Genomic DNA, 56174 nt, shown 5'->3' with positions numbered 1-56174 from the left:
GACAACATGGACCGCACCCTGCCCGCACGGCTCGCCCAGCTGCGCGACCGGCGTGCGGCCCTGGTGGACGCGCTCCAGCGGCACGCCCCGGAGTGGTCCTGGCGGATACCGCCGGGCGGCCTGTCGCTCTGGGTCGACCTGGGCGAGCCGGTCAGCTCGGCCCTGGCCGAACGGGCCGCGGCCGCCGGCGTGCACATCGGACGCGGAGCCCGCTTCGGCGTCGACCCGGGCACCTTCGAACACCGCCTCCGCATTCCGTACACCCTCCCCGCCGACCGCCTCGACGAGGGCGTACGCCGCCTCGCTGACGCCTTCCACGGCGACGTCCCCCTGCCCCCGTCGGTGGACCGCCCGCACTGGGTGGCGTAGCGCGGCCCCGGGCTACGGGTTACGGGGTGCGGATCAGGCGGCGGGTGGCGGCTGCCGCGACCGCCGCCGTGCGGGATTCGACGCCGAGCTTCGCGTAGACGTGGACCAGGTGGGACTTGACCGTGGCCTGGCTGAGGAAGAGCTGCTTGGAGATCTGCTGGTTCGACAGGCCGTCCGCCACCAGCTGGAGGACCTCCAGCTCCCGCTTCGTCAGGGCCTCCGCCGGCATCCGCATCCGGTCCATCAGGCGCAGCGCCACTGCCGGGGCCAGCGCCGACTGGCCCGCTGCGGCCGTGCGCACGGCCGCCGCCAGCTCCTCCGGCGGGGCGTCCTTGAGCAGGTAGCCCGAGGCGCCCGCCTCCACCGCCGCCAGGATGTCCGCGTCCGTGTCGTACGTGGTCAGCACCAGCACCCGGGGGGCGCCCGGGCGGGCCGTGATCAGGGCCGTCGCCTCCGATCCGTGCATGCCCGGTCCGAACTGGAGGTCCATCAGGACCACGTCCACCGGTTCGCCGGCGGCCAGCTCCACCGCCCGCTCGGCGGTCGCCGCCTCGGCCACCACCGCGAAGTCCGCCTCGGTGTCCAGCACCGCGCGCAGGCCCGCCCGGACCACGGGGTGGTCGTCGGCGAGCAGGAGACGGATGGTCACGGGGCCTCCACGGGATCCGTGTGTTCCAGATGTTCCAGGGGCAGCGGCAGGGTGACGGCCACGGCGGTGCCCTGCCCGGGGGCGGACTCCACCGTGAACAGCCCGCCCAGGGTCTCGGCGCGCGAGCGCATGGCGGGCAGCCCGAAGCCGCCGTCGCCCGAGCCGGAGGCGGCCGAGGACGGGTCGAAGCCGTGCCCGTCGTCGACGATGTCCAGCGTCACCGAGGCGTCCATGAAGGTCAGCGTGATCTCCGCGCGCCCGGCCCGGGCGTGCCGCACCACGTTGGCCAGCGCCGACTGGGCGATCCGCAGCAGCGCCACCTCGTACGGGGTCGGCAGCACCCGCGGCCGGCCGCTCAGCGAGAACCGCACCCGCGGCCCCGGCATGCCCGCGCACAGCCGCTCCAACGCCGCGGCGAGCGAGCCGTGCTCCAGGTCCGGCGGCGTCAGGGCGCGTACGAAGCGACGCGCCTCGGCGAGGTTGTCCTGGGCGGCCTCCCGGGCCTGCGCGATGTGCGGCAGGGCCGGTGCGCCTTCCGGAAGCGCCCGCTCGGCCGCCCGCAGCAGCAGCTGGATGGAGGACAGGCCCTGCGCGAGGGTGTCGTGGATCTCCCGGGCCAGCCGCTCCCGCTCGGCCAGGATCCCGGCGCCGCGTTCGGCCGCGGCCAGATCGGCCCGCGTCGTGATGAGCTCCTCGATGAGCTCCCGGCGCCGTTCGCTCTCGCGGTACAGCGCCTGGTAGCCCAGTACGGTCGCCACCGCCACGGCGCCGCCCAGCAGCGGCCCGAGGAAGGCCCCCGGGGTGGCCGCGCTGCTGTGCGCGAGGAAGCCGCCGATGGCGGCGCAGGCGGTCACCGCGACGGCCGCGACCCCCCACCGCAGCCGCAGCAGGTGCAGTTCCAGGAAGTACAGGGGGAAGGCGATCCACAGCCCGTCGGGGGAGACCAGCAGCAGGCCCGCCCATGCCGCCCCGAGCCCGGCCAGCCACACCGCGCCCGCCCGCGGCGAGCCGTGCACGGCGGGCGCCCGCACGCCGGCCGCGTACACGGCGGCGAGCAGCACGCAGGCGGCGACCACCCAGCCGGCCCGGGGCGCGGAGTCGGCGACGGCCCGGCCGGCGGCCAGTGCGAGCAGCCCGAGGAGCAGGGCGTGCAGGCACAGCTTCAGCACCTTCGACACGGGGGTCAGGGTCAGGGCGGTGGCGGCGGGCGCGGCCGTGGGCGCGCAGGCGCCGGGCGGGACGGGGGGAGCGGCAGCAGTCATGTCCCGACCAGCGTAAGCGGGTCCCCGCCGGCCCCGGTCAACCGAAAGTTTGATGTCCCGGTGCGCCCTTCGATACGAGGATCACTACTGTGGCGCGATGCCTTGTGTCCACGCGGAACACCAAGGTGGGGGACATGTTCGTCGCATGGAGAGATCTACGGTTCGCCAAGGGCCGCTTCGCCCTCATGGGCTCGGTCGTGCTGCTGATCACGCTGCTGGTCGGCCTGCTGTCCGGGCTCACCGCCGGCCTGGCCCGGGAGAACATCTCGGCCATCACCGGCCTGCCCGCCTCGCACCTGGCCTTCGCCGCTCCCGCCGGGGACCAGGATGTGTCCTTCAACAACTCCCAGGTGCCCGAGTCAGCGTGGCTGGCCTGGCGGGGGCAGCCCGGCGTGAAGGCGGCGCAGCCCCTCGGCATCCGCACCACCAACGCCGTCTCGGGTGAGCGCACCGCCGCGGTCTCGGTCTTCGGCGTGGAACCCGCGGGCGGGCTCGCGCCGCGGGACGCGGGCCTCACACAGGGCCAGGTGGTCCTCGCCGAGAAGGCGGCGAAGGAGCTCGGCGGCCTCACCGCCGGCGCCAAGCTCAAGATCGGGCCGCTCGAACTGACGGTGGCCGCCGTCGCCGGCACCGCCGCCTACAGCCACACCCCGGTCGTCTGGATGGACCTCAACGACTGGCAGCGCATCGGCAACCCCGGCACCTCCATCGACACCCTCGCCACCGTCGTCGCCGTCTCCGGCAGCGGACTGGACCTCGCCGCCGCCGACCGGGCGGCGGCCACCCGGGCGCAGACCGTGGACGAGGCCTTGGGCGCCATAGGCTCCTACCAGGCCGAGAACGGCTCGCTCCAGCTGATGCGCGGCTTCCTCTTCGCCATCTCGGCCCTGGTCATAGGTGCCTTCTTCACGGTGTGGACCATCCAGCGCAGCGGCGACATCGCCGTCCTGAAGGCGCTGGGCGCCTCCACCCCCTACCTGCTGCGGGACGCCCTCGGCCAGGCCGTGGTGATGCTCGCCATCGGCACCGGGCTGGGCACCGCGCTCGCCGCCGGATTCGGCGCGCTGATCAGCGGCGGCGACGTGCCCTTCGTCCTCGACGCCGCCACGGTGCTCGTCCCCGCCGCGATCATGATCGCGCTCGGCGCGCTGGGCGCGGCCCTGTCCATCCGGCGGATCACCGCCGTCGACCCGCTGACCGCCCTCGGGAGCGCCCGATGACCCTCCTCGTCCACGACGTCACGCTCACCTACCCCGACGGGGAGGGCCGGCTCACCGCCCTCGACGCGGTCGGCCTGGAGGTGCCCGCCGGCACCCTCACGGCGGTGGTCGGACCCTCCGGATCCGGCAAGTCCTCCCTGCTCGCGGTCGCCGCCACCCTCGTCACCCCGGACCGCGGCCGGGTCGTCGTCGCAGGCGAGGACACCACGCGGCTCGGCCCCGCCGAGAAATCGGCCCTGCGTCGGGAGAAGATGGGCATCGTCTTCCAGCAGCCGAACCTGCTGGCCTCGCTGACCGCCGCCGAGCAGCTCCAGGTCATGGCGCACGTGGCGGGCCGGCCCGCGAAGGCCGTGCGCCGGCGGGCGCTTGAACTGCTGGACGCGGTGGGCCTCGCCGACAAGGCCGACAAGCGCCCCCACCAGCTCTCCGGCGGCCAGCGCCAACGGATCAACATCGCCCGCGCGCTGATGAACGAGCCCGCCGTGCTGCTGGTCGACGAACCGACCAGCGCCCTCGACCACGAGCGCGGCGCGGCCGTGCTGGACCTGCTGGTCACGCTGACGCGCGAGCGCTCCACCGCGACCGTGCTGGTCACCCACGACCACGCCCACCTGGAACGGATGGACCGTACGGCGACCATGGCCGACGGCCGGCTGACGGCCGGCCGCCAGGACCCCGTCGCCGCGTCCTGAGCCCGCGTACGGGAAGGCCCCGGCGCCCCTCGGCGGGGCGCCGGGGCCTTCCCGTACGGCCGTGCGGCAGACCTACGCCGGGCTCTGGTTGGCCAGCGCCACCGACAGCTCGGCGGCGACGTTCTGGAGGATCGGGACGAAGGACTCGGTCACGGCCTCGGTGACGCGGCCGGCCGGGCCGGAGATGGAGATCGCGGCGGCGGTCGGCGAGTTCGGCACCGACACGGCCAGGCAGCGGACTCCTATCTCCTGCTCGTTGTCGTCGACCGCGTAGCCGGCCCTGCGGACCTGCTCCAGCGCCTCCAGGAAGCCCTCGGGCGTGGTGATGGTCTTCTCGGTCGCCGCCGGCATCCCGGTGCGGGCCAGCAGGGCCCGTACCTCGTCGGCGGGGGTGTGGGCGAGCAGTGCCTTGCCCACACCGGTGGAGTGCGGCAGGACCCGGCGGCCGACCTCGGTGAACATGCGCATCGAGTGCTTGGACGGCACCTGGGCGACGTAGACGATCTCGTCCCCGTCGAGCAGGGCCATGTTCGCCGTCTCGCCCGTCTCCTCGACCAGACGGGCGAGGTAGGGGCGCGCCCAGGTACCCAGCAGGCGCGACGCGGACTCGCCGAGGCGGATCAGGCGGGGGCCGAGGGAGTACCGTCGGTTGGGCTGCTGGCGTACGTACCCGCACGCCACCAGCGTGCGCATCAGGCGGTGGATCGTGGGCAGGGGCAGACCGCTGGCGGCCGAGAGCTCACTGAGGCCGACCTCGCCCCCGGCGTCGGCCATACGTTCGAGCAGATCGAAGGCGCGCTCAAGGGACTGGACGCCACCGCTGGCGGCAGGGGTCTTTGAGGAAGCGTCGGTGGTGCTGGCGCTGGACGTCGGCACGGCGCGGTCCTTTCGGTGCTGGCAGGCAAGGGAGCAGCCTACCCGGCGGTCGGCGTCGGCCCTAGTGCTGGGGTGGGGACCGTCGCCGCCGGTCAGAGGTGGTTTGTCCTGGTGGCGGACGTCCTCCGGAAGTTATCCGCCCGGACTCCCGTGGTGGTAGCTACATTCTGTATAGCGAAATCTTAATTCCATCCTGTGGAAACATCCAATTGCGGTCCGGGTGTGTCAGTGGTCCGTCCGGGCGCTCTTGACTGCTCCCGGATCGCCGGGAAGACTCCGTCAACAGAACGTTGAATTTCGCTCTGTGGAAGTAGATGGGGAGGTTCCGGTGGCCGACGTGGCTGTGGAACTGGTACTGCGCTCGACGCGCGTCATCACCCCCGAGGGGACGCGCGCCGCCTCGGTCGCCGTCGCCGGCGGGAAGATCGCGGCCGTGCTGGCACACGACGCCGAGGTACCGGCCGGAGCCCGGCTGGAGGACTTCGGCGACGACGTCCTGCTCCCCGGCCTGGTCGACACCCACGTCCACGTGAACGACCCCGGCCGCACCGAGTGGGAGGGCTTCTGGACGGCCACCCGCGCCGCCGCGGCCGGCGGCATCACCACGATCCTCGACATGCCGCTCAACTCCCTCCCGCCGACCACCACCGTCGACAACCTGCGCGTCAAGCAGGAGGTCGCCCGCGCCAAGGCGCACGTGGACGTCGGCTTCTGGGGCGGCGCCCTCCCGGACAACGTCAAGGACCTGGCCCCGCTGCACGACGCCGGCGTCTACGGCTTCAAGTGCTTCCTGTCGCCCTCGGGCGTGGACGAGTTCCCCGAGCTCGACCAGGAACAGCTGGCCACCTCCCTCGCCGAGATCACCGGCTTCGGCGGCCTGCTGATCGTGCACGCCGAGGACCCGCACCACCTCGACGCCGCCCCCGTGGTCCCCGGCCCCAAGTACGCCGACTTCCTGGCCTCCAGGCCGCGCGACGCCGAGAACACCGCCATCGGCAACCTCATCGCCCAGGCGAAGCGGCTGAACGCCCGCGTCCACGTCCTGCACCTGTCGTCCTCGGACGCGCTGCCGCTGATCGCAGCCGCCAAGGCCGAGGGCGTCAGGATCACCGTCGAGTCCTGCCCGCACTACCTCACCCTCACCGCCGAGGAAGTGCCGGACGGCGCCAGCGAGTTCAAGTGCTGCCCGCCCATCCGCGAGGCCGCCAACCAGGACCTCCTGTGGGACGCGCTCGCCGACGGCACCATCGACTGCATCGTCTCCGACCACTCGCCCTCCACCGCGGACCTGAAGACCAGCGACTTCTCCACCGCGTGGGGCGGCATCTCCTCCCTCCAGCTGGGCCTGCCGGCCATCTGGACCGAGGCGCGCAGGCGCGGCCGGACCCTGGAGGACGTCGTCCGCTGGATGTCCGCGGCCCCGGCCGCCCTCGCCGGGCTGGCGCAGAAGGGCGCGATCGAGGCCGGCCGCGACGCCGACTTCGCCGTGCTCGCCCCCGAAGAAACGTTCACCGTGGACCCGGCCGAACTCCACCACCGCAACCAGGTCACGGCGTACGCGGGCAAGACCCTGCACGGCGTCGTGAAGTCCACCTGGCTGCGCGGCACGCAGATCGCCGACCACGGCACCCCGACCGAGCCCACGGGCCTCCTCCTCGAAAGGCAGAACTGACCAGTGGCGATTGAATCCTTCACCGGCAACGCGAACCCGTACGGAGGCGGCGACCCGTACGCGGACTACCGCACCGCGGACTTCCCCTTCACCCAGTACGCGAACCTTGCCGCCCGTGAGCTGGGCGCCGGTGTCATCGCCGCCAACGACGAGTTCTTCGCCCAGCGCGAGAACCTGCTGATCTCCGAGGCCGCGCACTTCGACCCCGAGGACTTCGGCCACAAGGGCAAGGTCATGGACGGCTGGGAGACCCGCCGCCGCCGCGGCGTCTCCGCCACCCAGCCCTGGCCCACGCCCGAGGACCACGACTGGGCGCTGGTGCGCCTGGGCGCCCCCGGCATCATCCGCGGCATCGTCGTCGACACCGCGCACTTCCGCGGCAACATGCCGCAGGCCGTCTCCGTCGAGGCCACCAACTGGAAGGGCGCCCTCGCGCCGACCCCGGAGGAGCTCCAGGGCGACGACGTGAAGTGGACGACCATCGTCCCCCGCACGGCGGTCGGCGGCCACGCCGCCAACGGCTTCGAGGTCGACGTCGAACAGCGCTTCACCCACCTGCGCGTCAACCAGCACCCCGACGGCGGCATCGCCCGCCTGCGCGTCCACGGCGAGGTCCTGCCCGACCCGAAGTGGCTCGCGGCGCTCGGCTCCTTCGACGTGGTGGCGCTGGAGAACGGCGGCTCCGTCCAGGACGCCTCCAACCGCTTCTACTCCCCGCCGACCAACACCATCAACCCGGGCCGCTCCCGCAAGATGGACGACGGCTGGGAGACCGCCCGCCGCCGCGACAACGGCAACGACTGGATCCGCTACCAGCTCGTCACCGAGTCCGAGATCCGCGCCGTCGAGATCGACACCGCCTACCTCAAGGGCAACTCGGCCGGCTGGGCCTCGCTGTCGGTCAAGACGGGCGAGGAGGGCGAGTGGACGGAGTTCCTGCCGCGGACCCGCCTGCAGCCCGACACCAACCACCGCTTCGTACTGGACACCCCGGCGGTGGGCACCCACGTACGGATCGACATCTTCCCGGACGGCGGCTTCTCGCGCCTGCGCCTGTTCGGCTCCCTCACGGAGGCCGGCGCGGCGGCGCTGACCGCCCGTCACCAGGAGCTGGGCGGCTGACGCCGTACCGCTGACCGCCCCGGGGGCCGACACCCCCGGGGCCCGCACGTCCCTCGGGGGCGCACCGGATCCCGGTGCGCCCCTGCGGCGGTTGCGACCGCGAGCACTGCCGCGACCTCGTCGTCCTCGAAGTCGCCGGCGGGCCCGAAGCCGAACTCGGCGTAGAGCCGCGCGGCGGGCGCGTTGTCCGGGTGGTAGGAGAGCCGGATCTCCCGGCAGGCCGGCAGGCCGGCAGCGTGGCGAGCCGCCCGACCAGTGCGCGCACCGCGGCCCGCCCCACGCCCCGTCCCTGCTCGGCGGCGCCGACGGTCATGCCGCCGATCCAGTGGGCGCCGCCCTCCTCGTCGTACGCCCACATCACGTCCCCGACCACCGCGTCGCCGGCCCGGACGGCGAGCGAGTTCCACACGCCGCGGCGCATCGAGAGCGGCGACGAACCGCCGCTGGTCGTCGGAGGGCGCGACGTCGGCGACGTCCCGCCAGTTCCCGTCGGTGACCTCGTCGAGCACCACGCACCGGCCCTGCCGATCGGTGAAGTCCACGGTGTTCCCCCTCGTCGTCGATGCCGCTCCACCGCGAGGCAATGGCGGCGCCGGGCGAGCACGTGGGCCGGGTGGGCCGGGTGGGCCGGGTGGGCCGGGCTCCGACGGGCGGCGGCCGGGTGCCCGCGCGCCGACGCTCACGACGGCAGGCACCCGGTCGGCGTCGGCTCTCACACCGATGCGCCCGCCCGCCCAGGCGCCCGCCCACACGCCCGCCCACACGCCCGGCGAGGGCTACGCGGCGTGCCCGCCGTCCACCGCGAACTCCGCCCCCGTCACGTACGAGGCCTCCGGCCCCGCCAGGAACGCCACCACGGCCGCCACCTCCCGCGGCGCACCGAACCGCCCGAGCGCGGTCAAGGCCGCCTGCGAACCCGCGTACGGTCCGTCCGCCGGGTTCATGTCCGTGTCCACCGGCCCCGGGTGCACGATGTTCGCGGTGATCCCGCGCCCGCCCAGCTCCCTCGCCAGGGCCTTGTTGAACCCGATCAGCGCCGACTTGCTCATTGCGTAGAGCGTCCCGCCCGGGGCCGGCACCCGCTGGGTCATGCAGCTGCCGATGGTGATGATCCGCCCGCCGGGGCCGAGGTGTGCGGCCGCCGCCTGCGCGGCGTGGAACACCCCGCGCACGTTGACCGCGAGTACGCGCTCCACGTCGGCCGGGGTCAGCCCCTCCAACGGTCCGATCAAGCCCACGCCGGCGTTGTTGACCAGCACGTCGAGCCGCCCGAAGCGTCGTACGGTCTCCCCGACGGCGTTCGCGACCTGCGCCGCGTCCTCCGCATCGGCCCGCAGCGCGACCGCCCGCCGCCCGAGGGCCTCGATCTTCCCGACGACCTCGGCGGACGCCTCCGCGTCGCTGACGTAGGTGATCGCGACGTCCGCCCCGTCCTCGGCGAGACGCACCGCGACGGCCGCCCCGATCCCCCGGCTTCCCCCGGTCACCAGCGCCACCGTGTCCCTGTCCATGGTCTTCCTCCCGCATCGCTTGGTTGCGGGTTCAATCAAATAGCCCCCAACCCCCCACCGCTGGCGGGAATCCGACCCCGCGTTTCCCCGGCACAGAAACGGCATGGGGGTCATGCGTGGCGGCGCGATGAGTTCCGGCCGGGGCGGGAGTCTGAACCCGTAGAGACCATCGAGCGAGGAGCGCAGGGTAATGGCCGAGCTGACACTGACCACCTTCGTGACGCTGGACGGCGTGATGCAGGCGCCGGGCGGGCCCGAGGAGGACCGCAGTGACGGGTTCGAGTACGGCGGGTGGGCCGCACCGTACGTCGACGAGGGGATGGGGGAGTTCGTCACCGAGGTGTTCGGGCGGGCCGGGGCGTTCCTGCTCGGGCGGAAGACGTACGAGATCTTCGCCGGCTACTGGCCGGAGCACGACGAGCCCGGCGACCCCGTGGCGGGCGGGCTGAACCGGCTGCCGAAGTACGTCGCCTCGACCACCCTCGAGGAGCCCGCCTGGGGGCCGGCGACCGTGCTCGACGGGGAGCACCTGCAGAGCGAGATCGTCCGGGTCAAGGACGCGCTGGACGGGGAGCTCCAGGTGCACGGCAGCGGGCAGCTCGCGCAGTGGCTGCTCGCCCGGGACCTCGTCGACGAGATCAACCTGTTGGTGTTCCCCGTGGCGTTGGGCGCCGGGCGCCGGCTGTTCCCCACCGGCGGGCTGCCGACCGCCTACGAGCTGAAGGCCTCCCGCACGACGCCCGTCGGGACGGCCATCCACACCTACCGCCCCACCGGCCGGGCCGCCTTCGGTACCGTCGGCGCGTAGGCGAGCGGCCGGGCGGAGCCCGGCCGGGAGAGCGAACGGGCCCTCTGGCAGGCTGCGGCCGTGGAAGAGCGGGGGACCGGTTCTTCTGGTGCGGGCTCGAAGGGGATCCGGAGCACTGGCCCGTCACCGTCTGCTCCCGCAACGGCCCCTGGTGGCACTACGAGGGCGGAACGGTCCAGTTCCTGGCCGGGCTCTGCGACGCGAGCGTGGAACCCTGGGCCCTCCCCACGGTCCGGTCCCGCGTCACCGGCTGGGCCGCCGAGGGCAGCGGGTGGCACAGAAGGGTGTAGAGCTGCCGATCTCGACGGCGGACTCGCCGCAGCCGGGGCGGCGCACGCCGGGCGGCATCGGCTACCGCCGGTCCAGGGCCAGTTGGACCACGCGGCCCTCGCGCAGGACCAGGAGGTCCGGGGATTCGTGTGCGTGGTGGCGGATGCGGCCGACCGGGCCCGGCGGGCGGATGTGCGGGGTCAGGAGCAGGAGGAGGTCCTCCAGGGCCGGGAGCTGGTCCTCGTGGATCTCCTGGCGGACCGTCAGGGCCCAGCCGTCGTGTTCCGCCGGCCCGAACTCGCCGACGAGCATGCCGCCGACGCGCCAGGCCGGGCCCCTTGGTGAGAGCAGGCCGTCCCCCGTCAGGTGGCGGCGCACCTGCGCGAGTACGGCGTCGGGCGTGGTGTCGAGCAGGTCGAACGCCAGATCCACGGCGTAAAGATCAGCCATGCGCCCGATGCTACGGGTCTGGGGCGCGGGGCCCGGAAACGGGTCGCCCCGCATGATCGGCTCCGGTACGGTGTGCCCCGCAACCGTGCGAGCCGCCGCCGTCTCCACCTCCCGAGTGACGTTGGAGACCTTCCGTGGCCGTCGCCTCGCCCACCCTGCAAGCCGCACCCCGCCGCGCCTGGATCGCTGATCTGCCCGTGCTGGCCGTCGCCGTCGTGTGGGGCGGGAGTTATCTCGCCGCCAAGGGGATCACCACCGCGCACACCGTGATCGCCGTGCTCGTGCTGCGGTTCGCGCTCGTGCTGCCCGTGCTGGTCGTCGCCGGGTGGGCGCGGCTGCGCGCGCTCACCCCCGCCCAGCTGCGCGGCGCCGGTCTGCTGGGGCTCGTACTCGGCGGGATCTTCCTGCTGGAGACCTACGGGGTCGTCCACACCTCCGCCACCAACGCCGGTCTGATCATCAGCCTGACCATGATCTTCACCCCGCTCGCCGACGCCGCCGTGAAGGGGAAGGCGCCCTCCGCCTCCTTCCTCGGCGCCGCCGCAGCCTCCGTCCTCGGTGTCGTGCTGCTCACCCAGGGCGCCGGCTTCACCGCACCCGGCCTCGGCGACCTGCTCATCCTCGGCGCCGCCCTCGCCCGGACCCTGCACGTGCTGCTGATGGCCCGGTCCGAGGGCGTCCGCGGCGCCGACCCGCTGTCGCTGACCACCGTGCAGCTCGGCGGCGCCGTGCTCGTCTTCGCCCTGCTGGCCGCCGTACCGGGGACCGGCGCGACCCCCTGGGCCGCCGCGGCGGACTTCGGGCCCGCCCAGTGGGCCGGCCTGGCGTTCCTCTCGGTCTTCTGCACCCTCTTCGCCTTCTTCGTGCAGATGTGGGCCGTACGCCGTACCTCGCCCTCCCGGGTCGGCCTGCTGCTCGGCACCGAGCCCCTGTGGGCGGCCGTCGCGGGCATCGCCGTCGGCGGGGAGCACCTGGGACCCCTCGGATACGCCGGCGTCGTGCTGGTCCTGGCCGGCACCGCCTGGGGGCGGCGCGCGCTCACCGCTGCTCCCGCCTGAGCGTGCCGCGAGCGTGTCCGGAAAGCGCCGCAGCCAGCCGGGGACCACCGCCGTAGGGTGGCCGGATGCCCTGCTCACCGAACCGGTCGCCGAACCGGTCGCCGAACCGGTCGCCGAACCGGTTACCGATCCGGCAGGTCCGGGAGCTCCTCCAACCGGACCCGGCGCCGCTCCCGCCGCGACAGCTCGCAGGCCTCCGCGACCCGCAGCGCGGCCAGGGCCTCCCGCCCGTCGCAGGGGTTCTCGCACTCGCCGCGCACCAGCCGTACGAAGGCGTCCAGCTCGGCCTCGTACGCGGGGCCGAAGCGTTCCAGGAAGCCGGTCCACGGCTTGCTCGCGGCCGGCGGCCCGTTCGGTTCGGTCGAGGCGATCGGCGTCCGGTCGTCCAGTCCGGCGGAGACCTGGTCCCGCTCCCCGGCCAGCTCCATCCGCACGTCGTAGCCGGCGCCGTTGCACCGGGTGCCGGTGGCCGTGACCAGGGTCCCGTCGTCCAGCGTGAGGACCGCCGCGGCCGTGTCGACGTCACCCGTCTGCCGGAACTGCGGCGGACCGGCGTCCGACCCGGCCGCGTACACCTCCACCACCTCGTGCCCGGTCACCCACCGCACCATGTCGAAGTCGTGCACCATGCAGTCCCGGTACAGGCCGCCCGAGGCGGCCAGGTAGTCGGCGGCCGGCGGTGCCGGGTCGGCCGTCGTCGTCCGTACGGTGTGCAGCCGGCCCAGGGCGCCGGAGCGGACCATCTCCCGGGCCGTGAGGTAGCCCGCGTCGAAGCGGCGCATGAAGCCCACCTGGAGCAGCCCGCCCAGGGCCGACACCTCGCGCAGTACGGCCAGGGTGCGGTTCAGGTCGGGGGCGATGGGCTTCTCGCAGAACACCGGCAGCCCGCCGCGGATCGCCCGGACGACCAGCTCCGCGTGCCCGTCGGTGGAGGAGGCCACGACCACCGCGTCCACGCCCCAGGTGAAGACCTGCTCCACGGAGGGCGCGGCCGTGGCCCCGAGCCGGTCGGCGAGGCGTGCCGCCCGCGCGGGATCGGAGTCGGCGAGCAGGAGCGAGCCCGCCTCCGGGTGGCGGGCGAGCGCCGCCGCGTGGAACGAGCCGATCCGGCCAGTTCCGATGAGCCCGATGCGCATGAACTCAACCTGGCCCCGTCGGGGGAACCTGTCAATCCGCTCGCATCGATCTTGGGGATTTCGCGTGCTGATCTGCGAGCCCGCCGTGTCGATCTGCGGGTGCATGCCCCGATGGCCCTTCATGGTCCACTGTGGCGGATACTGGGCGGCTGAAACCGGAATGACCGAATGATGACGGACGCGATGGCGGACGAGACGAACGAGGGAAGGGCGCGGCGACGTGGCTAGGGTTCGGACAGGGGTACGCGTCGTGGGCGCCGTGCTCGCGGCGGTACTGGGGGCCTCGCTCGCGGGATGCAGCAGTACGGGCGGCAAGCGCGCCGAGGAGCGGGCGAAGGCCGCCGAGGCGGGCCGGCCCGCCGTCTCCACCCCGCGCTGGACCTTCGCGATGGTGACCCACGCGGGCGACGGCGACACCTTCTGGGACATCGTCCAGAAGGGGGCCAAGGAGGCCGCGGCCAAGGACAACATCAACTTCGTCTACTCCCACGACGACCAGGCCCAGCAGCAGGCGCAGTTCGTGCAGAACGCCATCGACCAGAAGGTCGACGGGATCGTGGTGAGCCTGGCCAAGCCGGAAGCGCTCAAGGACGTCGTGCAGAAGGCCGTCAAGGCCGGCATCCCGGTGATCACGGTCAACTCCGGATCCGCCCAGTCCGCCGCGTACGGGGCGCTCACCCACATCGGCCAGGACGAGACGATCGCGGGCGAGGCGGTCGGCACCGAGCTGGGCAAGCGCGGCCGCAAGAAGGCCGTCTGCGTCCTGCACGAGCAGGGCAACGTCGGCCACGAGCAGCGCTGCGCAGGTGCGAAGAAGACCTTCTCCGGGGAGATGGAGAACCTGTACGTCGAGGGCACGAACATGCCGTCCGTGCAGGCTGCCATCCAGGCCAAGCTCCAGGCGGACCCGTCCGTCGACGCGATCCTGACCCTCGGCGCGCCCTTCGCCCCCACCGCGGTCAAGGCCAAGGAGGCCGCCGGCAGCAAGGCCGAGGTCGACACCTTCGACCTCAACGACTCGGTGGCCCGCGACCTCAAGTCCGGCGCCCTCGGCTTCGCCGTGGACCAGCAGCCCTACCTGCAGGGATACGAGGCCATCGACCTGCTCTGGCTCTACCGCTACAACGCCGACGTGCTCGGCGGCGGCCGCCCCGTGCTCACCGGGCCGCAGATCGTCACCGCCGCCGAGGCCGCCGAGCTGGAGGAGTACATCAAGCGGGGCAGCCGATGAGCGCCGCCACCGCCGTCGACGAACGGCTCGCGCCGGCCTCCCTCGTACGCAGGCTGCTCGGGCGCCCCGAGCTGGGCGCGGTGGTCGGCGCCGTGGCCGTCTTCGTCTTCTTCTCCCTCGTCGCCCCCACCTTCCTGCAGGCCTCCAGCCTGAGCACGATCCTCTACTCGGCCTCCACCATCGGGATCATGGCGGTGCCCGTGGCCATGCTGATGATCGGCGGCGAGTTCGACCTCTCCGCCGGTGTCATGGTCACGACCTCGGCACTGGTGAGCTCGATGTTCAGCTACCAGATGACCGCCGACGTCTGGGTCGGCGTCCTGGTGTCCCTGCTGGTCACCCTGGCCATCGGCTTCTTCAACGGCTTCATGCTGACCCGCACCAAGCTGCCCAGCTTCATCATCACGCTCGGCACCTTCCTGATGCTGACCGGCCTGAACCTCGGCTTCACCAAGCTGATCAGCGGCACGGTCTCCACCAAGTCCATCGCCGACATGGAGGGCTTCCCCTCCGCCCGCGCCCTCTTCGCCTCGAAGTGGGAGATCGGCCCGGTCACCCTGCAGATCACCGTCCTGTGGTGGCTGGCCCTGGTCGCCGTCGCCACGTGGATCCTGCTGCGCACCCGCGCAGGCAACTGGATCTTCGCGGTCGGCGGCGGGGCCGACGCGGCCCGCGCGGTCGGCGTGCCCGTCGTGAAGACCCGCATCGGCCTCTACATGGGCGTCGCCCTGTGCGCCTGGATCTCCGGCCAGCACATCCTCTTCTCGTTCGATGTGGTCCAGTCGGGTGAGGGCGTGGGCAACGAGTTCCTCTACATCATCGCGGCGGTCATCGGCGGCTGTCTGATGACCGGCGGCTACGGCTCCGCCATCGGCTCGGCGGTCGGCGCCTTCATCTTCGGCATGACCAGCAACGGCATCGTGTACGCCCAGTGGAATCCGGACTGGTTCAAGTTCTTCCTCGGTGCGATGCTCCTGCTGGCCACACTCCTCAACGCATGGGTCCGCAAGCGGGCGGAGGCGAGCAAGTGACCACCACCGGAGCCACCGCCGAGAGCGGCGGTACGACCGCCCTGGTGAAACTGACCGGCGTCAGCAAGTACTACGGCAACATCCGCGCCCTCCAGGACGTCTCCCTGGAGGTCTCCGCGGGCGAGATCACCTGCGTCCTCGGCGACAACGGCGCAGGCAAATCCACCCTCATCAAGATCATCGCGGGACTGCACCGGCACGACGCCGGCACCTTCGAGATCGAGGGCGAGGAGACCGTCCTCGCCAACCCGCGCGCAGCCCTCGACCACGGCATCGCGACCGTCTACCAGGACCTCGCCGTGGTCCCGCTCATGCCCGTCTGGCGCAACTTCTTCCTCGGCTCCGAACCGACGAAGGGCCGCGGCCCCCTGCGCCGCCTCGACGTGGAGCTCATGCGCCGGACCACCCGCGACGAGCTGCTGCGCATGGGCATCGACCTGCGCGACGTGGACCAGCCCATCGGCACCCTGTCCGGCGGGGAGCGGCAGTGCGTGGCCATCGCCCGCGCCGTCCACTTCGGGGCGAAGGTCCTCGTACTCGACGAGCCGACCGCGGCCCTCGGGGTCAAGCAGTCCGGCGTGGTCCTCAAGTACGTCGCCGCGGCCCGCGACGCCGGCCTCGGTGTGGTCCTGATCACCCACAACCCGCACCACGCGTACCTGGTCGGGGACCGCTTCGTGCTGCTCAAGCGCGGCACCATGGCAGGCAGTCACACCCGCGACTCGATCACCCTGGACGAGCTCACCCGCCAGATGGCGGGCGGCTCCGAGCTCGACGCACTGAGCCACGAACTGGAGCGGGTGGCAGAATCGGGATCGGGCGTCACGGACGCCACGGCCCGCGGAGCCGGCCGCACCGGCCCGGCGGGCCCGGCCGACCAGGCTTCCCGCACCACCGCACCCACGAGGGACGACACGACTCGATGAGCACGTACCGGGACTTCACGCTCACCCACCGGGGGTCGGCGCGAGGCACCGTCCTGCGCACCATCGGCACCCGTGAGCGGCGGTCGCACCTGACCGCCCCGCGCGTCCCGACCGTCGGCATCGACATCGGCGGCACCAAGGTGATGGCCGGCGTCGTCGACGCCGACGGGATCATCCTGGAGAAGATCCGCACCGAGACCCCGGACAAGTCCAAGAGCCCCAAGGTCGTCGAGGACACCATCGTCGAGCTGGTCCTGGACCTCTCCGACCGGCACGACGTGCACGCCGTCGGCATCGGGGCGGCCGGCTGGGTCGACGCCGACCGCTCCCGGGTCCTCTTCGCACCCCACCTGGCCTGGCGCGACGAGCCCCTGCGCGACGCCCTCCAGTCACGGCTCGCGGTCCCGGTCATGGTCGACAACGACGCCAACACCGCCGCCTGGGCCGAATGGCGCTTCGGCGCCGGACGCGGTGAGGACCACCTCGTCATGATCACGCTCGGCACCGGCATCGGCGGCGCCATCCTCGAAGGCGGCCAGGTCAAGCGCGGCCGGTACGGGGTCGCCGGCGAGTTCGGCCACATGCAGGTCGTCCCGGGCGGACACCGCTGCCCCTGCGGGAACCGCGGCTGCTGGGAGCAGTACAGCTCCGGCAACGCCCTGGTGCGCGAGGCGCGCGAGCTGGCCGCCGCCGACTCCCCGGTCGCGTACAACATCATCGCCAAGGTCGGCGGGAACATCTCCGAGATCACCGGGCCGCTGATCACCGAGCTGGCCCGCGAGGGCGACGCCATGTGCGTCGAGCTGCTCCAGGACATCGGCCAGTGGCTCGGCGTCGGCATCGCCAACCTCGCCGCCGCCCTCGACCCGTCCTGCTTCGTCATCGGCGGCGGCGTCAGCGCCGCCGACGACCTGCTGATCGGCCCCGCCCGGGACGCCTTCCGCCGCCACCTCACCGGCCGCGGCTACCGCCCCGAGGCCCGTATCGCCAAGGCCCAGCTCGGCCCCGAGGCGGGCATGGTCGGCGCCGCCGACCTCGCCCGGCTCGTCGCCCGGCGCTTCCGCCGCGCCACCCGCCGACGGGTCGAGCGCTACGAGCGCTACGCGCAGCTGGGCCAGCTGGGCCGCAGGCGCGAGACCGCCGCATCCGAGGACCAGGACCAGTCGTGAACCCGCCCACCCTGCCCCACCAGGCCTCCGCCCCCGACGAGGGCGGTACGCCCCCGCCCACCCCCGAGGACCGCCGGCACGTCGTCAAGCGCCGCTGGATCACCGCGATCATCATCCTGCTGCTGATCGGCGTACCCGCGGGCTACCTCGCCATCTCCACCCAGCAGAGCCGCGAGAGCGGCCGCGACAAGGCGGCCAAGGTCGGCGCGTCCGAGGTGCGCCCCGGCTGGCCCTCCAAGGTGCAGCGCAGCATCTACGAGGTGCCTATCCCGGCGAAGGCCTGGAAGGTCGGGTTCCTGGAGACCAACAACTGGCGCACCAGCCGGCTCTTCACGCAGTTCGCGGTGACCCCGGCCGACCTGGACGCCTTCCTCGCCTCCGTCGGCACCAGCCGCGCCGAGCTGGTCGCCGGGGACGTCACCATCTCGCCCCACGACTCCGAGGTCGCGGGCTGGAGCTGGAGCCCCCGCGCCACCTGGTACGGGACCAGCCTGGAGCAGGCCGACCCGCGCCCCAGCCGGGACATCACGGTGGACCTCACGGACCCCGAGCACCCCAAGGTCTACGTGGTCTCCACGACCACCCCCTGAACGCCGGCCTCCGAACGCGCCACCCCCTAGCCTGGGATCATGAAGCTCACCAAGCGGCTGCACTCCTGCGTCCAGTTGGAGAAGGACGGGCACACGCTCGTCATCGACCCGGGCGCCTTCAGCGAACCGGACGCGGGCCTGGGGGCGGACGCCCTGCTGGTCACGCACGAACACCCCGACCACTTCGACGAGGGCCGGCTGCGGGCCGCCCTCGACGCGAATCCGGCGGCCGGGCTGTGGACCCTGCGCAGCGTCGCCGAGCGGCTCGCCCCCGCCTACCCGGGCCGGGTGCACACGGTCGGCCACGGCGACGCCTTCACCGCCGCGGGTTTCGAGGTGCAGGTGCACGGCGAGCTGCACGCCGTGATCCACCCGGACATCCCGCGGGTCACGAACGTCGGCTACCTCGTCGAGGGATCCCTCTTCCACCCCGGCGACGCGCTGACCGTGCCCGGGGTCCCGGTGGAGACCCTGATGGTGCCGGTCCACGCACCCTGGAACAAGGTCTCCGAGGTGATCGACTACCTCCGCGAGGTGGGGCCGCGCCGTGCCCTCGACATCCACGACGCCTACCTCGCCGACATCGCCCGTCCGATCTACGACTTCGCCCTGGACAAGCTGGGCGGCACCGACCACGGGCGGCTCGCCGCGGGGGACAGCGCCGAGCTGTGACGGCCGGGCTGTGGCGGCCGGGACGAGCCGTCGCACGGTCGCTGTCGGTGCCGGGCGGTAGGTTGGCAGGCATGCGTATCGCCACCTACAACGTCAACTCCATCACCGCCCGGCTGCCGCGCCTGCTGGCCTGGTTGGAGAGCTCCGGCACCGATGTCGTGTGCATCCAGGAGACCAAGTGCTCGGCGGAGCAGTTCCCGCACGAGCAGCTGCGCGAGCTGGGCTACGAGGCGGCCGTCAACGCCACCGGCCGCTGGAACGGCGTGGCCCTGCTCTCCAAGGTCGGCCTGGACGACGTGGTCACGGGGCTGCCCGGCGGCCCCGACTACGAGGGCGTCCAGGAGCCCCGGGCGATCTCCGCCACCTGCGGCGGGGTCCGGGTCTGGTCGGTGTACGTGCCCAACGGCCGCGAGGTCGAGCACGACCACTACGGCTACAAGCTGGACTGGTTCCGCTCCCTGGCCACGGCCGTCGCCGAGGACGCGGCCGGCCCGCGCCCCTTCGCCGTGCTCGGCGACTTCAACGTGGCCCCGACCGACGAGGACGTGTACGACCCGGCCGTCTTCGCCGGCCTCACCCACGTCACCCCGGCCGAGCGGGCCGCCCTGGAGGCGCTGCGCGCCGTCGGCCTCTCGGACGTCTTCCCGCGCGCGCTGAAGTACGACCGTCCGTACACCTTCTGGGACTACCGGATGCTCGCCTTCCCCAAGAACAAGGGCATGCGCATCGACCTGGTCTACGGCAACGAGCCCTTCACCAAGGCCGTCACCGACGCCTACGTCGACCGCGAGGAGCGCAAGGGCAAGGGCGCCTCCGACCACGCACCCGTCGTCGTCGACCTCGACCTCGACCGGTAGGCCGGGGGCCTTTGCAGGCGCGCCCTGTGGCCAGCGGAGGATCCTGGTGCGACGCTGGGCGGTATGAACATCCCTTTCCTGGACAACTGGCTGAACCGGCGTGAAACGGAACGGGGTGCGGGGCTCGCCGCCGCCCTCGTGGACGACCCCGAGGGCGTCGCCGAGATGTTCTCGGAGTGCGAGATGCTGCGGGTCCAGGCACGGGCGGCCGGGCTCGAACTCGACGGGAGCCCGGCCTCGTTGGAGGCCCTCGACCAGCTGATGCCCCGCTGGCGGCGGGACCCCGAGGTGGTGCCCTGGCTCGGCAACGACGCGGGCTTCTACCTCGGCACCGTGATCGTCCGGACCATCCCGGGGACCGCCTGGCAGGTGTGGCCCAACGGCCAGCCGGTGATCCGCCTGGTCTCGGGCCGGGAGCTGAACGTGATCGAGTCGGGGGTGTCCTGGGCGATGACCGGTTCCCCCGAGCTCAGCCAGGCGTACGCGGAGGCCTCCGAGGGCTGACGCCCCCGCGGCCCCTGTGCCCCCGCGCGCCCCCGCGCGCGCCGCGGCTCCGGGGCGGGCGGCGTGTCGCGGCGAAGTGCCCTTCCGCGGCTGGATAGTTTGCGCTGACCGGCATCCGACACCGAGTGGGCAGGGCAGCGCATGGCCGTCGATCCGTTGATCGAGCTGCGGGACGTCAACAAGCACTTCGGACCGCTGCACGTGCTGCGGGACATCAGCCTCACCGTCGGCCGCGGGGAGGTGGTGGTGGTCATCGGGCCCTCCGGCTCCGGGAAGTCCACCCTGTGCCGGGCGATCAACCGGCTGGAGCCCGTCGAGTCGGGCACGATCCTGATCGACGGGGAGCCGCTGCCCGCCGAGGGCAAGGACCTGGCCCGGCTGCGCGCCGAGGTGGGGATGGTCTTCCAGTCCTTCAACCTCTTCGCGCACAAGACCGTCCTGGCCAACCTCTCGCTCGCGCAGGTCAAGGTCCGCGGGCGGTCGAAGCGCGAGGCGGACCGGCGCTCCCGCGAGCTCCTGGACCGCGTCGGCCTCGCCGACCAGGCCGACAAGTTCCCTGCCCAGCTCTCCGGCGGCCAGCAGCAGCGCGTGGCCATCGCCCGAGCCCTCGCCATGGACCCCAAGGCCCTGCTCTTCGACGAGCCCACCTCCGCACTGGACCCGGAGATGATCAACGAGGTGCTGGAGGTCATGCAGCAGCTCGCCCGGGAGGGCATGACCATGGTCGTGGTCACGCACGAGATGGGCTTCGCCCGCTCCGCGGCCAACCGCGTGCTGTTCATGGCCGACGGCCGGATCGTCGAGGACCGCACCCCGGAGGAGTTCTTCACCGCCCCCGAGAGCGACCGGGCCAAGGACTTCCTCTCCAAGATCCTCAAACACTGAGGGTCCGGAGCGGGGCCGTCCCGGTCCGGCCGCCGCCGTGGATCACTGCTCGCGCAGCGGCACCGCGACGTAGCTGGGGTCGCCCGGCGGCGAGGAGAAGGCCAGCTGCGCGCCGGTGGGGTTGTGCTCGATGTAGAGCGGGTCGACGGTGTCGACGACGAGGGCGAGCCGGTGGCCCGCGGGCACGTCGTAGGCGGTCGAGAAGAGCTCCAGGTCCACGCCGAAGGCCCGCCCCGGGGTCTTGCCGTGGAAGGTGTACGGGGCGTTGCTGACCAGCTTGCCGATGCCGAGCGGGCCGACGTCGTAGAGGTACGCGACGAAGGTGCCGTCGCCCTTGGTGGGCGTGACGGTGGTGTGCAGCCTGACGGTGCCGCGGATCCGGCGGGCCTCGTCGTAGCGTCCGGACTGCCAGACGGCGGCGAAGGAGCGGGGGAGCAGCGGGATCGAGGCGACCGGGGGCGCCTTGAAGAACTGGTCGAAGACGCTGGAGAGGAGCACGATGCCGCCGTTGGCCCCGGAGTCGACGTTCGCGAAGAGGTGCTCGCTGTCGGAGAGCGCGAGCTTCTCGGTGCCGCCGGAGCCGACCGAGGCCCAGTCCGCGTAGCCCTCGTAGCCGCCTTCGCTGCGGGACTTGACCTGCACCGGGGCCTCGGTGTCGACGCCGTTGCGCTCGCCCTTGAGGTAGCGGTCGAACCAGCGGTGGGCGTTGGTCCAGGTGTCGTTGGGCAGTCCGAGCAGGCCGGTGCCCTCGGCGGTGGCGTGGTCTCCCGGGCGGAATTCCAGCCGCTTGGGGCCGGTCAGCCGCTCGTAGAACTTCGCGTACTGGTTGGGCGGGAAGACCGTGTCGCCCCAGGCGTTGCCGAGCATGATCGCGGTGCCGTTGGCGTTGATCCGGTCCACCTGCTCGGCGGCCGAGCGCTTCCTGCCCCACTCGATCATCTGCTGTTCGCGGTCCAGCCGGGATCCGAGGAAGTCGCCCAGGATCGACTGGAGTTCGGGTCCGGGGCGGCCGGTGAGGTAGCCGGCGGCGCCGAGCAGCCCGGCGGCCTGGCGGTGCTGGGTGCGGCCCGAGTAGATGGACTCGATGAGGTCGGCCCAGCCGCTCATCGCGACCACGGCCTTGACGCGCGGGTCGTGTGCCGAGGCCAGCAGGCTGATGCCCGCGCCGTAGGAGACCCCGCCCAGGCCGATGCGGTCCGCGTCGGCGGGGGTGTGGGCGAGGGCCCAGTCGATGACGGCGGATACGTCGGCGACGTCCGGCGGCCCGGCCACCTCGATCTGCCCGCCGGAGAGCCAGAAGCCGCGGGAGGTGTAACTGACCACGACGTAGCCGGAGTCGGCGAGCTTCTTGGCCTGGGCGATGTATTCGATCTGCGGCATGCCCCAGCTGGTGGGCAGCACGATCAGCGGGTACTTCCGGCCGCTCTGCGCTCCGGCCGGGGTGAAGACGTTGCCCTTGAGGGTGATGCCGCCGGAGCCGGGGATGTCGTGGAAGCGCAGGTCCGCGGCGGCGGTCTGCGGGGCGGTGGTGGTGGCCGTGGTGGGTGCGGGAGCCGCCTGGGCCTGGTGGGGGGCCAGGCCCAGGGCGGTCGCCGCCAGGAGTGCCGCCACGGCTGCGGCGGTGGTGGTGCGTTCCATCGGTCGCTCCTCGCGTGCACCGGGAGTCCTGAAAGTGACCCGACGGTAACGGGAGCGGCTTACCGAAGGTAACCCGTCGGTAAGTTACGTGGTGGTAACAATTGAACGAGAGTCAGGAAGGGAGGTCCGCAGGTCAGCCGTTCTGCGGGGCGCCGGACAGGGCGCTCTTGGCCTTCCACTCGTCCCAGGAGAGGTTCCACTCGCCGTAGCCGTTGCCGATCGGCGCCTGGCCCTTCGAGCCCTCGCCGACCACCTCGAAGAGGTCGCCGACCTGGGACTGCCCGAAGAACTCCTTGGCGTCGGCGTCGCTCATCCCCACGCAGCCGGAACTGCTGTTGGTGCGCCCGAAGTTGCCGGAGTTCCACGGCGCGGCGTGCGCGTACATGCCGGACCAGGTCAGGCGCATCGAGTAATCGACCATCTTGTCGTAGGCGTTGTCCAGGCCCACCGTCTGGGAGTCCATCCGGATGGTGCCCTCCTTGGTCATGATCACCATCTTCCCGGACCAGGAGGCCTTCTTGCCGCCGGGAGTGCCGGCCGAGATCGGGATCGTCCTGAGCGCCTGGCCGTCCTGGGTGACCGACATCTTCTTCGTGTCGAGGCTGACCTGGACCCGGCGGTCCTTGCCGATCTTGAACTCGGTGTTGTAGTCGCGGGCGAACAGCCCGCCGCCCTTGCCCGAGTCCACTCCGTTCAGCTTCATGTCGACCTTCACGTCCGTGCCGGACTTCCAGTAGTCCCTGGGCCGCCAGTCGACGCGGTCCTTGCCGTCGTGGTCCTTCATCCAGCCCCAGGAGCCCTCGGTGTTGTCCGAGGTGGTGACCTTGAGCTGCTTCTCCACGTCGGCCTTGTTCGCCACCGGGTTGTCGAAGACGAGGGACACCGGCATCGCCACGCCCACCGTGCTGCCCTTGGAGATGTTGATCGAGACCTTGTTCACCTTGTCGGCGGGTCCGGTCTTGAACTGCGTGGTGGCGCTCTGGCTGTCGGTGTTCTGCGCCTCGACCTTGTACTCCGCACCGGGCGGGGCGTTGCGCTCCGAGGTCCAGGTCTTCCCGTCGTCGGCTATCTTCCCCGGCAGCTCCGCACCCTTGGCGTCGGTCACCTTCACCTGCGCCAGCTTGCCCTCGGCCACGGTCACCGTCACCGGCTGCCCCGCCTTGACCTGATCGCCCGTGAGGTTCACCGAGACCGCCATGGGCGCCTTCGGCTTCGACTCGTCCTTGCCCTTGTCGTCGCTGCCGGCATCGCTCCCGCCCGAGCAGGCGGTCAGCGCGGCGGCCAGGAGTGCGGTGCCCGCAATGGCGGTGCGGCGTGTGCGGCTCAACGAAGGGCCCCTTCGAGTCGTGGTGGTGATGAACGTTCGCAAAAGAGGATGAGAACGGGACGACTTTAGGTTGCACAAACAGCAGAAAAGATCAGCCTTTTTGTTGTGACGTGGACCGCAGCGAAACGGTCATCATCCGGTCACATTCGTCGCGCACTTCGGTCACGGCTGGCTGTGAGAGTCCTGTGAACGACCCCTCAGGACGAACAGGAAGGCCGTCAGCCGTGTGCGCACTGCTCGTTACCCCCGCCCGGCAGGACCAGGACCACGAGCTCCGGGTGCGCACCCTGTCCCTCCCCGAATACCAGTCCTTCCTGTGCAGGACCCCGGCGGCGAGCTTTCTCCAGCACCCGTCATGGGCCCGGGTGAAGGACCTTTGGCGCTCGGAAATGGTCGGATGGCACTGTTCCGGCGGCGAGATCGAAGGTGCCGGACTCGTTCTCTATCGGCAATTCCCCGGTACCCGCAAATACTTCGCCTACCTTCCCGAAGGGCCCGTCGCCGACTGGTCCGACCCGCGCCTCGACCGCTGGCTGGACCCGCTCATGCGCCACCTGCGCGCCGCCGGCGCCTTCGCCGTCCGCATCGGCCCCAGCCCCGCCTACCGCCGCTGGGACGCCGCCACCGCAAAGGCCGGCACCGGAACGGGCCGCCAGATATCCGACGTCCTCGCCACCGAGGTCGACCCCGTGGGCGCCGCCCTCGCCGACCGGCTGCGCACCCGCGGCTGGAAGCGCTGCGGCGGCGAGGACGACGGCGACGCCCAGCCCCGCCACGTCTTCCGCGTCCCGCTCGCCGGACGCACCCTGGACGAGCTGTGGTCCGGCCTCAACCAGGAGTGGCGGCGCAACGTGCGCAAGGCCGGCAAGGCCGGCGTGGAGACCGTCCTCGGCACCTCCGCCGACCTGCCCGAGTTCTACCGGCTGCTGAGGATCACCGAGGAACGCGACGGCTTCCGGCTCGGCCGCTCCCTCGCGTACTACGAGCAGCAGTACCGCGTCCTGAACGAGGAACAGCCCGGCCGGATGCGGCTCTACCTGGCCGTCCACCGCGGCGAGATCCTCGCCGCCCACACCATGATCAGCACCGGCAGCAGGGTCTGGTACCAGACCGGCGCCTCCGCCGACCACCGGCGCGAAGTACGGCCCAGCAACGCCCTGCAGTGGCGCATGATGCGCGATGCCCACGCCCTCGGAGCCGACGAGTACGACATGCGCGGGGTACCCTCCACCCTCGACCCCGACGAACGTTCCTTCGGGCTGCTGCGCTGGAAGCTCGGCACCGGCGGACAGGTCGTCGAAACGCTCGGCGAATGGGAGATCCCGATGGACGGAGTCGCCAACACGGCGCTCTACAAGGCGTTCCAGGCGTACCTGGCCCGCCGGTGACGGCCACCGACACCAGACCGGCCGGCCCCGCCGCCGACAGCGCAGCACCGAAGAAGACCTCGGTGCTGCGCAGCGGCGCGCTCATGGCGGCCGGCTCGATCGTCTCCCGCGCCACCGGCTTCATCCGCTCCGCCGTCGTCGTCGCCGCCCTCGGCACAGGACTGCTCGGCGACGGCTACGCCGTCGCCAACACCGTCCCGAACATCATCTACATCCTGCTCGTCGGCGGAGCGCTCAACGCCGTCTTCGTACCCGAGCTGGTCCGCGCCGCCAAGGAGCACGCCGACGGCGGCGCCGCCTACACCGACCGGCTGCTCACCGCCTGCACCGCCGCCCTCGTCGCCCTCACCGCCGCCGCGGTCCTCGCCGCCCCGCTGATCGTCTCGGCGTACACCGGCTACACCGGCGCCCAGGCGAGCACCACCGTGGCCCTGGCCCGGTACTGCCTGCCCCAGATCCTCTTCTACGGGCTCTTCACCCTCCTCGGCCAGGTGCTGAACTCCCGCGGCCGGTTCGGCGCGATGATGTGGACCCCCGTCCTCAACAACTTCGTCATCATCGCCGTCTTCGGGCTGTTCCTGTACGTCTCCCACGACGCCGCCGGCGGCCTCACCGCGGCCGAGACCCGGCTCCTGGGCCTCGGCACCACCGCCGGCATCGTCGTCCAGGCCCTCGCCCTGATCCCCTCGCTGCGCGCGGCCCGCTTCCGCTGGCGCCCCCGCTTCGACTGGCGCGGCAGCGGCCTCGGCCGCCCCCTGCGCAACGCGGGCTGGACCGTCATGCTCGTCCTCACCAACCAGATCGCCTACTGGGTCGTCACCCGGCTCTCCACCGCCACCGGACAGAGCGCGGTCGAGGCCGGCCTCGCGGGCGGCGCCGGCTACACCGCCTACAGCAACGCCTACCAGCTGTGGATCGTCCCGCAGGGCATCATCACCGTCTCCCTCGTCACCGCCCTGATGCCCCGGATGAGCTCCGCCGCCACCGACGGCGACCTCGGCGCCGTCCGCCGCGACGTCTCCTACGCCCTGCGCTCCAGCGCCGCCCTCGTCGTCCCCGCCGCCGCCCTCATGGCCGCCCTCGCCCCCTGGGTGATGGGCAGCGTCTTCGGCTACGGACGCACCGGCGCCGCCGACATCGCGGTCATGGCCGGCATGCTCACGGCCTTCGCCCCCGGCCTGGTCGCCTTCTCCGCGCAGTACGTGCTCTCCCGCGGCTTCTACGCCCTCTCCGACACCCGGACCCCCTTCTTCCTGAACCTCGTCATCGTCACCCTCAACGCCGGTCTGTCGGCCGCCGCCTACTTCCTGCTGTCCCCGCGCTGGGCCGTCACCGGCATGGCCGCCGCCTCCTCCGTCGCCTTCCTCGCGGGAGCCGCCGCCACCGGTTACGCCCTCTCCCGCCGACTCAGCCCGCGCACGGGCAGCCGCAGCGAACGGCGCGCCACCGCCGTACGCACCCACCTGCGCCTCCTCGCGGCCTGCGCGCCCGCGGCCGCCGCGGCCTACGCCGCCGCCCGCGCCGCCGAGCGGTTCGGCGACTTCGCCGCGGTCGGCGCGGGAACCGCGGCCCTCGCCCTGGTCGTCGTCCTCCTTGCCCGGCCACTGCGCCTGGTGGAGATCACCGACCTGCTGGCCTCCCTGCGGCGCAAGACCGGCCGATAGCGGGAGGAGAAGCCGAAGAACGCCTTGGGATACTGACCGGATGCCACGCGTACTGCTGATCGAGGACGACCCTTCCATCCGCGAAGGGGTGGGCCTCGGCCTGCGCCGCCGCGGCCACGAGGTCCGGGCCGCCGAGACCGGGGAGGACGGACTCGCCCTGATGACGAGCTTCCACCCCGAACTCGTGCTGCTCGACCTGATGCTGCCCGGCATCAACGGCGTGCAGGTCTGCCACCGCATCCGCCAGACCAGCGAAGTGCCGATCATCATGCTCACCGCACGCGGCGACGACTTCGACATCGTCATCGGCCTGGAGGCGGGCGCCGACGACTACATCGTCAAACCCGCCCGCACCGAGGTCATCGAAGCCCGCATCAAGGCCGTCCTGCGCCGGCTCAGCGACCCGGTGGGATCCCGCCCCGGCATCGAGAGCCACGGCGAACTCGTCATCGACCGCGCCGGACTGACCGTCGCCAAGAACGGCGAACGCGTCGCCCTCGCACCCAGCGAGATCAAGCTCCTGCTGCACCTGTCGGCCTCGCCCGAACAGGTCTTCTCCCGCCAGCAGCTCCTCGAATACGTCTGGGACCACAGTTACCACGCCGACGCCCGCCTCGTGGACGCCTGCGTCCGCCGCCTGCGCCACAAGATCGAGGACCCCGCCCGCAGCCCCCGCTACATACAGACCGTGCGCGGCTTCGGCTACCGCTTCGGTCCCCTGTAGGCCGCGGTGCGACGCATAGCACCCCTGGGGCTGCGCACCCGGCTGATCGCGGCCTTCCTCCTGGTCGCCGCGATCAGTGCGGGAACCACCGCGGCCCTGACCTACCAGCAGGCGCGCAACGCCATCCTCAAACAGACCCAGGACACCGCCGTCAGCACCCTGCGGGACCAGGTCGAGCAGCAGGAGATCCGCCTGCCCCTGGAGCAGCAGGAGCTCCAGCGCATCGTCATCGAGCTCGGCAAGCGCGGCAAACCCCACCCGTGGATCATCTTCGGCGAGTACGGCGGCATACGCGTCTCCACCAACCCCGGCACGCCCACGTCCACCGTGATCACCGACAGCCTGCGCGACCGGGTCCGCAACAACCAGTACGCCGCCTTCCAGCGCGTCGAGGACCAGCGCGGCAGCCCCTGGCTCACCATCGGCGTCCCCGCCCTCTTCGAGCACAACGGGTACATCGAATCCACCGGGGTCGTCTTCTACGCCAGCGTCCCGCTCTCCACCGAGAAGCAGACCGTCGAAGCCATGGTCGAGGCGGCCCAGCAGGGCGCCGTCCCGGGCCTGGCCATCGCCATCGTCCCCGCCCTGCTGGCCGCCCGCAGCGTGCTGCGCCCGGTCCGCGACATGCGCCGCGCCGCACAGAAACTGGGACGCGGCCGCCTCGACACCCGCATCGAGGTCCGGGGGGCCGACGAACTCGCCGGACTCGCCCGCACCTTCAACGAGACCGCCCGCGCCCTGGAACAGTCCGTGCGCGAACTCCAGGAGGCCGAGGTCCGCGCCCGCCGCTTCGCCTCCGACGTCTCCCACGAACTGCGCACCCCGCTCGCCGGCATGCTCGCCGTCACGGAGGTCCTGGACGAGGACGCCGCCCGCCTCGACGCCGACACCGCCAAGGCCCTGCGCCTGGTCAGCGCCGAGACCGGAAAACTCGCCGTCCTCGTCGAGGACCTCATGGAGATCTCCCGGTTCGACGCCCGGGCCGCCGAGCTCAACCTCGACGACGTCGACATCGCCGAAGCCGTGCGCAAGACCCTCGAACGACGCCACTGGGACGACGCCCGCGTCGTCACCGACCTGCCCCACGGGGTACGCGCCCGCCTCGACCCGCGCCGCTTCGACGTGGTCCTCGCCAACCTCGTCGGCAACGCCCTGCGGCACGGCGGCGCCCCCGTCCACGTCACCGTGAGCACCGCAGCCGGCGCGGACGGAGAACGGCTCCTCATCGACGTCGCCGACAGCGGCCCCGGCATCGCCCCCGAGGTGCTGCCGCACATCTTCGACCGCTTCTTCAAGGCCGACGCGGCCCGAACCCGCTCCGCCGGCAGCGGCCTCGGACTCGCCATCACCCTGGAGAACGTCCGCCTGCACGGCGGCACCCTCCGGGCGGGCAACCGACCCGCCGGCGGCGCCCTCTTCACCCTCGACATGCCGCTGGAGGCCCACGTATGACAGGGCGGAAGACGAGAGCCCGCGCCGCGGCGGCCACCGCCGCAATGGCCGGCTGCGCCCTGCTGCTCGCCGGATGCGGGATCAAACGCACCGGGGTGATCGAGAGCGGCCACGCCGCCGCCGTCAAGGTTCCCGGCGCCAAGAACGCCGCCGTCCTCTACTTCGTCTCCAAGGAGGGCGACCGGCTCGTCCCGGTCCCGTTCTCGATCAGCACCGAATACACCCTCGCGCCCACACCGCTCGCGCGGCTGCTGCTGGACGGACCCAGCGGCCCTGCTTCGGCGGCAGGGCTCACCACGGCGCTGCCGAAGGTGCCCGACGAGCAGGTGGACGCGGTGTCGGTGAGCAGGTACTCGCCGGACAAGGGGCTGACCGTCAGCGTCCCCTTCGCCGTGGGCGGCCTGTCGGACCTGGCCCGCAACCAGCTGGTGTGCACCGTCGGCGTCTCCGCCGTGCCCGACACCCTCAGCCAGGTCAGCATCAAGGGCACCGACGCCGTCCTGCCCGCCGCCGACTGCAACCCGCGGCGCTGACGCCCGGCGGCTCCTGTCCGCAGGGGCGGTGCCCTTGCGGGCGGGGCCGGACACCCGTCACGGTGGCCCCATGGACCACGCCGCGGACGTCCCCGACGTCTTCGACCCCCGCCTCTACGCCGTCGGCGTCCCGCACGAGCGCTACCGGCTGCTGCGCGACCACCACCCCGTGGCCTGGCAGCCGGAGCCCGAGATCGCGGGCTGGCCCGCCGGCCCCGGATTCTGGGCCGTCACCCGGCACGCCGACGTCGTCCGGGTCCTGCGCGACCACCGGACGTACTCCTCCTGGCTGGGCGCCACCCAGATCCGCGACCCCGACCCGGCCGACCTGCCCTTCCTGCGCCGCACCATGCTCAACCAGGACCCGCCGGAGCACGGCAGGCTGCGCCGGCTCGTCGCCCGCGCCTTCACCCCCGCCCGCGTCGACGCCTTCGCCGGGCGCGTACGCGAACGGGCCCGCACCCTGCTGGCCGCCGCCCGGGACGCCGCCGAAGACGGCGCCGCCGACCTCGTCCGCACCGTCACCGACGAGTACGCACTGCTCAACCTCACCGACCTGCTCGGCGTCCCGCCCGCCGACCGGGCCCTGCTGCTGGAATGGACCGTCCGCGTCATCGGCTACCAGGACCCCGACGACGCCCCGGCACCGCCCCTCGGACCCGACGGCAAGCCCCTCAACCCGCGCTCCCCGGCCCTGCTCGGCGAGATGTTCGCGTACGCCCGCGAACTCGCCGCCCACAAACGCCGACACCCCGGCGACGACCTGATGACCGCCCTCGCCACGGCCGGGCTCGACCCGGCCGAACTGGAGATGTTCTTCTTCCTGCTCACCGTCGCGGGCAACGACACCGTACGCAGCGCCGCCCCCGGCGGCCTCCTCGCCCTCGCCCGCGCACCCGACGAATACCGCCGGCTCGCGGAGGGGAAGGTCCCCGCGCAGAGCGCCGTCGAGGAACTCCTGCGCGTCCACCCGCCGGTCCTCAGCTTCCGCCGCACCGCCGCCGTCGACCACGAACCGGCCGGGCAGCCGGTCCGGGCCGGCGACAAGGTCGTCGTCTTCCACACCTCCGCCAACCACGACGAGCGCGTCTTCACCGACCCCGGCCGCCTGGACCTCGGCCGCACCCCCAACCCGCACGTGTCCTTCGGGGACGGCCCGCACGTCTGCCTGGGCGCGCACTTCGCCCGGCTCCAACTGCGCACCCTCTACGAGGAGTGGTGCGCGGCCATGCCCGTGCCGGAACTCGCCGGTCCACCCGGGCGGTTGGTGTCGAACTTCATCAACGGGATCACGCGACTGCCGCTGCGGGTGTCCGGGCCGCCCGGGTGACGTCCGCGACCAGCTCGGCCACGTCCGGCCCATAGGCGTCGGAGTTCACGACCTTCAGCACCAGACAGAAGGAGGCCACCCCGTACTTGCGCGCCAGGTGCGTGTGCTGCCGGTTCAGATACCGGGCCGCAGCCTGGTTGCTGACCGCGGTCTGCCCGGACAGCAGGAACACCGGCCGGCCGCCCTCCCCGCCCGCCAGCCGGGCCAGCACCACGTACTCCTCCAGACCCTTGCGCCACCGGTAGACCTCGTCGCCCACGCGGATCGCGCCCCGGTCCTCGTGCTGCTCCGCGTCCGTGTTGACGGTGATGCCCGGCAGCATGGACGCCAGGTGCGCCGTGGTGCGGGCGTTGGAGCTGGGCCCGCCGACGCAGAACTCGGCCCGGTCGCCGAAGCCCTGGCGGGCTGTGTCGTGCGTGACGATCTGGACGTTCGCCCCGCAGTCCTTGATCAGCGCGGAGATCTCCAGCAGGGCGAAGGCGTCGTTGCGGTGCAGGGAGGAATCCTTGCCCCCCATCTGCCGGTTGACCACGAACAGGCAGTCGGAGCCGGTCGGCAGCCCGAAGAAGGCCTGCTTGCGGCGGAGCGCGCGCCGCCAGAGGTAGGTCCGGGAGAACCAGCCGAACCCGCCGCTGACGGCGGTGGCTATCACCCCGAGCACGATGTTGCGCACGTCGTCGTTCATGCGCGGGATGCTAGGCCATTTGCCGCGAGAGATCACCGCCGCGGTGCGCCCCGGTCCGCCGACGTCCGGCGCGGCCCCGGCCCCGGTCCGTCCCGTCGGGCGGCGCGCCACGGCCGACGCCCTGACGGGGCGGCGGGCCCGGCGCTAGGCTCGGCCCACGCTGCCACTGGAGGTCCGGATGCACCGTCCCGCCGTCGCCCGCACGTTACCGATGCTGACCGTCGTCGCCGCACTCGTCTCGACCGGAGCCGCCCCGCCCACCGCCGCCGCGGCCCCGGCCCCGCCGGCGAAGGTGCCGGTCGCCGCCGGCTACGGCGGTGCCGTCGCCAGCGTCGACGCCGACGCCTCGGCCGCCGGGATCGCCGTGCTGCGCGCCGGCGGCAACGCCGTCGACGCGGCCGTCGCCACCGCCGCCGCGCTCGGCGTCACCGAGCCCTACTCGGCGGGCATCGGGGGCGGCGGCTACTTCGTCTACTACGACGCCCGCTCGCACCGGGTACACACCGTCGACGGCCGGGAGACCGCCCCGGCCACGGCCACCGCCACCCTGTTCCAGGAGAACGGCCAGCCCATCCCCTTCGCCGAGGGCCAGACCAGCGGCCTCGGCGTCGGAGTCCCCGGCACCCCCGCCACCTGGAAGAGCGCCCTCGACGCCTGGGGCAGCCGCCCGCTGCGCCAACTCCTGCGGCCCGCCGAGAAACTGGCCCGCGACGGCTTCACGGTGGACGCCACCTTCCGGGCCCAGACCGAGCTCAACGAAGCCCGGTTCAGGGACTTCCCGGACACCTCGAAGCTCTTCCTGCCGGGCGGCTCCCTGCCGGTCGTCGGCTCCACCTTCAAGAACCCGGACCTCGCCGACACCTACGCCGAACTCGCCCGCAAGGGCACCGGCGCCCTCTACCGGGGCCCCATCGCCGACGACATCGTCCGCACCGTCCGCACGCCCCCGGTGGACCCCGCGGCCACCCGCACGGTCCGGCCCGGCGACCTGACCGCCGGGGACCTGCGCGCGTACGGCACCAAGCGGCAGGACCCCACCCGGGTGAACTACCGGGGCCTGGACGTCTACAGCATGGCGCCCTCCTCCTCCGGCGGCACCACGGTCGGCGAGGCGCTGAACATCCTGGAACGGACCGACCTCTCGAAGCTCTCCGAGGCCCAGTACCTGCACCGCTTCATCGAGGCCTCCCGGATCTCCTTCGCCGACCGCGGCCGCTGGGTCGGCGACCCGGCCGCCGAGGACGTGCCGACCCGTGAACTGCTCTCGCAGCGCTTCGCCGACTCCCGCGCCTGCCTGATCAAGCCGGACCGGGCCCTGACCAGCCCGCTGGCCCCCGGCGACCCGCGCCGCCCGGTGCCCTGCGCCACCACCGGACAGGCCGCCCCGACCACGTACGAGGGCGAGAACACCACGCACCTGACGGTCGCCGACCGCTGGGGCAACGTCGTCTCCTACACCCTGACCATCGAGTCCACCGGCGGCAGCGCGATCACCGTCCCCGGCCGCGGCTTCCTGCTCAACAACGAGCTCACCGACTTCTCCTTCGCCCGGGCGGCGCCCGGCGTCCCGGACCCGAACCTGCCCGGCCCCGGCAAGCGGCCGCGCTCGTCCATGTCCCCGACGATCGTGCTGGACCACGGCCGGCCGGTGCTGGCGGTCGGTTCGCCCGGCGGAGCCACCATCATCACCACCGTCCTGCAGACCCTGACCGGCCACCTCGACCGGGGCCTGCCGCTGGTCGACGCGATCTCCGCGCCCCGGGCCAGCCAGCGCAACCAGACCACCACCGAGCTGGAACCGGGCCTGTGGAACAGCCCGCTGCGCGCCGAGTTGGAGGCCCTGGGCCACGGCTTCCGGCAGAACCCGGAGATCGGCGCGGCCACCGGCGTCCAGCGGCTGCCCGACGGCCGATGGCTGGCGGCGGCCGAGACCTCCCGGCGCGGCGGCGGCTCGGCCATGGTCGTACGCCCGCACGGCAAGCCGTAGGAGCCGTCCGCAGGAGCCGTCTGCAGGAGCCGACCGGGGGAGTCAGAGCGCGGTGAGGATCCGCGGGCCGCGTGCGGTGATCGCGACCGTGTGCTCCGAGTGCGCGGCTCGGGTGCCGTCGACGGTGCGCAGGGTCCAGCCGTCGCCGTCGCACCGGTAGTCGTCCGTACCGCCGGCGATCAGCATCGGCTCGATGGCGAGGACCATGCCGGGGCGCAGCTTCATGCCGCGCCCCGGCGCGCCCTCGTTGGGCACGCCCGGGTCCTCGTGCATGTTCCGCCCGATGCCGTGGCCTCCGAAGCCGTCGGGGACGCCGTATCCGGCGGAGCGGCAGACCGTGCCGACGGCGTGGGCGATGTCCCCGATCCTGTTGCCGGGCACGGCGGCGGCGATGCCGGCCGCGAGGGCCGCCTCGGACGTCTCGATCAGCCGCAGGTCCTCGGGGCGGGCGCGGCCGACGGTGAAGCTGACCGCCGCGTCCCCGGCCCAGCCGCCGAGCTTCGCCCCGCAGTCGATGCTGACGAGGTCGCCGTCGCACAGCCGGTAGTCGTCGGGGACGCCGTGCACGATCGCGTCGTTGACGGAGGCGCACACCACCGCGGGGAAGGGCACCGGCGCGAAGCTCGGCCGGTAGCCGAGGAAGGGTGACGTCGCTCCGGCCGCCCGGAGCACCTCGCGGGCCACCCGGTCCAGGTCCGACAGGGCCACTCCCACATGGGCGGCCTTCCGTACGGCGGCCAGGGCACGGGCGACGACCTGGCCCGCGGCGCGCATCTTCTCGATCTCGGGTGCTGTCTTCAGTTCCACCATGCCAATAACTATACCGGTATAACTGTAACGGGATAACTATTGGTCGTCCGGGTAGGATGGGCGCATGGTCCGTACCCCTCTCACCCCCGAAGAGCGCGAGCGCGGCGAGCGCCTGGGCGCCCTGCTGCGCGAAGCCCGCGGTGCCCGCAGCATGGTCGAGGTCGCGGCCGGGGCAGGGCTCTCCGCCGAGACCCTGCGCAAGATCGAGACGGGCAGGGCGCCCACCCCCGCCTTCTTCACCGTCGCCGCCCTCGCCGAGGCGCTCGGGCTCTCGCTCGACGACGTGCTCAGGCGCTGCGCGGCCGTACCCGCCTGAGGCCCAGGCCGCCGAAGCCGCCGAGAGGGCTCGCCCCCGCCGCCCCCGCGGTGCCCCGACGCCCCCGCCGTGCACCGACCGCCGTGCCGTTCGGGCGGGAGCCGAGGCCGAACGGCCCAATCCGCGGTGGGACTTGCCGCGCGCGGGGCAAGCGTGAAGGCGTGTCAGCCACGAACGCAGCCAAACGACTCGGATTCGCAGCCGTCGGCGCCCTCCTCGCGGGAGGGCTGCTGCTGGCGGCGTGCACGCTGCCGGACGACCGGCCGGGCCCCCTGCGCGAAGCGGACGGGCGGGGCCGAACGGGAGCCGTGGAGCCGGGAGGCCCGCACGGCCGCTGAGCTGTGACACCCCGTTCTCACCCGATGGGGTGAAGGACCCATCCGCCGGGCGGAGCGCGCCGAATCCATGGTGTGAGCACATTGCGCACCACCCTCGTCCGGCCCGCGGCCGCCGCCCTGCGCCGCCGTCGCCCCGGGCCTGCCGGTCCTCCGCTGCGGGGATCGGCCCGCCCGCCACGCCGTACCGCGACTCCTGCCGCGTCGACCTGCGTCCCGAACGGAACAGGACCCCGACCCAGCGGCCCCGACCCGCCGTCGGCACCGGGCGCAGCGGCTTCGTCACCGTCCCCCGAATCCCATCACTGAAGTCCGAGGAGCAACCGATCATGAACAACACCCGCACCCGCATCCGCCGTACCGCGATCGCCGTGGCCGCGGCCGCCTTCCTGCCCTTCTCGCTCGCGGCCTGTTCGGACTCCGGCGGCGACGCCGGGGCCGCCCCCGCCGCCGGTTCCGCCCAGGACCAGGCGGCCGGCAGCCCGGCGGCCGCCGACGGCGCCGTGACGGCCGACGGCCCCTTCGGCCCGGCCTGTGCCGGCGTGCCCAAGCAGGGGGCAGGCTCCTTCGAGGGCATGGCCAAGGACCCGGTCGCCACCGCGGCCTCCAACAACCCGGCCCTGTCCACGCTGGTCGCCGCGGTCAAGAAGGCCGGCCTGGTCGACACCCTCAACAACGCCAAGGACATCACCGTCTTCGCGCCGACCAACGACGCCTTCGCGAAGATCCCGAAGGCCGACCTCGACAAGGTCCTCGCCGACAAGGCCGCGCTGACCAAGATCCTCACCTACCACGTCGTCGGCCAGAAGCTGACGCCGAGGCAGCTGGAGAGCGGCACCTTCGAGACGCTGCAGAAGAGCGAGCTGACCACGGACGGCCTGGGGGAGGAGTACAAGGTCAACGGCACCTCCAACGTGGTCTGCGGCGAGGTGGAGACCGCCAACGCCACCGTCTACATCGTCGACACCGTCCTGATGCCGAAGTAGCGGGCGGTGGGCCGGGCTGTCGGCCGTCCGCGTTAGGGTCCGGGTATGGGTCTCCAGGAGCTCGGCAGCGCGCGGTACGTCAGCCTCACCACCTTCCGCAAGGACGGCACGCCCGTGGCGACGCCGGTGTGGGCGGTCGCCGACGGGGGTGAGCTGTACGTGTGGACGCGCAGCGACTCCTGGAAGGTCAAGCGCATCCGCAACGACGGGCGGGTCACGGTCGCCGCGTGCGACGTGCGAGGGCGCCTCGAGGAAGGCGCCCCCGTGACCGAGGGGCAGGCCCGGCTGCTCGACGAGGAGGGCCTGCGCCGGGTGCGCAAGCTGATGTCGCGCAAGTACACCTGGCAGTTCTGGGCGGTGGACGTGCCCGCCGCTCTGGTGCGGCGGGGGAAGCGGCCGCACACCGCGATCGCCGTCAAGCTTTGAGACTCCCGTAGCCCGCCCGTAACACGGGTGGGGTCCAATGCGGTCATGGAGACCGCGACTTCACTGGCGATCAGTCAACTCTCCGGATATTTGCGGGGGTTGACGCAGAGGCTGGATGCCGGGGCAGGCTGGTACGGGGAATTCCTACGCCGGGATCCGGAGGGCGTGCGGGCCTGTCTGAACGGGGCGGCGATACCCCCGTGGGACGTGGTGGAATCGCTGCTGAGGGACCTTGCTGGGGCGGGGGGAGCGGAGCTCGCGGCACGGGAGACCGTATACGCCGCCCGGCTGCGGGCGGCGGCCGTCACCGTGTGGGACCGGCTGCCGGGTGGCGAGGAGGAACTGCGGACCCTGCTCGCGGCGGCCGCCGCCCAGCGGGCCGAGTCGGAGGCCGCCCTGCGGAGCCTGACCGCCCGCCTCGGCGGGACCGCCGACCGGGCCGAGACCGACGCCCTGACCCGCGAACTGTCCTGGACCCAGGACGACGTGGCCCGCGCCGCGGCCCGCCACGAGGACCTGGCGGCCCGCCTGGCCGCCCTGAAAGCCACCCCTTCGCCGACCGTCCCCCACCAACGTGCCCCCCACCCGCCCCGGCCCGGGACCCGAACGGACCCCGGACCTGCCCCGGCGGGCGCTCGGCCGCAGGTCCCCGAGGCTCCGGACGCGCAGCCCGCGGCGCGCGCGGGGGCCTGGCGGGCGGCATCGCCCGGGGAAGGGGCGCCCGCGCAGGCCGATGCCGGGTCGGGAGTCCGGCCGCAGGCTCCGGCCGCGGCGGGTGGGGCTGACGAGGGCCCGGCTGAGGCGACGGCCCTGCCGCCCGTCGGGCGGGCCGAAGGGCGGTGGCTGCGCGGGGCGCGGCGGGCCGGGGGCGCCCGGTACGCCGGAGCGGCGGCTCCCGAGGCCCTGGCCTTCACCCCGCCCCCGGGCCACCCGGACGCCGAGGCCCCGGGCGGGCCGGCGAGTCCGGAGTCCCATCCCGCCCCGCGCGGCGCCCGCTTCGGCCGGCCGAGGCCCGAGGCCGAGCCCGAGCCGTCGCCCGTACCGCAGGCCGCGCCGGCGCCGGCGCCCGCGCCGCCGACCGGCAGGCCGCGGGCCGTCGCCGCCGAGCTGCTCGCGCTGCGCGCGCAGGGCCGCACCGGCGAGGCGCACGCCCTGCTCTGCCAGGTCGCGACGTGGCCCGCCGTGCAGCTGCCCGAGCTGGCCGCCGAACTGGCCCGCGCCGGCCTGGCGGCCGACTGGACCACCCTGCTGTGGGAGGCGGCCTCGCTGCCGCCGGAACAACTCGCGGCGGCCGCCGCCGCCCTCGGCGACGCCGGCCGGGAGGCCGACCGCGACGCCCTGCTGCGCCAGGGCGTCGCCCGCCCCTGCGCCGAGGTCGCCGACGCGGCCCTCGCCCTCGGCGCGGCCGGCCGGAACCGCGAGGCCGACGCACTGCTCGGAGCCTTCGTACGGGTCCGTACCGCCGAGGAGGCCGCCGACCTGGCCCGGCACGACCCGCCATGGCTCGCCCCGCGCCTGCTCCAGGCTGCCGGCTTACTCCCCGGCGCCCGCCACCGCGACCTCCTCCACGCCCTGCGCGTGGCCGGCATCGCAACCTAGCCAGTCGCCCCGCGAGTGCGGCGCGACCGCCGTGCCGCCTTGCGGACACCCCTCGGTTCATGTCGTCAAAGTCCCGCCTGCTGACCGCAAACGACCACGACGCGACGTAACGTGATCGACTACTCCAACCGCGCACGGCGGTCTTGCCCCACGCTGTGACGAGGCCTACGTTCTACTCCCTACGCACTCCGTCTACGTGCGTAGAACCGGCGTTCCCGTCGCAAGGAGCAGCTCATGGCCCAAGTCGTCCGCGCCGCGCTGGTCCAGGCCACCTGGACCGGAGACACCGAATCGATGATCGCCAAGCATGAGGAGTACGCTCGACGGGCCGCCGCCGAGGGTGCGAAGATCATCGGCTTCCAGGAAGTGTTCAACGCCCCCTACTTCTGCCAGGTCCAGGAGCCCGAGCACTACCGCTGGGCCGAGGCGGTCCCCGACGGCCCGACCGTCCGCCGCATGCAGGACCTCGCCCGCGAGACCGGCATGGTCGTCGTCGTCCCGGTCTTCGAGCTGGAGAGCGAGGGCTTCTACTACAACACCGCCGCCGTCATCGACGCCGACGGAACCTACCTCGGCAAGTACCGCAAGCACCACATCCCGCAGGTCAAGGGCTTCTGGGAGAAGTACTACTTCCGCCCGGGCAACCTCGGCTGGCCCGTCTTCGACACCGCCGTCGGCAGGATCGGCGTCTACATCTGCTACGACCGCCACTTCCCCGAGGGCTGGCGCCAACTGGGCCTGGCCGGCGCCCAACTGGTCTACAACCCGTCCGCCACCCACCGCGGCCTCTCCGCCTACCTCTGGCAGCTGGAACAGCCCGCCGCGGCCGTCGCCAACGAGTACTTCATCGCCGCGATCAACCGCATCGGCCAGGAGGAGTACGGCGACAACGACTTCTACGGCACGAGCTACTTCGTCGACCCGCGGGGCCGGTTCGTCGGCGACGTCGCCAGCGACAAGGAGGAGGAACTCCTCGTCCGCGACCTCGACTTCGACCTGATCAAGGAAGTCCGCGACCAGTGGGCCTTCTACCGCGACCGCCGCCCCGACGCCTACGGAGGACTCGTACAGCCGTGACCAACCCCACCCCGCTCCACAACCGCCACCGCACCGTCCTGCCCGACTGGCTCGCGCTCTACTACGAGAACCCCATCGAGCTCACCCACGGCGAGGGACGCCACGTCTGGGACGCCGACGGCAACCGCTACCTCGACTTCTTCGGCGGCATCCTCACCACGATGACCGCCCACGCCCTGCCCGAAGTCACCAAGGCCGTCGCCGAGCAGGCCGGGCGGATCATCCACTCCTCCACCCTGTACCTCAACCGGCCGATGATCGAACTGGCCGAGCGGGTCGCCGCCCTGTCCGGCATCCCCGACGCCCGCGTCTTCTTCACCACCTCCGGCACCGAGGCCAACGACACCGCCCTGCTGCTCGCGACGACGTACCGCCGCTCCAACCAGATCCTGGCGATGCGCAACAGCTACCACGGCCGGTCCTTCTCCACCGTCTCCATCACCGGCAACCGCGGCTGGTCGCCGACCAGCCTCTCGCCGCTGCAGACCTACTACGTCCACGGCGCCGTCCGAACCCGCGGCCCCTTCGCCCACCTCGACGACACCGCCTTCACCGCCGCGGCCGTCGCCGACCTGGAGGACGTACTCGGCCAGGCCCGCGGGGGAGTGGCCGCCCTCATCGCCGAACCGGTCCAGGGCGTCGGCGGCTTCACCTCCCCGCCCGACGGCCTGTACGGCGCCTTCCGCGAGGTCCTCGACCGCCACGGCATCCTGTGGATCAGCGACGAGGTGCAGACCGGCTGGGGCCGCACCGGAGACCACTTCTGGGGCTGGCAGGCCCACGCCCAGAACGGCCCGCCGGACATCCTCACCTTCGCCAAGGGCATCGGCAACGGCATGTCCATCGGCGGGGTCGTCGCCCGCGCCGAGGTGATGAACTGCCTGGACTCCAACTCCATCTCCACCTTCGGCGGCTCCCCCGTCACCATGGCCGCCGGTGTCGCGAACCTCGGCTACCTGCTGGAACACGACCTCCAGGGCAACGCCCGCCGCGTCGGCGGCCTGCTCCTGGAACGGCTGCGCGGCATCGCCGCCACCGTTCCCGCCGTGCGGGAGGTCCGCGGCCGGGGCCTGATGGCCGGCATCGAACTGACCAGGCCCGGCACCGACGAGGCCGATCCGGACGCCGCCTCCGCCGTCCTGGAGGCCGCCCGCGAAGGCGGCCTGCTGCTCGGCAAGGGCGGCGGCCACAACACCAGCGTGCTGCGCATCGCGCCGCCGCTCTCCCTCACCGTCGCCGAGGCGGAAGAGGGCGCCGAGATCCTCGAACAGGCACTCCACCAAGTGAACCGTGTCGAGTAGGGGGAACCTCCCATGAGCAACCGCACCCTCATCAGCGGCGGCCTGGTCGTCACCGCCGCCGACGAAATCCACGCGGACGTCCTGATCGAGGACGGCCGCGTGGCGGCGCTGGCCGCGCACGGCTCCGCGGCCGCCGGGGCCTGGACCGCCGAACGCACGATCGACGCCACCGGGAAGTACGTCATCCCGGGCGGCGTCGACGCCCACACCCACATGGAGCTCCCCTTCGGCGGGACCTCGGCCTCGGACACCTTCGAGACCGGCACCAGAGCCGCCGCCTGGGGCGGCACCACGACCATCGTCGACTTCGCCGTGCAGAGCGTGGGCCACTCCCTGCGCGAGGGACTCGACACCTGGTACGCCAAGGCCGACGGCAACTGCGCCGTCGACTACGCCTTCCACATGATCCTTTCGGACGTCAACGAGGGCACCCTGAAGGAGATGGACCTCCTCGTGGGGGAGGGCGTCACCTCCTTCAAGCTGTTCATGGCCTACCCGGGCGTCTTCTACAGCGACGACGGGCAGATCCTGCGGGCGATGCAGCGCGGCGCCGCCAACGGCGGGCTGATCATGATGCACGCCGAGAACGGCATCGCCATCGACGTCCTCGTCGAACAGGCCCTGGCCCGAGGCGAGACCGACCCCCGCCACCACGGCGAGGTCCGCAGGGTGCTCCTGGAGGCGGAGGCCACCCACCGCGCCATCCAGCTCGCCCGGGTCGCCGGATCCCCGCTGTACGTCGTGCACGTATCGGCGGAGGAGGCCGTGGCCGAGCTCGCGGCGGCCCGCGACAAGGGGCTCCCGGTCTTCGGGGAGACCTGTCCGCAGTACCTGTTCCTGTCCACCGACAACCTGGCGGAGCCGGACTTCCAGGGAGCCAAGTACGTCTGTTCCACCCCGCTGCGGCCCCGCGAACACCAGGCGGCGCTGTGGCGGGGGCTGCGGACCAACGACCTCCAGGTGGTCTCCACCGATCACTGCCCCTTCTGCTTCCGGGGCCAGAAGGAGCTGGGCCGGGGGGACTTCTCGAAGATCCCCAACGGGCTGCCGGGCGTGGAGAACCGGATGGACCTCCTGCACCAGGCCGTGGTGGACGGCCACATCAGCCGCCGCCGGTGGATCGAGATCGCCTGCGCCACGCCCGCCCGGATGTTCGGCCTCTACCCGAAGAAGGGAACCATCGCACCCGGGGCCGACGCCGACATCGTCCTCTACGATCCGCACGCCGAGCAGGTCATCTCCGCCGAGACGCACCACATGAACGTGGACTACTCGGCGTACGAGGGCAAGCGGATCACCGGACGCGTCGACACCGTGCTCTCGCGCGGCGAACTCGTCATCGACCGGCGCGAGTACACCGGCCGGGCCGGCCACGGGGCCTTCGTCCACCGCTCCACCTGCCAGTACCTGTAAAGAGCGTCAAGGAGCCGCCCGATGGACTTCGGCCTCGTCCTGCAGACCGACCCGCCCGCCTCCCAGGTCATCAGCCTCATGAAGCGCGCCGAGCGCAACGGCTTCCGCTACGGCTGGACCTTCGACTCCGCCGTGCTGTGGCAGGAGCCGTTCGTCATCTACAGCCAGATCCTGGCCAACACCCAGAAGCTGCACGTCGGCCCGATGGTGACCAACCCGGGCACCCGCACCTGGGAGGTCACCGCCTCCACCTTCGCCACCCTCAACGACATGTACGGCAACCGCACCGTCTGCGGGATCGGCCGCGGCGACTCCGCGATGCGCGTCGCCGGCCGGGCCCCCAACACCCTGGCCCGCCTGGGCGAGGCCATCGACGTCATCCGCGACCTGGCCGAGGGCCGCGAGGCGTCGGTCGACGGCAACCCGATCCGCATCCCCTGGATCAAGGACGGGAAGCTGCCCGTCTGGATGGCGGCGTACGGGCCCAAGGCCCTTGCGCTCGCCGGACAGAAGGCGGACGGCTTCATCCTCCAGCTCGCCGACCTCTACCTCACCGAATGGATGATCAAGGCGGTCCGCCAGGCTGCGGTGGAGGACGGCCGGGATCCCTCGGCGATCACGATCTGCGTGGCGGCGCCCGCGTACGTGGGCGAGGACCTGGCCCACGCCCGCGACCAGTGCCGCTGGTTCGGCGGAATGGTCGGCAACCACGTCGCCGACCTGGTCTCCCGCTACGGCGAGCACTCCTCGATGGTCCCCGACGAACTCACCGAGTACGTCAAGGCCCGCCAGGGCTACGACTACAGCCACCACGGCCGCGCCGGGAACCCGTCCACCGACTTCGTCCCCGACGAGATCGTCGACCGCTTCTGCCTCCTGGGCCCCGCCGAGGCCCACATCGAGAAGCTGCGGGCCCTGCGCGACCTGGGCGTGGACCAGTTCGCGGTCTACGACATGCACGACGCGAAGGAGTCCACGATCGACGCCTACGGCACGCAGATCATCCCCGCCCTGAACGCCTGATCCGCCCCGCCGCCCCGCCGCCCCGCCGCCCCGCCGCCCCGCCGCCCCGCCGGTCCGGCCGCCCGCGGCGCGGGCCGGCCGGCAGGGGTCAGGCCTTCCCGCGGCCGCGCAGGCCGAGGCCCACCAGGACCGCCGCCGCCAGCACGATCACCGCGTCCACCGCCAGGACCGTCCGCACCCCGCCGAACAGCGTGGCCTGCGTCGTCGCCAGCACCCCGAGCAGCGGGATGCCGATGGTCAGGCCGGTCTGCTGCGTCGTGGTGACCAGACCGGTCGCCAGCCCCTGCTCCTCGTCGGGCACGCCGCTCGTCACGACCACCCCGTACGAGATGATCGCGCCGAGGTGGCACATGCTCGCCAGCGAGACGGCCACGGTCGCCAGCAGGGCGCCGGACTCCGCGCCCGCCGAGCAGCGCGGCCCCCAGCACGCGGCGACGGCTTCCGGGCGGTCATCGAGGAGGCGCGCGAGCTCAGCCCCGAGTTCGCCGACCTGTGGGAACGGGGCGACGTGCGCCCGGGCGGGCAGACGCAGAAGGAGATCGAGCACCCGGTCGTCGGCACGCTCCACGTGGAGGCCACCCAGCTGCGGATACCGGCCCGCCCCGATCTGGCGATCGTGCTGTACACCCCGCAGCCGGGCACCGACACGGCCGAGAAGCTGGAGTGGCTGACGTCGCCCGAGGGCCGGCGCGGATCGATGTACCCGATCGCCGGCTGACCCCGCCCGCGGCCGAGCCGCCGGTACCCGCCCGCCGCGGCGGCCCCGGGGGCGGTTCACCCGGAGGCCACCCGGTGTCCGCCTCCGTGTCCGGTACCGGCGGTGGGGTTTGTCGGCCGGGCGTGCTTTGCTGGAGGCATGATCGATGAGTTCCTGGCCCAGGGCCTGCCCGATGTGGAAGAGGCCGTCCGCAAGGCGGCGGCGATCGAGATCATGCCGAGGTTCCGGCAGCTCGCCGAGCACGAGGTCGTCGAGAAGAGCGGCCCGCACGACCTGGTGACCGTCGCCGACCGCAAGGCCGAGGAACACCTCACGGCCTCGCTGACGTGCCTGCTGCCCGGCTCTGCCGTGGTCGGCGAGGAAGCCGTCCACGCCGACCCCACCGTCTACGAGGCGCTGCGCGCGGACGCCCCGGTGTGGATCGTCGACCCCGTCGACGGAACCCGCCAGTTCGTGAACGGCGACCCGGCCTTCTGCACCCTGGTCGCACTGGCGCAGCGCGGGGAGATCCTCGCCTCCTGGACCTTCGCCCCCGCCCTGGAGGAGCTCGCGACCGCCGTGCGCGGGCAGGGCGCGTACGTCAACGGGCAGCGGATCCACAGCGGTTCTCCCGAACCCGGGGCCGACCTGCGGGTCGCCATCGCCCACCCGCTCTACACCACCGACGAGAACAAGCGCACCCTGGCCCGGCTGGACGTGCCCGGAGTCGCGGCCAGGCCCTGCGGCTCGGCCGGCCTGGAGTACCTGAAGGTGGCCCGCGGAGAGATGGACGCCCTCGCCTTCACCTGGCCCTCGGCCTGGGACCACGCCGCCGGGCTGCTGCTGGTCGCCGAGGCCGGCGGCGCACAGAGCACCGTCGACGGGATCCCCTTCCGGGTGGACCGCGACAACGCCCTGCCGTTCGCCGTCGGGCGGGACGAGGCCACCACCGTACGGATCCGGGCACTCCTCCGGGGAGCGTAGGGGGCCGGTCCCGCCCACACGTCGCCATATCCTGGGGGTGCAGGCGCCGCCGCCGGAAACGAAGGAGTCGCAAGTGCCGTCGATTTTCGATGTGGTCGTGGTGGGGGCGGGTCCCAACGGGCTGACGGCCGCCGTCGAACTGGCCCGGCGCGGCTTCTCGGTGGCCGTCTTCGAAGGCGCCGACACGGTCGGCGGGGGAGCCCGGACCGAGGAGCTCACCCTCCCCGGCTTCCGGCACGACCCCTGCTCGGCGGTGCACCCGCTCGGCGCCGGATCGCCCGTCTTCGCCACGATGCCGCTGAAGCGGTACGGGCTGGAATGGCTGCACGCCCCGCTGCCCATGGCCCACCCCTTCGACGACGGAACGGCCGCCGTCCTCTCGCGCTCGGTCGCGGAGACGGCCGCGTCCTTCGGGCCGCGCGACGCGGGTGCCTACCGGCGCCTGGTCGGACCGTTCCTCGGCCGATGGGACACCCTGGCCCGGGACTTCATGTCCCTGCCGAACACGGCGCTGCCCCGCGACCCGGTGACCCTCGCCCGCTTCGGGCTCGCCGGCCTGCCGCCCTCGACCTGGCTGCTGCGCCGTTTCCAGGACGAACGGGCGCGGGCGCTGTTCGCGGGGCTGGTGGCCCACGTCATCGCACCGCTCGGCGGGATCGGCACCGGCGCCGTCGGCCTGGTCTTCGCCCTCGCCGCCCACGCGGGCGGCTGGCCGATGGCCCGCGGCGGCTCCCAGTCGATCTCCGACGCCCTCGCCTCCTACCTGCGCGACCTCGGCGGGTCGATCCACACGGACTTCGAGGTCAAGCGGCTCGACGACCTCCCACCCGCCCGCGCCTACGTCTTCGACACCTCGCCGACCGCGCTGGCCCGGATCGCCCGGCTGGGGCGCGCGTACGACGGCTACCGGTACGGCGCCTCCGTGTTCAAGATCGACTACGCGCTGGACGGCCCGGTCCCGTGGACGGCCGAGGAGCCGCGCCGCGCCGGAACCGTCCAGATCGGCCCGCGCACGCGCGACATCGACGCCGCCCTGCAGCTGGCCTCGGGCGGCCGGGCCCCCCGCACGCCGTTCCTCATCACGGCGCAGCCCAGCCTGGCCGACCCCGGCAGGGCCCCCGAGGGCAAGCACGTCTTCTGGGCCTACGGGCACGTCCCCGCGGGCTGGGACGGAGACCTCACCGACGCCGTCGAGCGCCAACTGGAGCGCTTCGCACCGGGCTTCCGCGACCTGGTCCTGGCCCGCGCCACCGCCGGCCCGCCCCAGCTCGCCGCCCGCAACCCCAACTACGTCGGCGGCGACATCGCCTGCGGAGCCGCCTCGGGCCTCCAGCTCCTGCTGCGCCCCAGGCTCAGCCTCTCCCCGTACACGACGGCCCACCCGGCGGTCTTCATCTGCTCCTCGGCGACCCCGCCGGGACCGGGCGTCCACGGCATGTCCGGCCACAACGCCGCCAAGGCGGTCTGGCGCCACCTGCGCAAGGCCTCCTGAGGCCGCGCCGCCCGCCCCGCCCCCACCTGCGAAGGGACTTCCGATGGTCCGCATCACCCTGGTCCGCGGTGACATCACCGCCGAGAAGGCCGACGCCATCGTCAACGCCGCGAACTCCTCGCTGCTCGGCGGCGGCGGGGTCGACGGCGCCATCCACCGCAAGGGCGGCCCGGAGATCCTCGCGGCCTGCGAGGACCTGCGGCGCGGGCACTACGGCAAAGGCCTGGCGACGGGCCGGGCCGTCGCCACCACCGCCGGCCGGCTGTCCGCCGAGCACGTCATCCACACGGTGGGTCCCGTCTGGTCGCGCGAAGAGGACCGGTCGGAGCTGCTCGCCTCCTGCTACCGCGAGTCGCTGCGCGTCGCCGACGAGCTGGGCGCCCGTACGGTCGCCTTCCCGGCCATCTCCACCGGCATCTACGGCTGGCCCATCGACGACGGGGCGAGGATCGCGGTCCGGACGGTCCGCGCCGCCCGCACCGAGGTCCAGGAGGTGCGCTTCGTCCTCTTCGACGAAGCCGCCCACGCCGCCTTCGAGGCCGCGGTCGAAGCCTCCCGCTGAGTGCCTCCGCCGAGTCCCGTGGTCAGCGCGGGCGCCGGGAGGCGCCCGGCGCCGGCCGCGGGTAGGTCCTGGACTGCTTCACGCTGCCGTACGCGAAGCTCGACTCGATCGAGGCGATCCCGGGGATGGCGTGGATCCGGTGGCGCACCAGTGCCTCGTACGCCTCGAGGTCCTCGATGACGACCCGGAGCAGGTAGTCGCTGCTCCCCGCCATCAGGTAGCAGTCCTGGATGTGCTCGATGACCGCCACGTGCTCCTCGAAGAGCCGCACCGCCTCCGCCGTGTGCCGCTCCAGCCGGATCCGGACGAAGACGGTGACCGGCAGCCCGAAGGCGACCTGGTCGACCATGGCCGTGTAGCCCCGGATCAGGCCCGCCTCCTCCAGCCGCCGGACCCGGCGCAGGCAGGGCGACGGGGACAGCCGCACGCGGTCGGCCAGTTCCTGGTTGGAAAGGCGCCCGTCCGTCTGCAATTCCCGGATGATCTGCAGATCGACTGCGTCCATGGCCACTCCTTGGCAGATCCTGCCCCAAACGTATGTCCGAGAGGCAGAACTGGCAATCGGCTGCCCCGGCCCAAGCCCTAGCGTTGCCCTTGAGCGGACCGGACCGGTCCGTGATCCGGAGGCTGGAGTGGATTCCTTGGTCGCGACGCACACCACCCGGGCGACCCTGCCTCCCGATGCGGCGGGCCCGCGCGCCGGACACCCCGGCCGGCGCGGGCTCTCCCCCCAGGCCCGGGGCATGCTGGCACTGCTGGTGACGGTGTCGATCTGGGCGGCGTTCGCGCTCAGCGCCCGCGCCCTGAGCAGCTCCTCGCTGCTGCCCGCCGACGCGGCCCTGCTGCGGTTCGGCCTCCCCCTCGTCATCCTCTTCCCGGCCCTGTGGCGGCGCCGCCGCGCCATCGCCGCGGTGCGGCCGGGCCCCGCCCTGAAGATCGTCTGCGGCGCCGGGGTGCCCTTCTTCCTGGCCGCGATGCACGGCGGGTCCCTGACCTCCGCGGCCTTCGTCGGCTCGATCGTCCCCGGCATGGTCCCGCTCTTCGTCTCCCTGATCATGATCCGGCGCGGTCACGGCGTGCCGAAGGGCACGCAGGCCGTCGGCCTCGCGCTGATCGCGGCCGGCGTCGTCGCCCTCGTCTGGCGCTACGTCGTCCCCGTGGACGCGGACGTCCTCGCCGGCTCCGGCATCCTCCTGGTCGCCAGCGGCCTGTGGGCCCTCTACACCGTGGGGCTGCGCGAGGTGGACCTCGATCCCGTCGGATCGATCGGACTGCTGTGCCTGCCCTCCTTCGCCATCATCGGACTGCTCGTCCTGACCGGCGTCCTGCCCACCGGGATCGCGCACGCCGCAGGCTCCGACATCGCCCTGTTCCTGGTCGTCCAGGGCCTCGGCGTGGGGCTGTGCGCCGGCCTGCTGTACGCCTTCGCCATCCGCCGCCTCGGCGCCGAACGCAGCTCCGTCGTCGGCAGCCTCAGCCCCGTCGCCGTGGTCCTGCTCGCCATCCCCCTGCTCGGCGAATCACCGACCGCCGCCGTCCTCGTCGGCGTCCCCCTGATCACCGCCGGCGTCGTCCTCGCCAACCGCCGCCCCCGACCCGAGGTCCCCGCAGATGCTTGAGCTCCTTCCCACGCCGCCCACCGACCCGCTGTGGGACCTGACGTACGAGTTCGGCGGCGACGAGCGGCCCGAACGCCTGAACCTGGTCCTCGGCGTCTACCGGGACCAGACCGGCACCACCCCGGTCATGGCGGCCGTCCGCGAGGCCGAGATCCGGCTGGCGCAGCGCTCCGAGTCCAAGGAGTACCGCGGGCTCTCCGGCAACACCGCCTTCAACCAGTCCCTGCTGGACCTGGTCCTGGGCCCGGACGGGCCCGGGACGCGGGCCGCGGCCGTCCAGACCGTCGCGGGCTCCGGCGCACTGCGGCTGCTCGCCGACCTGATCTTCCGCACCCGCCCGGGCGCCACGGTGTGGATCAGCGACCCGGCCTACGTCAACCACCGGCCCATCCTGGAGGCCGCCGGACTCAAGGTCCGCACCTACGGGTGGCGGGACGCCGAGGGCGGCTTCGACACGGCCGGCGTGCTGCGGGAGCTGGCGGACGCCGGGCGCGACGACGTCGTCCTGCTCCAGGGCAGCTGCCACAACCCCACGGGCGTCGACCCCCTCCTGGACGACTGGGAGGCGCTCGCCGAGTCGGCCGTGCGCGGCGGCTGGGTGCCCTTCGTCGACCTCGCCTACCACGGGCTCGGCGACGGCCTGGAGGCCGACCTGCTGGCCACGCGGATGCTGGCGGCCCGGGTGCCCGAGATGCTGATCGCCGTCAGCTGCTCGAAGAACTTCGGCCTCTACAGCGACCGCGTCGGCTGCGCCATCGTGCTGGGCGCCTCGCGGCAGGCCGTGCGGCACGCCGAGACGGCCCTGCAGAACGCCGCCCGGACCCTGTACTCCATGCCGCCGGAGCACGGCGCCGCCGTCGTGACCACGATCCTCCAGGACGAGGGGCTACGGGCCTCCTGGCGCGCGGAGCTGGACGTCATGCGCGGCCGGATCATGGCCAACCGGGCGGACCTGACCGCCCACCTCGGCGCGCTCGGCCACACCGAGCAGGCGCGCTCGCTGGCCCGGCAGAGGGGCATGTTCTCGATGCTGCCGCTGACTCCGAACCAGATGCTCCGGCTGCGCAGGCAGTACGCCATCTACGGGACGACCTCGGGGCGCATCAACATCGCCGGCATCCCGGCCCACCGCATCCCGTGCCTGGCCCAGGGGATCGCGGCGGTCCTGGACACGGCCGAGGTGCCACGCCAGCGCGAGCTCGCCTGAGCCCGGAGTCGGTGACTCCCGCGCCGACGCGGGAGTCACCGGGCTGTCACTTGACGTCGGTGTCCTTGAAGCACCGGGAGTACACGGCGAAGTTGATCAGGTTCTCGCCCCCGTCGGAGCTGTCCATCCACTTGGCCTCCAGCTGGGTGTGGGTCGCCTCGTGGACGGCGAGGACCTCGGGCGTCTTCGCGGCGGTGTTCTCGTTCGGGCCGTTCTTCACGACCTTCCAGCCGTTCTGCGGCAGTTGCGCGGCGAGGTTCTTCATGCCCTGGCCGAGGGCGTCGTGGTCCACGCCGTACACGGACCAGACGTGCCGGACGTTGCGCAGGCCCTGCTTCTTCTCCTCGCTGGTGCCGCACGGATAGGTCGCCGGCCCCCCGTCGGTCACCTTGCCCTTGACCTGGGTCATGTCGAGGGCCCTGCTCGACAGGTCGCCGACCTCCTTCTCCACGTCCTGGTGGGCGCGGGGCTGCGGGTCGTAGGTGCGCTTGGCGGAGGGTTCGCTGTCCATGAGGGTGCATCCCGATGCGAGGGTCAGGGCGCCCAGGAGCGCCAGTGCCGTGACGTTACGCCTGTTCCTGCGGTTCATCAGTGCGGAGCCGCCCTTTCCAGATCGACCTGGTCGTAGCGGCCGGCGATGACGGCCGCCTGGTTGCGCAGACTGAGGGACGCCTTGCCGTCCTCCTCGTCCCAGAAGTTTCCGTGGCCGGGGGAATCGCTGCGCATCTTGTTGGCGCCGAAGGACTCGTCCGTCGGAATGGTCCAGTTGTCGCCGAGGCCGGCGAAGCGGCCGCCACCCGTGACGAAGTTGTCGTCGCCCCCGCCTTCCATGGCCCACACGTGCTTCGGCTTGAAGCCGAGGTCGGCGGCGTGGTCCGCCTGCATGCCGGGGCTGCCGGCCACGACCACGTCGTCGACGGGCAGGGGATCGTCCCAGGTGTCGGCGTACTCGCTGCGGTACTTCGCCGTGTCGCCGATCAAGGTGGATCCGTAGCTGTGGCCCATGAGCGTCGTGTGCGAGCTGTCGCCGGTGGCCGACCGGTGGGCCGTCTCGGTGCCGTCGAGGAACTGCCGCAGCGTCGGAGCGCCCTGCTGCGCCCACTTGTCCTGGGTGGCCTCGGAGACGATGGTGTTCGGGGCGTCGTAGTCGAACCAGGTGATGGTCGACACCGACTTGCCGGGCGCCATCGCCGAGGACTCGCGCCACAGGGCGTCGCTCTTCGCGGCCTCGTCCTCGATGCTGCCCAGGGTCGTCTTCGTGCCCGGCACGAAGACGGCCGTGTGGTCCGCGGTGTCCGGGTTCCCGTTGGCCAGGATCACCCGGCCGTCGTTGTTCGCCTCGGCGTCGAAACCGAGCAGGTACGCCTGGGGCAGTCCGCGCTCGGCGCTCTCGTCGAAGCGCTTCTGGATGGTTTCCATGCCGAACAGACGGTCCTCCAGGTGGGCCTTGCGGTCCCCGTGCTTGTCGTTCCAGGCACTCCACGCGTCGGTCTCTTCGCGCATCCAGGCGCGCCCGCGCTGGACGTAGTGGTACTTGGGCTCGGGTTCCTTGGGGATCCCGTTCAGCTCCGTCCTGTAGAGGCCGTGCGTCTCCGCGAGGACCGTGCGGTTGGCGCTGTCGCGGGCGTCCGCGGGAAGCCCGTTCATGGCCCCGACGCTCGCCGGCTGAAGGGTGATGTAGGCCTCCCTCTCCCTGTCGGAAAGGCCCTTCCACCATTCGGCGTTCAGCTCGGGGTCGCTGCCCTTCGGGGGCGGCGGCTTGATGTGGGCGAGGTAGTCCTTGGCCCCGGCCCGGACCTCGCCGCTGTCCGCCGCGACATCGGCCCAGTCGGATTCGGAGACGAGGAAGTCGTCGTCCGCCTTCAGCTTGCGGAGTTTGGGCGCCCACTGGGTGTCGGCCTCGGTGGCCTCGGCGACGGCCTGGGCGATCCGGTTGGCTATCTCCACCGCCTTCCCGAAGTTCGGGTTCGGGTGGATGTTGGCGGCCTGCCGCTCCAGCGCGGCGGACAGGTCGCCCGCGTCCTTGGCGGGGTCGATGACGTTCCCGGACGGTTTGCCCTTGGCACTGCCACTGACCGTGCCCCCCTCGGGCAGCTTGCCGTCCTTCTCCTCGCCGGCGGGCGGGTAGCTGACCGAACCGTCCGCCCCCACCGAGAACTTCGCGGCCTCCGCGTCCGCGACAGCGCCGTCCAGCTTCGACTTGGCCGTCGTCAGCGAGGCCGCCAGAGCGTTCAGCGAGGTCGCGGCGAGCCCGCATTCGACCTGCGTGTAGTGGAAGTTCTTCGCCAGCAGCTGGAGTTGCTCCACCGCGGCGTCCACCGCCTTGCCGCTCAGCCCGGACCGGAGCCGCGTCGTGATCTGCTGCTCGGCGCTCGCATAGGCGTGGTCGGCCATGCTGCTGACCGACCGGTATCCGTCCGCCGCCTCCGTGAACTCCGAAGGCTTGAGCGCCTTCAGCGTTGCGTAGTCCATCCCCGCGATCACCGACCCCGTACGTATCTGCGAATGCAATGGTCGGGATCTTACATACGGGTGTCTGTGGACATGACAGTCCCCGGCAGTCCGTCGGTGCCATGAGCCATCCGCCGTCGCCGATGGCTCCCGTGGTCGACAAGTCCTGCCGGGGGCCTGGCCAGAGCCTGGATCGAAGTCACTCGGGCCCCAGGACGTCTCCTGAGGGAGGTGCGGCTCTTTCCGGTGATCCGGTGTATTAGTGAGTCTCCTCCCTATTCGTCCTGAGTCAATACCTTTCGGGACGTAGGCTGGAAGAAATTCGCGTCGCGCTCGCCACGAGGCCGACGGGAGGTGTGGCCATGACCGCAGCGCCGGATTCCAAGGTCGCCCGCGGGCCCGGTGCAACCGTCTGGGCCCCCGAGACGGTCAGCGCCGACCCGTACAACGCCCAGACCCCGTCGGCCGCCCTGGCCGAGCCCGTCACCCCCGTCGACGCCTTCTTCGTGCGCGACCACTTCGGCATCCCGCCGACCGGCCCCGGCCGGTGGCGGCTCCGGGTCGGCGGCGCCGTGGCCACCGCCTTCTCCATCGGCCTGGAAGAACTGCTCACGCTGGAACACCGCGAACTCGACGTCGTCGTGGAATGCGCCGGGAACGGCCGCAGCCTGATGCGGCCCGCCCCGCCCGGCCTGCCCTGGGGCCAGCGCGCCGTGGGCTGCGCACACTTCGCGGGCGTGCCCTTCCGCATCCTCGCCGACCGCGCCGGCACGGACCCGGAGTCCGTCGAGGTCGTCTTCACCGGAGCCGACTCCGGCACCGTCCGCGGCCGCCGGACGCCCTTCGAACGCAGCCTCCCGCTCGCCGCGGCCCGCCACCCCGACACCCTCCTCGCCACCCGTATGAACGGCGAGCCGCTCACCCCCGAGCACGGCGCCCCGGTCCGCCTGGTGGTCCCCGGCCGCTACGCCGTCGCAGATGTGAAGTGGCTGGTCGGGGCGCGGGCCGTGACCGCCCCCTTCACCGGGGTCTTCCAGGCCGAGGAATACCTCTACCTCACCCCGCACGGCACCCCCGAAGGACCCGTGACGACCCTGCGGGTCAAGTCGCTCATCACCGAGCCCACACCGGACGAGGACCTGCGCCGGGGCCACGAGACCCTGGTCCGCGGCCACGCCTGGTCGGGCGACGGCGTGCCCGTGCACAGGGTCGAGGTACGGGCCGAACACGAGGACGACGGCCGCGACCCGGACCACGTCCGGGGCTGGCACGAAGCCGTCCTCGAACCGCCGGCCGGCCCGTACGCCTGGCGCGGCTGGTCCTACCGGTGGACCCCGCAGCAGCCGGGACCGTACCGGCTGCTGTCCCGCGCGACCGACGCCCGCGGCGACACACAGCCGCCGCAGGCCCCGTGGAACGCCCGCGGCTACGGCTGCAATCCCGTGGCCTCCGTAGAAGTGGTGGTCGTATGAACGGTTCCGAGGCGACGATCGAGGTCATCGCCACCCCGTCCCTCGGGGACACCAGCTACCTGCTCGTCAGCGGCGACGAGGCCGCCCTCGTCGACCCGCAGCGGGACGTCTGGGGGCTGATGGACTCCTGCGCCGCCAAGGGCGTCCGCATCCGGTACGTCCTGGAGACGCACGTGCACAACGACTACGTCTCCGGCGCGCTGGAGGTCCGGGCGGCGACCGGCGCCACCGTCGCAGGCCCGGCCCGCGCCCCCTACGCCTTCGACCACCTGGCCATGGCCGAGGACGACGAGATCTCCGTCGGCGACGCGACCGTACGGGCCGTCGAAACACCCGGCCACACCGCCGAACACACCTCCTACCTGGTCTTCGACGAGGAGCACCGCGTCCCGTCGGCCGTCTTCACCGGAGGCAGCCTCCTCGTCGGCAACGCCGGCCGCACCGACCTGTCCGGCAGCGGCCGTACGGAGGAACTCGCCCGGGCCCAGTACCGGACCCTGCGCCGGCTCGCCCTGCTCCCGGACGGCACCCGCGTGCTGCCGACGCACGGCGCGGGCAGCTCCTGCGCGGCCGGCCCGGTGTCGGGGGAGCGGACCAGCACCGTCGGCACGGAGCGGCGCACCAACCCCGTCCTGACCGCCCAGGACGAGGAGGAGTTCGTCAGGGGACGGATGTCCGGCCTGCCCCCGTACCCCGCCTACTACCGCCACATGGCCCCGGTCAACTGGCACGGCCCGCGGGTCCTCGGCGGCCCGCCCGTGCTCCGCGCGCTCACCCCGAACATGGTGGAGGGGCTCGCCGGCGGCGGCGCTCAGATCGTCGACGCGCGCGACCGGGCGGCCTTCGCCGCCGGCCACCTGCCCGACTCGATCTGCGACGAGCTCGACGAGCGCTTCGCGACCCTGGTCGGCGAGGTCGTGCCCTTCGGCACGCGGCTGGTCCTCGTCCTGCCGGAACCGGCAGCGGACGCCGCCCGCGAGGCGATGGTCCAGCTCCTGCGGATCGGATACGACGACGTCGCCGGATACCTGGCGGGAGGCGTCGACGCCTGGGCGGCCGCCGGCCGGCCGCTGCGCACCTTCCGCACCGCGGACGCGGCCGCGCTGGCCGGGCACCTCGACGGCAGACGGCTGCTCGACGTGCGGCCGGACCGCCCCGAGGGCGGCATCCCCGGATCCCTCGCCGTACCCCTCGCCGAACTGCCCCGCAGGATCGGCGAGCTGCCCCGGGACCAGGAGATCTGGGTGGTGTGCGGCAGCGGCCGCCGGGCGGCCGTCGCCGCGGGCCTGATCGACCGGGCGGGGATCCCGGTGACCGCGGTCATCAGCGGCGGTGCCCAGGATCTGATGGCGCACGCCTGACCGGTGGCCACCCGACGGCCGTGCCGCCCGGTTTCCCGCCGCCCGGTTTCCCGCCGCCCCCGCGGAGGTACTGGTCCTACCCGACCTTCCGGCGGACACAGGGCCCGGTGCCGATGCCTCGGATAGGGTGAATCGGTAGGAATCAGGCCCCCGGGGTGAGGTCGGTGTGGACACTTACCAGTCGACGAGCGAGGTGCCGGACCCGCCGGCGGCGGTTGTCGGCTACGCGGGCGTACTCCGCGAGCTGCTGCCGATCGCCCTGTGGCGGGAGGACGCCGACGGGCGCATCGCGGAGTGGTCCCTGGCCGCCCAGGACCTGCTCGGGCACCGCCCCGAGGACGTCCTCGGCCGCCCCGGAACCTCCGTACTGGTCCCCGAGGCCAACCACGAACTCGCCGACCAGCTGACCCGGCGCGTCCAGGCGGGCGAGACCGTCGTCGGCACCCTCCCCGTGCGCCACCGCGACGGGCACCGCGTCGTGATGGAGATGTGGATCGTCCCCGCCGTCGACGCCGCCGGGCGGACGGGCACCCTGCTCATCGCCGTGGAGACCTCCGAGGTCCTCCACATGCGCGACTCCCTCGCCGCCCTCCAGAGCCTGTTCACCCAGTCACCCATCGGCCTGGCCACCCTCGGCCCCGACCTGCGCTTCCTCCGGGTCAACGACGCGCTCGCCAGGATGAACGGCGTCTCCGCCGCCGAGCACCTCGGCAAACGGCTCACCGAAGTGGTCCCCGGCGTCAACGCCGCCGCCCTCGAGGCGACGATGCAGCAGGTCCTCGACCGCGGCACCGCCGTCGTCGACGTCCGCCGCACCGGGCGGACCCCCGCCGACCCCGAGCACGACCGGACCTGGTCCTGCTCCTACGCCCCGCTCCTCGACGGCTCCGGGCGGCCCCTCGGCCTGATCGCCTCCCTCATCGACATCACCGAGAGCCAGCGGGCCCAGGCCGAGGCCGAGCTGGCCCAGCACCGCTTCGCCCTGCTCGCGGAAGCCGGCACCCGCATCGGCACGACCCTGGACCTGCACCAGACCGCCCAGGAGATCGTGGAACTGCTGGTCCCGCAGCTCTCGGACTCCGCCGACGTCCAGCTCCTCGAATCCGTCCTGGGCCCCGACGAGGGCGCGGCGCCCACGGCCTCCACCCGAGGGGTCCTGCGCCGCCTGGCGGCACACTTCCCCGACCCGACCGCCCCCACCGCGAAACTCACCCCCGGCCAGACGTTCCAGATCCCCGCCGGCACCCTCTACGAGCAGGTCATCACCGAGGGCCGGCCCATGAACCTCTACATCTCCGACATCCCGGCACTGATCACCTCCCCGCGAGCCGACGCCCTGCGGGCCTACCTGGCCA

General features: G+C 72.7%; 53 protein-coding genes and 2 pseudogenes (2 of these 55 running past the window's edge). 41 read left to right on the top strand and 14 right to left on the bottom strand.

What is annotated here, in order from left to right; all coding sequences use genetic code 11:
- Positions 1-369 carry the 3' portion of a MocR-like transcription factor YczR gene (yczR, locus tag OHA91_RS08455; RefSeq protein WP_031152269.1) on the top strand. Its footprint begins 1119 nt before the window's first position, so the window shows 369 of its 1488 coding nt (coding positions 1120-1488); its start codon lies beyond the left edge, outside the window; it ends in the stop codon at positions 367-369.
- A 19-nt stretch (positions 370-388) separates the two neighbouring features.
- Here the strand turns inward: yczR and OHA91_RS08450 are convergent, their stop codons facing one another.
- Both OHA91_RS08450 and OHA91_RS08445 read right to left on the bottom strand, forming a co-directional pair.
- Positions 389-1018, bottom strand: a complete 630-nt coding sequence (locus OHA91_RS08450; protein WP_031152271.1) for a response regulator — start codon at positions 1016-1018, stop codon at positions 389-391.
- Positions 1015-2280, bottom strand: a complete 1266-nt coding sequence (locus OHA91_RS08445; RefSeq protein ID WP_078959367.1) for a sensor histidine kinase — start codon at positions 2278-2280, stop codon at positions 1015-1017. Before OHA91_RS08445 ends, OHA91_RS08450 begins: the two co-directional genes overlap by 4 nt.
- Before the next feature lie 134 nt (positions 2281-2414).
- Here OHA91_RS08445 and OHA91_RS08440 point away from each other — a divergent pair, with 134 nt between their 5' ends.
- Positions 2415-3500, top strand: coding sequence for an ABC transporter permease (locus OHA91_RS08440; RefSeq protein ID WP_031152275.1), 1086 nt, complete (start codon positions 2415-2417; stop codon positions 3498-3500).
- Positions 3497-4192: an ABC transporter ATP-binding protein gene (locus OHA91_RS08435; RefSeq protein ID WP_031152277.1), complete on the top strand. Its 696-nt coding sequence runs from the start codon at positions 3497-3499 to the stop codon at positions 4190-4192. Before OHA91_RS08440 ends, OHA91_RS08435 begins: the two co-directional genes overlap by 4 nt.
- 72 nt (positions 4193-4264) lie before the next feature.
- Here the strand turns inward: OHA91_RS08435 and OHA91_RS08430 are convergent, their stop codons facing one another.
- Entirely contained in the window at positions 4265-5068 is an 804-nt protein-coding gene (locus OHA91_RS08430) for an IclR family transcriptional regulator (protein WP_030852090.1), read from the bottom strand.
- Positions 5069-5405: 337 nt separating this feature from the next.
- On the opposite strand from OHA91_RS08430, the gene allB reads away from it, so the two are divergent.
- Together allB and alc are read left to right on the top strand one after the other, a co-directional pair.
- Complete coding sequence (allB, locus tag OHA91_RS08425; protein ID WP_381706802.1) at positions 5406-6740, top strand: allantoinase AllB; 1335 nt, start codon at positions 5406-5408, stop codon at positions 6738-6740.
- A gap of 3 nt (positions 6741-6743) precedes the next feature.
- Positions 6744-7862 (top strand): allantoicase, encoded by a 1119-nt coding sequence (alc, locus tag OHA91_RS08420; protein ID WP_328738956.1) that lies wholly within the window; start codon positions 6744-6746, stop codon positions 7860-7862.
- A 776-nt stretch (positions 7863-8638) separates the two neighbouring features.
- Here the strand turns inward: alc and OHA91_RS08410 are convergent.
- A complete protein-coding gene (locus OHA91_RS08410) occupies positions 8639-9373 on the bottom strand; it encodes an SDR family oxidoreductase (protein WP_031152285.1) in 735 nt (244 codons plus the stop codon).
- Positions 9374-9563: 190 nt separating this feature from the next.
- On the opposite strand from OHA91_RS08410, the gene OHA91_RS08405 reads away from it, so the two are divergent.
- The gene (locus OHA91_RS08405) at positions 9564-10181 is read left to right on the top strand and encodes a dihydrofolate reductase family protein (RefSeq protein ID WP_266493263.1); all 618 of its coding nucleotides are present in this window, start codon (positions 9564-9566) and stop codon (positions 10179-10181) included.
- Between the two features lie 351 nt (positions 10182-10532).
- Here the strand turns inward: OHA91_RS08405 and OHA91_RS08400 are convergent, their stop codons facing one another.
- Entirely contained in the window at positions 10533-10901 is a 369-nt protein-coding gene (locus OHA91_RS08400) for a hypothetical protein (protein ID WP_158714798.1), read from the bottom strand.
- 134 nt (positions 10902-11035) lie between these two features.
- Between OHA91_RS08400 and OHA91_RS08395 the strand changes: the two genes are divergently transcribed.
- Positions 11036-11959, top strand: a complete 924-nt coding sequence (locus OHA91_RS08395; RefSeq protein WP_266493266.1) for a DMT family transporter — start codon at positions 11036-11038, stop codon at positions 11957-11959.
- 122 nt (positions 11960-12081) lie between these two features.
- Here OHA91_RS08395 and OHA91_RS08390 read toward each other — a convergent pair whose 3' ends face one another.
- Entirely contained in the window at positions 12082-13095 is a 1014-nt protein-coding gene (locus OHA91_RS08390) for a Gfo/Idh/MocA family protein (RefSeq protein WP_031152293.1), read from the bottom strand.
- A gap of 220 nt (positions 13096-13315) precedes the next feature.
- Here OHA91_RS08390 and OHA91_RS08385 point away from each other — a divergent pair, with 220 nt between their 5' ends.
- The 9 genes from OHA91_RS08385 to OHA91_RS08345 all read left to right on the top strand — a co-directional run bounded on the left by OHA91_RS08385 (position 13316) and on the right by OHA91_RS08345 (position 20960).
- Positions 13316-14326: a sugar ABC transporter substrate-binding protein gene (locus OHA91_RS08385; protein ID WP_078959368.1), complete on the top strand. Its 1011-nt coding sequence runs from the start codon at positions 13316-13318 to the stop codon at positions 14324-14326.
- A complete protein-coding gene (locus OHA91_RS08380; RefSeq protein ID WP_031152297.1) occupies positions 14323-15357 on the top strand; it encodes an ABC transporter permease in 1035 nt (344 codons plus the stop codon). The genes OHA91_RS08385 and OHA91_RS08380 overlap by 4 nt, the downstream gene beginning before the upstream one ends.
- On the top strand, positions 15324-16283 hold the full coding sequence (locus tag OHA91_RS08375; protein ID WP_245240139.1) for an ATP-binding cassette domain-containing protein: 960 nt from the start codon (positions 15324-15326) through the stop codon (positions 16281-16283). Before OHA91_RS08380 ends, OHA91_RS08375 begins: the two co-directional genes overlap by 34 nt.
- On the top strand, positions 16280-17452 hold the full coding sequence (locus OHA91_RS08370; protein WP_266493281.1) for an ROK family glucokinase: 1173 nt from the start codon (positions 16280-16282) through the stop codon (positions 17450-17452). Before OHA91_RS08375 ends, OHA91_RS08370 begins: the two co-directional genes overlap by 4 nt.
- Complete coding sequence (locus tag OHA91_RS08365) at positions 17449-18042, top strand: hypothetical protein (protein ID WP_266493283.1); 594 nt, start codon at positions 17449-17451, stop codon at positions 18040-18042. Before OHA91_RS08370 ends, OHA91_RS08365 begins: the two co-directional genes overlap by 4 nt.
- 39 nt (positions 18043-18081) lie before the next feature.
- Positions 18082-18714 (top strand): MBL fold metallo-hydrolase, encoded by a 633-nt coding sequence (locus OHA91_RS08360; RefSeq protein WP_328738954.1) that lies wholly within the window; start codon positions 18082-18084, stop codon positions 18712-18714.
- Between the two features lie 71 nt (positions 18715-18785).
- Positions 18786-19571, top strand: a complete 786-nt coding sequence (locus tag OHA91_RS08355) for an exodeoxyribonuclease III (protein WP_031154415.1) — start codon at positions 18786-18788, stop codon at positions 19569-19571.
- Positions 19572-19634: 63 nt separating this feature from the next.
- Positions 19635-20075: a DUF6278 family protein gene (locus OHA91_RS08350; RefSeq protein ID WP_031154418.1), complete on the top strand. Its 441-nt coding sequence runs from the start codon at positions 19635-19637 to the stop codon at positions 20073-20075.
- 141 nt (positions 20076-20216) lie between these two features.
- Positions 20217-20960 carry an amino acid ABC transporter ATP-binding protein gene (locus tag OHA91_RS08345; RefSeq protein WP_031154420.1) on the top strand — a complete coding sequence of 248 codons (744 nt, stop codon included), beginning with the start codon at positions 20217-20219 and terminating at the stop codon, positions 20958-20960.
- A gap of 42 nt (positions 20961-21002) precedes the next feature.
- Here OHA91_RS08345 and OHA91_RS08340 read toward each other — a convergent pair whose 3' ends face one another.
- Both OHA91_RS08340 and OHA91_RS08335 read right to left on the bottom strand, forming a co-directional pair.
- Positions 21003-22598, bottom strand: coding sequence for a CocE/NonD family hydrolase (locus OHA91_RS08340; protein WP_266493291.1), 1596 nt, complete (start codon positions 22596-22598; stop codon positions 21003-21005).
- A gap of 133 nt (positions 22599-22731) precedes the next feature.
- Positions 22732-23925, bottom strand: a complete 1194-nt coding sequence (locus tag OHA91_RS08335; protein WP_328738953.1) for a L,D-transpeptidase — start codon at positions 23923-23925, stop codon at positions 22732-22734.
- Between the two features lie 278 nt (positions 23926-24203).
- Here OHA91_RS08335 and OHA91_RS08330 point away from each other — a divergent pair, with 278 nt between their 5' ends.
- From OHA91_RS08330 to OHA91_RS08305, 6 genes are all read left to right on the top strand, one after another.
- Positions 24204-25313, top strand: a complete 1110-nt coding sequence (locus tag OHA91_RS08330) for a lipid II:glycine glycyltransferase FemX (RefSeq protein WP_408059230.1) — start codon at positions 24204-24206, stop codon at positions 25311-25313.
- Positions 25310-26977 carry a murein biosynthesis integral membrane protein MurJ gene (gene murJ / locus OHA91_RS08325; protein WP_328738951.1) on the top strand — a complete coding sequence of 556 codons (1668 nt, stop codon included), beginning with the start codon at positions 25310-25312 and terminating at the stop codon, positions 26975-26977. The genes OHA91_RS08330 and murJ overlap by 4 nt, the downstream gene beginning before the upstream one ends.
- Positions 26978-27017: 40 nt before the next feature.
- Positions 27018-27701: a response regulator transcription factor gene (locus OHA91_RS08320; RefSeq protein ID WP_031154432.1), complete on the top strand. Its 684-nt coding sequence runs from the start codon at positions 27018-27020 to the stop codon at positions 27699-27701.
- Between the two features lie 6 nt (positions 27702-27707).
- Positions 27708-29153, top strand: coding sequence for a HAMP domain-containing sensor histidine kinase (locus OHA91_RS08315; protein ID WP_328738949.1), 1446 nt, complete (start codon positions 27708-27710; stop codon positions 29151-29153).
- The gene (locus OHA91_RS08310; RefSeq protein WP_328738948.1) at positions 29150-29686 is read left to right on the top strand and encodes a hypothetical protein; all 537 of its coding nucleotides are present in this window, start codon (positions 29150-29152) and stop codon (positions 29684-29686) included. Before OHA91_RS08315 ends, OHA91_RS08310 begins: the two co-directional genes overlap by 4 nt.
- Before the next feature lie 70 nt (positions 29687-29756).
- Positions 29757-31016, top strand: a complete 1260-nt coding sequence (locus OHA91_RS08305; protein ID WP_328738947.1) for a cytochrome P450 — start codon at positions 29757-29759, stop codon at positions 31014-31016.
- Here the strand turns inward: OHA91_RS08305 and OHA91_RS08300 are convergent.
- Entirely contained in the window at positions 30976-31701 is a 726-nt protein-coding gene (locus OHA91_RS08300; protein WP_031154441.1) for a hypothetical protein, read from the bottom strand. The two genes, OHA91_RS08305 and OHA91_RS08300, sit on opposite strands and share 41 nt — an antisense overlap.
- 211 nt (positions 31702-31912) lie before the next feature.
- Between OHA91_RS08300 and ggt the strand changes: the two genes are divergently transcribed.
- Positions 31913-33688, top strand: a complete 1776-nt coding sequence (ggt, locus tag OHA91_RS08295) for a gamma-glutamyltransferase (protein ID WP_408059157.1) — start codon at positions 31913-31915, stop codon at positions 33686-33688.
- A 42-nt stretch (positions 33689-33730) separates the two neighbouring features.
- On the opposite strand, the gene map is transcribed toward ggt, so the two are convergent.
- A complete protein-coding gene (map, locus tag OHA91_RS08290; RefSeq protein WP_328738944.1) occupies positions 33731-34498 on the bottom strand; it encodes a type I methionyl aminopeptidase in 768 nt (255 codons plus the stop codon).
- Positions 34499-34562: 64 nt separating this feature from the next.
- On the opposite strand from map, the gene OHA91_RS08285 reads away from it, so the two are divergent.
- The 9 genes from OHA91_RS08285 (at position 34563) to OHA91_RS08245 (ending at position 42974) form a co-directional block, all read left to right on the top strand.
- On the top strand, positions 34563-34814 hold the full coding sequence (locus tag OHA91_RS08285) for a helix-turn-helix domain-containing protein (RefSeq protein ID WP_031154448.1): 252 nt from the start codon (positions 34563-34565) through the stop codon (positions 34812-34814).
- Between the two features lie 161 nt (positions 34815-34975).
- Entirely contained in the window at positions 34976-35152 is a 177-nt protein-coding gene (locus OHA91_RS08280) for a hypothetical protein (RefSeq protein WP_158714840.1), read from the top strand.
- Positions 35153-35478: 326 nt separating this feature from the next.
- A complete protein-coding gene (locus OHA91_RS08275; protein WP_031154451.1) occupies positions 35479-36135 on the top strand; it encodes a fasciclin domain-containing protein in 657 nt (218 codons plus the stop codon).
- Positions 36136-36180: 45 nt separating this feature from the next.
- On the top strand, positions 36181-36561 hold the full coding sequence (locus OHA91_RS08270; RefSeq protein WP_031154453.1) for a PPOX class F420-dependent oxidoreductase: 381 nt from the start codon (positions 36181-36183) through the stop codon (positions 36559-36561).
- Between the two features lie 165 nt (positions 36562-36726).
- A complete protein-coding gene (locus OHA91_RS08265) occupies positions 36727-38160 on the top strand; it encodes a hypothetical protein (RefSeq protein WP_051893389.1) in 1434 nt (477 codons plus the stop codon).
- A gap of 234 nt (positions 38161-38394) precedes the next feature.
- On the top strand, positions 38395-39237 hold the full coding sequence (locus OHA91_RS08260) for a nitrilase-related carbon-nitrogen hydrolase (protein WP_031154458.1): 843 nt from the start codon (positions 38395-38397) through the stop codon (positions 39235-39237).
- Entirely contained in the window at positions 39234-40538 is a 1305-nt protein-coding gene (locus tag OHA91_RS08255) for an aspartate aminotransferase family protein (RefSeq protein WP_031154460.1), read from the top strand. The genes OHA91_RS08260 and OHA91_RS08255 overlap by 4 nt, the downstream gene beginning before the upstream one ends.
- Positions 40539-40550: 12 nt before the next feature.
- On the top strand, positions 40551-41951 hold the full coding sequence (gene hydA / locus OHA91_RS08250) for a dihydropyrimidinase (protein ID WP_031154462.1): 1401 nt from the start codon (positions 40551-40553) through the stop codon (positions 41949-41951).
- Between the two features lie 21 nt (positions 41952-41972).
- Positions 41973-42974, top strand: coding sequence for a TIGR03842 family LLM class F420-dependent oxidoreductase (locus OHA91_RS08245; protein ID WP_328738943.1), 1002 nt, complete (start codon positions 41973-41975; stop codon positions 42972-42974).
- An 88-nt stretch (positions 42975-43062) separates the two neighbouring features.
- On the opposite strand, the pseudogene OHA91_RS08240 reads toward OHA91_RS08245, so the two are convergent.
- Positions 43063-43359, bottom strand: a pseudogene (locus tag OHA91_RS08240) (MFS transporter); the annotation flags it as partial.
- Between the two features lie 21 nt (positions 43360-43380).
- Here OHA91_RS08240 and OHA91_RS08235 point away from each other — a divergent pair.
- The 4 genes and pseudogenes from OHA91_RS08235 to OHA91_RS08220 all read left to right on the top strand — a co-directional run.
- Positions 43381-43692, top strand: a pseudogene (locus OHA91_RS08235) (MmyB family transcriptional regulator); the annotation flags it as partial.
- Between the two features lie 138 nt (positions 43693-43830).
- On the top strand, positions 43831-44655 hold the full coding sequence (locus OHA91_RS08230) for an inositol monophosphatase family protein (protein WP_328738942.1): 825 nt from the start codon (positions 43831-43833) through the stop codon (positions 44653-44655).
- 73 nt (positions 44656-44728) lie between these two features.
- Positions 44729-46147: a phytoene desaturase family protein gene (locus OHA91_RS08225; RefSeq protein ID WP_031154473.1), complete on the top strand. Its 1419-nt coding sequence runs from the start codon at positions 44729-44731 to the stop codon at positions 46145-46147.
- A gap of 43 nt (positions 46148-46190) precedes the next feature.
- Entirely contained in the window at positions 46191-46709 is a 519-nt protein-coding gene (locus tag OHA91_RS08220) for an O-acetyl-ADP-ribose deacetylase (protein ID WP_031154475.1), read from the top strand.
- Positions 46710-46731: 22 nt separating this feature from the next.
- Here OHA91_RS08220 and OHA91_RS08215 read toward each other — a convergent pair whose 3' ends face one another.
- The gene (locus tag OHA91_RS08215; RefSeq protein WP_031154477.1) at positions 46732-47214 is read right to left on the bottom strand and encodes an Lrp/AsnC family transcriptional regulator; all 483 of its coding nucleotides are present in this window, start codon (positions 47212-47214) and stop codon (positions 46732-46734) included.
- A 127-nt stretch (positions 47215-47341) separates the two neighbouring features.
- Between OHA91_RS08215 and OHA91_RS08210 the strand changes: the two genes are divergently transcribed.
- Positions 47342-48328 carry a DMT family transporter gene (locus OHA91_RS08210; protein ID WP_328738941.1) on the top strand — a complete coding sequence of 329 codons (987 nt, stop codon included), beginning with the start codon at positions 47342-47344 and terminating at the stop codon, positions 48326-48328.
- A complete protein-coding gene (locus tag OHA91_RS08205; protein WP_328738940.1) occupies positions 48321-49535 on the top strand; it encodes an amino acid aminotransferase in 1215 nt (404 codons plus the stop codon). Before OHA91_RS08210 ends, OHA91_RS08205 begins: the two co-directional genes overlap by 8 nt.
- A gap of 46 nt (positions 49536-49581) precedes the next feature.
- Here the strand turns inward: OHA91_RS08205 and OHA91_RS08200 are convergent, their stop codons facing one another.
- Positions 49582-50124, bottom strand: coding sequence for a hypothetical protein (locus OHA91_RS08200; protein ID WP_328738939.1), 543 nt, complete (start codon positions 50122-50124; stop codon positions 49582-49584).
- Positions 50124-52007: an alpha/beta hydrolase gene (locus OHA91_RS08195; RefSeq protein WP_031154486.1), complete on the bottom strand. Its 1884-nt coding sequence runs from the start codon at positions 52005-52007 to the stop codon at positions 50124-50126. Before OHA91_RS08195 ends, OHA91_RS08200 begins: the two co-directional genes overlap by 1 nt.
- A gap of 341 nt (positions 52008-52348) precedes the next feature.
- Here OHA91_RS08195 and OHA91_RS08190 point away from each other — a divergent pair, with 341 nt between their 5' ends.
- The 3 genes from OHA91_RS08190 to OHA91_RS08180 all read left to right on the top strand — a co-directional run.
- Positions 52349-53458 carry a sulfite oxidase gene (locus OHA91_RS08190; RefSeq protein ID WP_328738938.1) on the top strand — a complete coding sequence of 370 codons (1110 nt, stop codon included), beginning with the start codon at positions 52349-52351 and terminating at the stop codon, positions 53456-53458.
- The gene (locus OHA91_RS08185; RefSeq protein WP_266493347.1) at positions 53455-54819 is read left to right on the top strand and encodes an MBL fold metallo-hydrolase; all 1365 of its coding nucleotides are present in this window, start codon (positions 53455-53457) and stop codon (positions 54817-54819) included. Before OHA91_RS08190 ends, OHA91_RS08185 begins: the two co-directional genes overlap by 4 nt.
- Positions 54820-54985: 166 nt before the next feature.
- Positions 54986-56174: the 5' portion of a SpoIIE family protein phosphatase gene (locus OHA91_RS08180; protein WP_031154490.1), read on the top strand. The gene runs 878 nt beyond the window's last position; only the first 1189 of its 2067 coding nucleotides appear in the window; it begins with the start codon at positions 54986-54988; its stop codon lies beyond the right edge, outside the window.

Origin of the sequence: Streptomyces erythrochromogenes (assembly GCF_036170895.1) — a bacterium.
Lineage (GTDB): Bacteria > Actinomycetota > Actinomycetes > Streptomycetales > Streptomycetaceae > Streptomyces > Streptomyces erythrochromogenes.
Note: the sequence above shows the minus strand (reverse complement) of the source record. Positions and strands in the feature narration are given on the sequence as shown.

What these genes read in the sequence shown, in the direction of transcription:
- OHA91_RS08320 (WP_031154432.1), top strand. Translation starts at nt 27,018, where the DNA reads ATGCCACGCGTACTGCTGATCGAGGACGACCCTTCCATCCGCGAAGGG.
- OHA91_RS08300 (WP_031154441.1), bottom strand. Translation starts at nt 31,701, where the DNA reads ATGAACGACGACGTGCGCAACATCGTGCTCGGGGTGATAGCCACCGCC.
- OHA91_RS08230 (WP_328738942.1), top strand. Translation starts at nt 43,831, where the DNA reads ATGATCGATGAGTTCCTGGCCCAGGGCCTGCCCGATGTGGAAGAGGCC.
- OHA91_RS08260 (WP_031154458.1), top strand. Translation starts at nt 38,395, where the DNA reads ATGGCCCAAGTCGTCCGCGCCGCGCTGGTCCAGGCCACCTGGACCGGA.
- OHA91_RS08410 (WP_031152285.1), bottom strand. Translation starts at nt 9,373, where the DNA reads ATGGACAGGGACACGGTGGCGCTGGTGACCGGGGGAAGCCGGGGGATC.
- OHA91_RS08185 (WP_266493347.1), top strand. Translation starts at nt 53,455, where the DNA reads ATGAACGGTTCCGAGGCGACGATCGAGGTCATCGCCACCCCGTCCCTC.
- OHA91_RS08400 (WP_158714798.1), bottom strand. Translation starts at nt 10,901, where the DNA reads ATGGCTGATCTTTACGCCGTGGATCTGGCGTTCGACCTGCTCGACACC.
- OHA91_RS08190 (WP_328738938.1), top strand. Translation starts at nt 52,349, where the DNA reads ATGACCGCAGCGCCGGATTCCAAGGTCGCCCGCGGGCCCGGTGCAACC.
- OHA91_RS08270 (WP_031154453.1), top strand. Translation starts at nt 36,181, where the DNA reads ATGGGTCTCCAGGAGCTCGGCAGCGCGCGGTACGTCAGCCTCACCACC.
- OHA91_RS08445 (WP_078959367.1), bottom strand. Translation starts at nt 2,280, where the DNA reads ATGACTGCTGCCGCTCCCCCCGTCCCGCCCGGCGCCTGCGCGCCCACG.
- hydA (WP_031154462.1), top strand. Translation starts at nt 40,551, where the DNA reads ATGAGCAACCGCACCCTCATCAGCGGCGGCCTGGTCGTCACCGCCGCC.
- OHA91_RS08195 (WP_031154486.1), bottom strand. Translation starts at nt 52,007, where the DNA reads ATGGACTACGCAACGCTGAAGGCGCTCAAGCCTTCGGAGTTCACGGAG.
- map (WP_328738944.1), bottom strand. Translation starts at nt 34,498, where the DNA reads ATGGTGGAACTGAAGACAGCACCCGAGATCGAGAAGATGCGCGCCGCG.
- OHA91_RS08405 (WP_266493263.1), top strand. Translation starts at nt 9,564, where the DNA reads ATGGCCGAGCTGACACTGACCACCTTCGTGACGCTGGACGGCGTGATG.
- OHA91_RS08340 (WP_266493291.1), bottom strand. Translation starts at nt 22,598, where the DNA reads ATGGAACGCACCACCACCGCCGCAGCCGTGGCGGCACTCCTGGCGGCG.
- ggt (WP_408059157.1), top strand. Translation starts at nt 31,913, where the DNA reads ATGCTGACCGTCGTCGCCGCACTCGTCTCGACCGGAGCCGCCCCGCCC.
- OHA91_RS08360 (WP_328738954.1), top strand. Translation starts at nt 18,082, where the DNA reads ATGAAGCTCACCAAGCGGCTGCACTCCTGCGTCCAGTTGGAGAAGGAC.
- OHA91_RS08215 (WP_031154477.1), bottom strand. Translation starts at nt 47,214, where the DNA reads ATGGACGCAGTCGATCTGCAGATCATCCGGGAATTGCAGACGGACGGG.
- OHA91_RS08350 (WP_031154418.1), top strand. Translation starts at nt 19,635, where the DNA reads ATGAACATCCCTTTCCTGGACAACTGGCTGAACCGGCGTGAAACGGAA.
- OHA91_RS08380 (WP_031152297.1), top strand. Translation starts at nt 14,323, where the DNA reads ATGAGCGCCGCCACCGCCGTCGACGAACGGCTCGCGCCGGCCTCCCTC.
- OHA91_RS08440 (WP_031152275.1), top strand. Translation starts at nt 2,415, where the DNA reads ATGTTCGTCGCATGGAGAGATCTACGGTTCGCCAAGGGCCGCTTCGCC.
- OHA91_RS08220 (WP_031154475.1), top strand. Translation starts at nt 46,191, where the DNA reads ATGGTCCGCATCACCCTGGTCCGCGGTGACATCACCGCCGAGAAGGCC.
- OHA91_RS08390 (WP_031152293.1), bottom strand. Translation starts at nt 13,095, where the DNA reads ATGCGCATCGGGCTCATCGGAACTGGCCGGATCGGCTCGTTCCACGCG.
- OHA91_RS08355 (WP_031154415.1), top strand. Translation starts at nt 18,786, where the DNA reads ATGCGTATCGCCACCTACAACGTCAACTCCATCACCGCCCGGCTGCCG.
- OHA91_RS08200 (WP_328738939.1), bottom strand. Translation starts at nt 50,124, where the DNA reads ATGAACCGCAGGAACAGGCGTAACGTCACGGCACTGGCGCTCCTGGGC.
- OHA91_RS08375 (WP_245240139.1), top strand. Translation starts at nt 15,324, where the DNA reads ATGGGTCCGCAAGCGGGCGGAGGCGAGCAAGTGACCACCACCGGAGCC.
- OHA91_RS08435 (WP_031152277.1), top strand. Translation starts at nt 3,497, where the DNA reads ATGACCCTCCTCGTCCACGACGTCACGCTCACCTACCCCGACGGGGAG.
- OHA91_RS08345 (WP_031154420.1), top strand. Translation starts at nt 20,217, where the DNA reads ATGGCCGTCGATCCGTTGATCGAGCTGCGGGACGTCAACAAGCACTTC.
- OHA91_RS08245 (WP_328738943.1), top strand. Translation starts at nt 41,973, where the DNA reads ATGGACTTCGGCCTCGTCCTGCAGACCGACCCGCCCGCCTCCCAGGTC.
- OHA91_RS08305 (WP_328738947.1), top strand. Translation starts at nt 29,757, where the DNA reads ATGGACCACGCCGCGGACGTCCCCGACGTCTTCGACCCCCGCCTCTAC.
- OHA91_RS08285 (WP_031154448.1), top strand. Translation starts at nt 34,563, where the DNA reads ATGGTCCGTACCCCTCTCACCCCCGAAGAGCGCGAGCGCGGCGAGCGC.
- OHA91_RS08205 (WP_328738940.1), top strand. Translation starts at nt 48,321, where the DNA reads ATGCTTGAGCTCCTTCCCACGCCGCCCACCGACCCGCTGTGGGACCTG.
- OHA91_RS08370 (WP_266493281.1), top strand. Translation starts at nt 16,280, where the DNA reads ATGAGCACGTACCGGGACTTCACGCTCACCCACCGGGGGTCGGCGCGA.
- OHA91_RS08310 (WP_328738948.1), top strand. Translation starts at nt 29,150, where the DNA reads ATGACAGGGCGGAAGACGAGAGCCCGCGCCGCGGCGGCCACCGCCGCA.
- OHA91_RS08275 (WP_031154451.1), top strand. Translation starts at nt 35,479, where the DNA reads ATGAACAACACCCGCACCCGCATCCGCCGTACCGCGATCGCCGTGGCC.